The sequence below is a fragment of the Flavipsychrobacter stenotrophus genome, from assembly GCF_002954265.1.
GTDB classification, from domain to species: domain Bacteria; phylum Bacteroidota; class Bacteroidia; order Chitinophagales; family Chitinophagaceae; genus Flavipsychrobacter; species Flavipsychrobacter stenotrophus.
Window position 1 is genome coordinate 1 of record NZ_PPSL01000006.1, and the last position, 57,671, is coordinate 57,671.

Here is a 57,671-nt window from a genome sequence, read left to right on the forward strand (position 1 = left end):
TGATCCGGTAGCACCAATCGGCCCTGTAGCGCCGATTAAACCAGTTAGTCCAGTAGCACCAGTTGACCCTATTGGACCAGTAGCACCCGTAGCTCCATCTATACCATTACTTCCTGATGCACCAGTTGATCCCGTAGCACCAGTTGCACCAATCGGCCCAATAGCACCCGTTAAACCAGTTAATCCCATAGCACCCGTTGATCCTGTAGCACCAGTTAATCCCATTGGCCCTATTGGACCAGTGGCACCCGTAGCACCATCTATTCCATTACTTCCTGCAGCACCAGTTAAACCAATTGGCCCTGTAGCACCAGTTAAGCCTGTCGGGCCTATCGGACCAGTAGCGCCGGTTAAACCAGTCGCACCATCTATCCCATTAGTACCAGCTGCACCAGTTAAGCCTGTAGCACCATTTATTCCATTAGTACCTGCGGCACCAGTTAATCCTGTAGCTCCTGTTATGCCAGTCGGGCCTATTGGACCAGTCGAACCAGTGGCACCATCTATTCCATTATTTCCAGCTGCACCAGTTAAACCAATTGGCCCTGTGGCACCAGTTAAGCCTGTCGGGCCTATCGGACCAGTAGCGCCGGTTAAACCAGTCGCACCATCTATCGCATTAGTACCAGCTGCACCAGTTAAGCCAATAGCACCATCTATTCCATTAGTTCCAGCTGCACCAGTTAAACCTACTGGGCCAGTAGCTCCAACTGCTCCAGTTAAACCATTTGAACCAGCCGCACCATCTATTCCATTAGCACCCGCTGAACCATTGGTACCAGCTGAACCTGTCAAACCAATCGGTCCTATCGGACCAGTAGCACCTGTAGCACCATCTATTCCATTAGTTCCAGCTGCACCAGTCAACCCGATCGGGCCAGTTGGGCCTGTAGCACCGGTTAAACCAATACCTCCAGTTGATCCTGTCAAACCAATTGGACCAATTGGTCCTGTAGCACCGGTTAAGCCAATAGCACCATTTGTTCCAGCTGCGCCAGTCAAACCAATAGGACCAATTGGGCCTGTAGCGCCACTTAAACCAGTAGCTCCAGTTGCACCATCTGTTCCATTAGTGCCAGCTGCACCGGTTAAGCCAATAGCACCAATCGGGCCTGTAGCACCATTTATTCCATTAGTACCTGCGTCACCAGTTAATCCTGTAGCTCCTGTTATGCCAGTCGGGCCTATTGGACCAATCGAACCAGTTGCACCATCTATTCCATTGGTACCAGATGTGCCAGTCAAACCTATTGGGCCTGTTGCACCATCTATTCCATTAGTTCCAGCTGCGCCAGTTAGTCCTGTAGCCCCTGTTAAACCTGTCGAACCAGTAGCGCCATCTATTCCATTAGTTCCAGCTGCGCCAGTCAAACCAATAGGACCAATTGGGCCTGCAGCGCCAGTTAAACCAGTAGCTCCAGTTGCACCATTTGTTCCAGCTGCGCCAGTCAACCCTACAGGACCAATTGGACCAGTAGCGCCAGTTAAACCAGTAGCTCCAGTTGTACCATTTGTTCCAGCTGCACCAGTTAATCCTATTGGGCCAGTAGCTCCTATAGAACCGGTTGCACCATCTATTCCGTTAATTCCGGCTGCGCCAGTCAAACCTATTGGGCCAGTAGCTCCAACTGCTCCAGTTAAACCAGTTGAACCAGCCGCACCATCTATTCCATTAGCACCCGCCGACCCCGTTAGCCCTGTCGGGCCTATTGGGCCAGTAGCACCCACTGAACCATTGGCACCAGCTGAACCTGTCAAACCAATTGGTCCTATTGGACCAGTAGCGCCAGTGGCACCATCTATTCCATTAGTTCCGGCTGCACCAGTTAAACCTGTAGCACCGGTTAAGCCAGTTGCACCATCTATTCCATTAGTACCAGCTGCACCAGTTAGACCAATTGGTCCTGTCACACCGGTTAAGCCAATCGCACCTGTAGCACCATTTGTTCCAGCGGCACCAGTCAACCCAATTGGTCCTGTTGCACCAGTTAAACCAGTAGCTCCGGTTGCACCATTACTACCTGCTGCACCAGTTAAACCTGTAGCACCAATTGGTCCTGTCAAACCAGTAGCACCATTTATGCCATTAGTTCCGGCGGCACCAGTTAAACCAGTTGATCCTGTCAAACCAATCGGTCCTATTGGACCAGCTGCTCCTGTTAAACCAGTAACACCATCTATTCCATTAATACCTGCTGCACCTGTCAAACCAATCGGTCCTATTGGACCAGTAGCACCCGTAGCACCAGTTAATCCATTAGTACCAGCTGCACCAGTTAATCCTGTAGCTCCGGTTAAACCAGTTGCACCAGCCAAACCATTTATTCCATTAGTACCTGCTACTCCTATCGGGCCAGTAGCACCTGTAGGTCCTTTGATATTAGCCAATATTGTCCAGCTACCTCCGGCTTTCACGTAAACATCTCCTGTTGTAGTTTCTAGGTAATAATCCGAATCCGTACCGATACCAGGCGAGGGGATTCCACTACCCGAAAGCCATACATTTCCATTTGTTCCTGCTACACCTTGAGCTCCCTGTACCCCTGTATCGCCCTTTACACTAGGACTGTACAATGCATATGGAACACTCAACAATTCAGAACTACCCATCGAAACGTAACCTGAGCCGAAATCAATTTCCACCTCCATGTACTTGGCTCCGGCACCCCAATTGATAGCTGTAAAAACACCGGATGTTACCATCCCTGTTCCTATAGATAAATTGAACAAGCCAAAAGGATTTGTCGTGGCCGTCTGTATTTCCTGGTAAACGATAGTACCATTTTGAGAAAAATCATGTATACCTGCACGCACCTTAATAAAGGTACCCGCAATTGGCTCTCCTACTGCATCGCGCGCTATGGCCTGATACCTGATCGCTTGGGGTGGTTGCGCCAGTACCGACCCGGCAAACAAACACAAGAATGTGATAATCGTTAGTAATATTGTTCTCATCTTTTTCTATGTTTTCTATCTTTTAATGAATACCCAGCCTCTTTTTTCCTGATTATTATACTGTATTATGTAGTAATAGGTACCGTCAGGAAGCATATTGCCGTTCATGTTCTCACCATTAAATACTACACTTTTGTTGTCATAATTATCCCTTTTCCACACCTCATTTCCCCACCTATTGATTATGGTTACAGTGTTTTTGGGGTAATCTATAAGCATCGGAACCGACCACGAATCGTTTATGCCATCCCCATTAGGAGAGAAGCCATTAAAAAATCCACTCTCCACCTCCGGAGTTCTGCGTTTCTTATCGGGTTGATGAAATCCTTGCGTGAGAAAGTAGTCCGGGGGCGCATAAGTTTCTCCCATAACCTCGCCTACCGTCCAGGCAACCGAAACCGTGGGGGAAGAGAAATAGTCTCCTTGCGATCCTACAACCGTGCGGGCCAGAGATTGTGCTTGACACACATTGAATACCGAACCTATTATTAGGAGCAGAATGATCTTTTTTATGTTGATGATATTTTTCGCTATTTCAGACAATGATCGAAAAGATGCCCTGTCTTGCTCATAACTACACTTATCGTTGAGATACATATCTGCCAATACTTGTCCCTCATTACCGTCATGGGGATATTTATACACGTTTAAAACATAAAAAAAATAAGAGTACATAAATATTTGATTATCGATATGATAAATGTGAGCATAAAGCCTAGTAGATACAACAACTAAGCCATCACCCATGGACGCAATCAACAATGAATTAATGATATATTTAATAATGAAAATCTTCCTGATAACTCAAATACTGAAATCTGGCAATGTCATGGCGAACACAATTTTATTTATCTCAAAGTCCCCGGGCAATCTCCTGCTCTTATGCCACACCATCTTTTTCACCTTATTAAAATCGACCGGAATGATTTGTAATCAACAACATGATAATTCACTAGCCACTTCTCCTTTTAGAAAATATCGGCCAGATACGAGCATAGCTCTGTACCATGATATATTTGCTTCTTCAATTGATATATTTGGGAACATGATTATCTGCATCTACAAATGAAATAACAGATTATTACCAATGGAAAATTGGAGTCAAGAATGATAGCATATGGTTAGACATGCACATCAGCACGAGAGCATTAGATTTAAATTGAAGAAGCAAGTGCTGTACTCCCGGAATCACCCCAAGGGTAACAGCCGGCACGTGAGTCACTGTCCCTGAGACTAATTGAACGGGAGATGCATGTAATAAGGAAGGATGAAAATAACACCCCAAAAAAAATATCCACAGAAAACAACCCACCTCAAAGCCTTACCCACAAAGCCTTTCAGCCGATTTTTTCGCAAATTTTGTGGATATGTTTATTTGCAGGGCATTTGCATGTGTATTAATTTAAATTAAATGAAAACCGTGTGCTCTTTGACATTATGAACCCTAATGAAAACAATTCAACAACCAATACTCTGGTAGAGACGCATTGTCATCCTGAGTTTTTATCGAAGGGTGCGTCTCCACAGCAGCAGGGCTACAAAACACAAGGTGGAAGAAAAAGTGGAAGAAACCGGAAAAAAGTGGAAGAAAGTGGAAGTTTTCGGAAATTTGTTAAAACACCCTCAAACACTACACCACACTACACTTCAGCCCAAACACACCAAACAAAACTTCCGTAAATAATAAAAAACTTCCACTTTTCGAATATCACAAAATACGCACTCCAACTGTGTCATTGCGAGCCCTTCGCGAAGCAATCTCACGTAAGGACGTATTCGTTTTGTACCTATGATCTGTGCAGGCAACCAGATGCGAGAGTGCTCCACAAACGAGCTTGGGACAGGTTCGTGCCTGCAATGACCGTGTTGGGTAAGCGGACTGCACGAAGTTTTACTTCAACTTCTCATTATCCAGATGCCTCGTAGCATCCCTTATATTCTTTTTTTCAAAGTTTTTTTCAAGCGCATCAGTAAGATCTACGCCGGTTTGATTGGCCAGGCACATAAGCACCCATAACACATCTGCCATCTCATCGGCCATGTCTTTTTGCTTGTCGCTCTCTTTGAAAGACTGTTCCCCATACTTGCGCACCAGGATGCGGGAAAGCTCCCCTACTTCCTCCATCAGGATGCCGAGATTGGTGAGCTCGTTGAAGTAACGTACACCCACTGTCTTTATCCAGCCATCTACCTGCTGCTGCGCCTGCCTTATAGTTACATCCACGTTAAAGTATTTGTTTGTTACCGCAAAATAATAGAACTTTCCCTTTCTTTATAAAAAGACTTTAGAAACAATGCAGTCATACGCAAATGATATAGAGGCGGCTAACGCGCTCAAGGAAAGTGTTGCAGGATTACGCAAAGCAATAGGTACAGTAATAGTAGGACAGGACGATGTAGTAGAAAAGCTGATCATTTCAATTCTCTGTAATGGCCATAGCCTGCTGGTAGGTGTACCCGGACTGGCCAAAACCTTGCTGGTAAAGACCATTGCCGATGCATTGCACCTGTCTTTCAAGCGTATACAGTTCACCCCCGATCTGATGCCCAGTGATATTACCGGCGCAGAAATACTCAACGAACAACGCCAGTTTCAATTCATAAAAGGTCCTTTATTTGCCAACATAGTACTGGCCGATGAAATTAACCGTACGCCTCCTAAAACACAGGCTGCATTACTTGAAGCCATGCAGGAGCGTAACATTACTGCGGCTGGTGTGCTATATAAACTACCTGCGCCATTCTTTGTACTCGCTACACAGAACCCGATAGAGCAGGAAGGTACATACCCGTTGCCGGAAGCACAGCTGGATCGTTTCATGTTCCAGATAACACTCGACTACCCAAGCTTTGCAGAAGAAGTAAGGATAGTAAAGAGCACAACCGGTGCAGTTACAATGGAGATAGAAAAGGTACTGAGTGCCGAAGATATTCTTGCATTCCAGGATCTGGTAAGACGAGTACCTGTTCCTGATAATGTTTTGGAATACGCAGTAGGACTGGTGCAGAAGACCCGTCCTAATACTTCAGGCGCATCACCGATAGCCAACCAGTTCATAGCTTACGGAGCAGGCCCGCGTGCGTCGCAATACCTGATACTCGGTGCTAAATGCCATGCATTGCTTAGAGGTAAATATTCACCCGACATTGAAGATGTAAAGGCTATGGCATTACCTGTGCTCCGCCACAGAATTTTGCGCAACTACAAAGCAGAAGCCGAAGGCATGTTGCAGGAAAACCTGATCAAACAATTACTCTAACTTGACCAATATCCTTTTGTCATGGAAAACGCAATAGACAAAGCACACTTTCTACAAAACGAATACACAAAAAAGATAGCACAGATACCTGCGGGCACTGCTCCTAAGTGGGGCAAAATGAATGTGCAGCAGATGATAGAGCACATGAGTGATTACGTGCGCATAGCCAATGGCAGAACGGCTATGGAAATAGTTACAGAAGAAGGGATGATACCCCGTATGCAGGCATTCCTGGCCAGCGACAAGCCATTCAAAGAGAATACGCCAAATGTATTGATGGCCGACACCCCGCCACCTGTTCGCAACGAAAGCCACGAAGCGGCAATAGCAGAACTGCAAGGCGAAGTGGATCACTTCATTCATGTGCATACTACCCAGCCAGACACAACACTCGCTAATCCGTTTTTCGGTCACCTTAATTTTGAACAGCAGTTGCAATTGCTATACAAACATAGCACCCACCATTTAAGGCAGTTTGGTGTAGAGTAATATGATGGAATGACATCTTTCCAATAAAAGAATGAAGTTGCTTAAACTGAATTTCTATGTACATCTATACCGACGGCCTTGAAACAGAACGATTACACACCCGCTTTCTAAAGCCCGGGGATGCGACGGCATGGATGGAATATGTAACCGACCCCATCGCCACCACCTTTATGCCCAATGACGCAGGCCTTAGCTACGAAGACTGGACTAAGCACTGGATAGCATTCAGCATAAAGCGATATAGAGAACAACGATACGGGTTGCAGGCACTCATACACAAAGAAACAGGCGCTTTCATAGGCTTATGTGGACTCCTGCTACAAGAAGTAAACGATACAAGCGAAGTAGAAATTGGCTATCACCTGTTCCGTAAAAACTGGGGACTCGGCTATGCCAGCGAAGCAGCACAAATGTTCAGAGACTATGCCTTTGAAAACGAACAGGCAGACTCTGTTATCTCCATCATTCACCCCCTCAATTTCCCATCAAAAAATGTAGCCAAACGCAACGGCATGAAACTCAGTGAAAGGGGCATCTTCTTCAGAGACAAAGAAGTGGACGTGTTCAGGATAACGAGAGAGGAATGGCAGATGCTAACACAGCAGTAAATAGCAAATAGTAATACAAAGAGTATAATAAAGAAACCGCTAACCTACCCTATGAGATCAACTAAAATTATAAAATGGACCTTCGGTCTTACCTTCCTCGGTGTACTCTTATACTCAATTTACCTTTGGAATATAACCGATCAGAGCGCGCAATTGGGAGTACCATTTGCATTTATTGCCTTTCTGAGTTTGGGCTGGTTTATTGAAAGCGTACTACTTGCCATCATTTTCTTTAAGGATCTAAAGAAAAATTGGCCAATATTACTTTCGTTTTTCCTGCTAACATGTTTTGCCCCTATAAGCTTTATTAAAGAGACCTATGAGCGCCGCCCGGCTATCATCCCTCAGCCAGGGCCATTAACGGTTCCAATTGAAGTTTATCAGGCAGATTGCAAATTAGCGGTCGTTAATTATTTAGCTAAAAACATGGATAGTAACCATGTCACACCTTACGGAGACACGATAACCTATGAGATAGATACCTTATTCTATTCCCCGGACCACAAGTACTTCTTTGCAATTATTATTGCCTCCAATACCAGAAACGGTCGCACACGATTCCAATCCGAATACAGGGCTGCAAAACGGAGTAACGCAGGCTGGGATTTGACTGCCCCGGTAAACACATGGAACTATGCCAGCTTTTCAAAACAAGAACTGAAAGATCAAATACGACAATTTCATTATAAAGAATACTCTATAAATGGATCGTCAAACCGGCGGGAAATCTGGACCGACACAACTCTCTTTTCTTTTAAAAATTAGAATACGTATTTATGTTGCTTTTCAAAATCATGCTCATAATAAGCAATAAAAAAGGGAATCGCTTGAGCAATTCCCTTCAATATAAAACGTTCTGAAGCATAATTTTACGCCAGCAGTACCTGCCATGCGGTATCTATATGACCACCGTCTAATAGTTCTTTAGCATATTGATGTAATGCTGTTTTGCGGGCATCTGCATCGTGGGTATATGTTTTAAGAATTTCAGTAAAGCGGGTATCCTGCAGCAATTCTGCAACTACGGGAACTACTGTACTATTGCCCAGCATACCAAGGTTGTTACCTGTAAGAATACGACTGTTACGGATATGACCCGGCAATGCGTCTACACCTATCCCCAGATTTGTATTAGGCTTGGCTACTTCAAATAGAGCACTACCCGATGCCCTGCAATAAAAGTCGGCACCCATGCGGGCCACCAGGTCTATTTTGTTAGGGTCTATCTGGCCATTCTCATTCAGTACATCGTCATTGATATGCATACATACCACCTCACAAATGATCAGATTAGCCGCACCACCCTCTTTGCCCGTTTCTATTACCTGCATCACCTTACATTCCAGTTGCACAGGAGATTCTTTAACGCGGAAAGGCTTTACAATATCAGACTTGATAGGGGTAAAACCAGCCTTAGTAAATTCATCTGTGCCCTTAGGGTATTCGCAGCTACTCAGGTTCATCTGCTGAACAATGTTGTAGTTCACAATATTGATCACTACCTCATTGGTCTCATATACATTCTCCAGAGTATGCTTAATAGTATTGTCCCTTACCCTGCGGGCAGGAGAGAATATCAATATAGGCGGCTTAGAACCAAATACATTAAAGAAGCTGAACGGCGACAGGTTAGAATTACCCTCGCTATCTATTGTACTTGCGAAACAAATAGGGCGTGGCGCTACAGAACCCAGCAAATAGGCATGCAACTGTGATGTCTTTATATCTCCCGGGAAAATGGTCATAAGCTAAGTTAAAAGTCAAAAGTGAAAACCCAAAAATGGCTAATAAGGGTGCAAGTGAGTAAACATTTGATTTAAAAGCAAAAAGCGAAAACCCAATTGAATGTACATTTACAGCACACACTTTTAGGTTTTCACCCTGCCTACCGGCAGGCAGGTTTTACCTTTTGACTTAAACAGCCAGAGCTATCTCTATGTTCACATTCATCAAAGTAACGAAATCACCCAACCTGTTCTCCAGATCAGCAGGAGTCAATTCCTTCATACGGATAGGACCGAATTTTTCAACACAGAAAGATGCCATTGCTGAGCCTATAACCACAGCTGCCTTCATGTTCTCAAAGCTGATATCATCAGTACGAGACAGGTAACCGATAAAGCCACCAGCGAAAGTATCACCTGCACCTGTTGGGTCAAATACTTCTTCCAATGGCAGTGCCGGGGAAGAGAATATCTTGTCGCCATAGAACAGTAATGCGCCGTGCTCTCCTTTCTTAATAATAAGGAACTTAGGACCCATTGCCTGTATTTTCTTAGCTGCCTTTACCAGTGAGTATTCACCGCTTAGCTGGCGTGCTTCGCTATCGTTAACCATCAACAGATCAACGCGAGTCAATACCTGCTTTAGTTCGTCCATAGCAATGTCCATCCAGAAATTCATGGTATCCATGATCACCAGCTTTGGCTTATGTTTCAACTGATCTAGCACCTTCATCTGCACAGCAGGAACAAGGTTACCCAGCATTACGTAATCGCAATCCTGGTAGCTTTCAGGTATCTTCGGGTCGAACTGAGCCAATACATTCAGGTCGGTGATCAAAGAATCACGCGTATTCATGTCCATATGGTAGCGGCCGCTCCAAAAGAAGCTTTTGCCATCTTCGATCACGTCAACACCTTCGAACTCAACACCACGTGCTTCCAGTGCCGCGATCTCTTCCTTAGGAAAATCACCACCAATGATAGACACCTGCTTGATAGGCTGAGTGAAATAAGAAGCCGCCCATGCAGCATAGGTTGCAGAGCCACCAATTATACGATCTACCTTGCCAAAGGGTGTTTCCAACGCATCGAAGGCCATTGTACCAACTATCAATAAAGACATAGTCTGTTTTTAAATTTTGCGCAAAGGTAATTAAAGTTGTTTAGTGATAAACCTCTGTAAGATACATATTAATGAAATGTGAGTAAATGGTTAAATGGGATTGTTTGTCTGAATCACGATGGTCACGATAATAAGAAAAGATGGTTAAAATAAGCGGATTTCAAACTGAACTGGCCCGATGGCTAATAACCACCTCCCCCGCCGAAAAGGCGGGTACTCCTCCTTCAAAAGGAGGAGAGTTTGTTATTAGCGCATCTCAAAGAGAGCCTGCCCGATGTGCCGGTCAAAGAACCGGCAACCGCTCGAGCGTAGACAGAGTCTGCGCTCAGCATAGCTTTGAGGATTGTGTAAGATAAACAGGCCGCATTTCTTTGCGGAAATACGGCCTGTTATTATTTGCTTTCGTTATTAGATCAATTCCAGGCTGCGGGTAACGAACTCGGTGAGTTCGGCACCGGTGAGCATACCCTGAGAAAGTAGGGCAAGATCATATGCCTGCTTAGCCAACTGAGCCTGCTGGACTTCGTCGGCCTTAAGGATCTTATCTACGAGCTTGTGGTTACCGTTGATAGCTACCTTATACCTGTCTGGCAATGAACCATAGAAGCCCATACCAGCACCACCGCCCATGCGAGCCATGTCTTTCATGCGGCGCATGAATTCGTCCATGGTGATGGTTACCGGAAGTTCGGAAGGATTCATTGCATCTACTTCTACCTGGAAGTTAGCGCTAGAGATTGCTTTTTCGAATATTTCCTTCACCTTTCCTTTCTGTTCGTCGTTCAATACCAAAGATATCGTTTCGCCCTTGTCGATCAGTTTGTCAGCAACATCAGCGTCTACACGCTTCAATGAAGTCTTATCCAGCTTCTGCTCCAGCTTACTGATGAAATGGGGATCAATTGGTGAATCCATCAACATTACATCGTAGTCCTTCTTGTTAGCACTCTGGATAAAGCTATCTTGTTTTGCAGGATCTGATGCGTAGATATACACTACAGTACCATCCTTATCAGTCTGATTAGGCGTTACTTTTTCTTTGTATTCATTCAGCGTAAAATGCTCTTTCTTAGTATTGGTGATCAACGCAAAATCTACCGCTTTATCGTAGAATTTCTCTTCGCTGATCATACCATACTTAACGAACATACCTATATCGCTCCACTTTTCTTCGTAAGCCGTTCTGTCGTTCTTGAACAATTCATTCAGCTTGTCTGCAACCTTGCGGGTTACATAACTATTGATCTTCTTTACATTGCTATCGGCCTGCAGAAAGCTACGGGATACGTTCAACGGAATATCCGGAGAGTCTAAAACACCGTGCAACAGCATAAGGAATTCAGGAACTACATCCTTTACCTCATCGGTAATGAATACCTGGCGGCTGAACAATTTGATCTTATTGCGCTGCAGGTCCATATCGTTCTTCACCTTAGGGAAGTACAATACGCCGGTAAGGTTGAATGGATAATCTACATTCAAGTGGATCCAGAACAAAGGATCTTCGCTCATCGGGTACAATTCCCTGTAGAAATTGAGATAGTCTTCGTCCTTCAGTTCTGTTGGAGACTTAGTCCAGATAGGAGCGGTATTATTTACCTTATTCTCTACCTGTATTTCCTTACGCTCCGGCTTGCCGTCTGCATCTTCGCCTTCCTCAACCCAATCGGGCTTAGTACCGAAGAATACCGGTACAGGTAAGAATTTGCAGTATTTATCTAATATACCCTGTAGTTTCCACTGGTCAAGGAATTCTGTGCTTTCTGCATTTACATGCAAAATGATGTCAGTACCACGGGTGGTGCGGTCGCCTTCTGAAATTTCGAATTCAGTGCTACCGTCACAGATCCAGCGGGCAGATTCTGATCCTTCTTTGTATGATAGTGTATTGATCTCTACTTTTTCAGCAACCATGAAGGCTGAGTAGAAGCCCAGACCGAACTTACCTATCAGTTCATTAGCATCTTTAGCATCTTTGAATTTTTCCAAAAACTCAGTTGCACCTGAAAACGCGATCTGGTTAATGTATTTTTTAATTTCTTCGGCAGTCATACCAAGACCGTTATCACTGATAGTGATTGTCTTTTTGTCAGCATCGAACGCAACATCTACCCTACCTTCGCCAACCTCACCACTGTACTGACCCAATGCACCCAATCTGTTGATCTTTTGCACCGCATCTACCGCATTACTTACGAGTTCACGTAAGAAAATCTCATTGTCTGAGTATAAAAACTTCTTGATGATCGGAAATATATTTTCCGTGTGAATGGATATCGTTCCTTTTTCCTGCATAGTATTATGTTGTTTATTTTTTCTACTTATGCAACATCAATACCTGTTCCAAAGTGTGAGATGGGACAAAATGACAGTGCATTTGTCTGAACCAGGATTAAAGAATTAAAGGATTTCCATGATTGTATCGTCTGTGTATCGTCCTGAAAAAAGTTGACAGTTTTTAGTCCAATTTTAGATATAACGTATCTTTATTTCGTGAAAAAGAAAATACTGTTTGTTTGCACGGTAAATAGAATGAGAAGTGCAACAGCTCATAAGATCTATGAAAATGACGAACGGCTTGAGGTAAAGTCGGCAGGGACAGACATAACTGCTAATGTTGTAATCAACGAAGAGCTACTCAATTGGGCCGATGCGGTAATTGTGATGGAGAAACATCACAGAAATTTCATCAGAAGGGAGTTTCCGGGAATCTATGAGTCGAAGAAGATAGTGTGTCTGTACATTCCGGATGACTATGATTTTATGCAGCCGGAATTGGTTTCAATTTTAGAAGACAAGTTTGAGAGTGTGTATAGGAGGGGGTTGGTTTAAATAGTGGCGATTAGCATTTCAACCAGAATCGACCATATGGGCTAGAGAAACGAATAAGTCCTCCTGACCTTATGTCGGGAGGGCAATTAGAGAGCCTCACCGTAACAATCTTCGACCGACTACAAACAGCGTTTATCTATAGAATTTGCATTACTTTTACGTCCAAATAACCACTGTTATGAGCGATACAAATGAGCAACTGATACCATACCGCAAGCAGGAAAGCTGGGGTTTTTGCACTCCTGACAAGAAAATAGTGATTGCGTGTACTTATGAGAACACCAATCCGTTTTCTGAGGGCCTGGCAGAGGTGAGGAATAACGATAAAAGCGGTTATATAGATAAGGCCGGCACACTGGTGATACCGTACAAGTATGATTATGGTTCCCTATTCAAGGAAGGACTGGCGGCTGTTGAGAAGTTTGGCAAGTATGGTTATATAGACCAGACGGGCAAAGAAGTGATCCCTTTCCTGTTTACCGACGCTGAAGATTTTATAGATGGGCTGGCTATAGTAGAGCAGAAAGATAAGTGGGGTTTTATAGATAAGACCGGCAAGCTGGTGATCCCTTGCAAGTATGACCTGGTGACCGAATTTAAGAATGGTGTTGCGTTTGTAGAGCTGAACGGCAAGAACAAATACATAGACAAGAAGGGCAATTTTGTGCCTGAACCTGCCGATCAGGACTTGTATGAAGGTCTGGCGCTGGCTTATGACGATACGGACAAGGTAGGCTATGTGAATGCTGACAATAAGATGATCATACCGTGTGTGTATGATGATGGCATGGACTTCAATGAAGGCATGGCTGCTGTTTGCCAGAAAGGCAAATGGGGCTTTGTTAACCTGAAGGGCGAGCAGGTGATACCTTGTATCTATGAAGATTTTATAGATGATTTCCAGGATGGACTGGCACTGATGCAGATAGGTGAGGATTTCGGGTTTATTGATAAGAAGGGAACTGAGTATTGGGAAGATTAGGCTTTGCCAGTAGATAGTCGTTAGCACATAGTAGATAGTTCCGATATTTAGTTTTTTCGGGAGATTTGACAACTTTTTAGAAAGTTGTCAAATCTTATCGGACAATGTTAATAATGCGTCCTCGCTGCTATTTACCAATGGCTAATTACTATTAACTAAAGAAACCGGAACTATCTACTATGTACTAACGACTATCTACTTTTATAAAAAAACTATATTTTTACGACATGTCAAATATTAAAACAGTAACCGTAATAGGTTCAGGAACAATGGGCAATGGCATATGCCATGTGTTTGCCCAGAATGGCTTTAACGTGCACATGATGGATATTAACCAGGGTGCGCTGGACAAGGCAATGGGTACCATAGGCAAGAACATGGATCGCCAGGTAGCTAAGGGTACGCTTACACAGGAAGATAAAGATGCTTCTGTAGGCCGTATCAAGACCTTTACTGATATGGCTGAGGCCGTAAAGGATGTGCAGCTGGTAGTAGAAGCCGCTACTGAGAATGTAGACCTGAAGTTGAATATATTCCGCCAGCTGGATCAGCACTGCAATGCAGACTGTATACTGGCTAGTAATACATCGTCTATATCTATTACCAAGATTGCCAGCGTAACCAAGCGTCCGGGCAAGGTGATAGGTATGCACTTTATGAACCCTGTGCCGGTAATAAAGCTGGTAGAGATCATTAATGGCTATGCTACTGATGCATCTGTTACAGAGACCATCACCGAACTGAGCAAGGCAATAGGTAAGATACCTTGCAGTGCCAATGACTACCCTGGCTTTGTGGCCAACCGCATACTGATGCCTATGATCAATGAGGCCATCATAACCCTGCAGGAAGGTGTAGCCAGTGTAGAGGCTATCGATTCTATAATGAAACTGGGCATGGCCCACCCTATGGGTCCGCTGCAACTGGCTGACTTTATAGGACTGGATACCTGCTTGTCGATACTTAATGTATTGCACAATGGTATTGGTAATCCTAAGTATGCCCCTGCTACCCTATTGGTAAACATGGTACAGGCTGGTTACCTTGGCGCTAAGAGCGGTGAAGGTTTTTATAAGTACACACCAGGCAGTAAGGATATAGTGGTGAGTGAAAGGTTAGCGCATATAAAGTAAGATAGTTTTGAATTTGAATAGTGAAAGCCGCCCGATGGGCGGCTTTTGTAGTATTAGGTAAGCCCTTAAAGACCTCCCCTGTAGTCGAGTAAATCCGAGTAGTAGGCTATCAATAATAAGTAATGTGTCTGAATATAACCTTTGAAGCATGGCACTTAGGGTCGTTGTATTCGGTTTGTTTGATCCAGTTACCATGATCGTCGTATTGATAACAGAATGCCCGGTATGGTTTGGGGTTAGTATGATCTTCTATTAAAGTGACGTTGTTGTGCTCATCGTAACTGAAAGAGCGTTTCGTCTCGCTATGTAAGGCATTAACGCGCGGCGGTAATATTGCAAGGTGATTGCCCCTGCTATCATTCAGGTAGTTGGTCACTACATCATCCTGCACTTCCTCACCCTTGTGTAGCTGTTTTACCAGATACCCTTTACTATCGTAGGTATTGATAACGAGAGCTGATAACTTGCGTGGTTTATTGCGGTAAAATTCCTGCTGCGCTAACCGTCCCTGTTCGTCATATCTATTTACCGTAACAAACGTGTTAGCCGAACGAATATCTCCCTTGCGCACCGATTTGATCATAGAGTCTTTTCCAAACCAGGTGAAATACTCAACCAGATCGCCGGTGGTTCTGTACTTCACCTCATTACCTACTTTTTTTACCAAGTGCCCCGAAGTATCATAATACAATACTCCCCTGCTCTCTGCAATTCCCTTACCCATAGTATCTGCAAATGTGTCGGGGCGGTAGTCTATACCTTCCATCATTTTTACCTTACCATGTACTTTGAAAATATCAGGCAGCATTTCTTCTTCAAAACCGGCCTGTGCCTGCACAATTGTAACAGCAAAGAGCGCAATGAGGGTGGTGCAAAAAAATTTTAAGTTATTGTTCATATAATGTGACAGCTATCTTAATGTGTATCAATTTCTGTACCATGTTTTTGTAGTAGTTATTGATTTTTACTGTAGCCCGCGTAACGGAAAGTATATCTGAAACTAACCTGCCGGCGGCTATCTGCAGCAAAAATCTGCTATTTTTGGTAACACCATAAAACAAAAACTATTGACACCGAAAGCAGCTCCTTTTGCCAATAATGAAATAGGCAGGATAACAGCACTTGCTGACCTGAACCTGGATTACCTGAAGCTGGATGATACTTTTAAAGACCTCACGAAATTAGCAGCCAAGATAACAGGCACTCCCCTGTCTATGGTCAACATAATAGATAATTATACGGTTTGGACGGTATCGGGCTATGGGTTTGAAATACAGCAAACGCCGCGTGAAGAGAGTGTATGCCAGTATACCATACTGGAAAAGGAAGAATTTGAAGTGAATGACCTTTCTGTGAATCCTAATTTTAAGGATGCCGATTTTGTGACCGGTGATGCACACTTCCGTTTCTATCATGGAGTGCCTATATCTATAGGAGATCATAACCTGGGTGCGCTGTGCGTGATGGATATGGCTCCCCGGCAGCTATCGGCAGAAAAGGTGGAGATGCTGAAGATCATATCTGACGAGATAACCAACAGGCTGAAGACGCTGCATTACATTGAGTCGCTACGGGATAAGGTAAAGGAAGCAAAGCAAACGCAAAATAAGGTAGCGCATGACATACGCGGACCTATTGCCGGCATAATGGGCCTGGCCGACATAATGATAGAGCAAGGCAAGAATAATAACCTTGATGAGGTGCTGGACTTTATAACGCTGATCTATAAGGGAGGTAAGTCGGTACTGGAGCTGGCAGATGAGATACTTAGTGAAGCAAAGAATGCGCAGAAAAAGATAAGTAGCAAAGGTGGCACTGCCGCACTACAGGGCTGAAAGCAAACGTTTGAGCAATTATATACACCACAGGCCAGGAGCAAGAATATAGAGCTGAAAGTGGCAGTAAAAGAATACGAAGAAGATGTGCAGCTTCCGCAGAATAAGCTGATGCAGATAGCGGGTAATCTTATCTCTAATGCTATAAAGTTTACACCAAGATTTGGCGATGTAACCGTGATGCTGGAGATAGCTGCTACTGAAACCGGGCAAAAGCTGTTGATAACCGTAAAGGATACCGGCGCTGGCATAAGCAAGGACCAGATAATCGCACTGCTGTCGGACAGCGATGCATCAACTGACGGTACTGACGGCGAGAAGGGTTATGGTTTTGGCCTGACGCTGGTTAAGCACCTAGTAAAGGGGATGAATGGAACGTTTAATATTGTTTCGGAAGAAGGTAAGGGGTCGGAGTTTGTGGTGGTGTTGCCGGTGTGAGCGCGGGGTGTTGTTTGTCTGAACTGTGATTCACTTGATTGAAGGAAAAACATAATGTCATTATTTTTTTTTGGGGGGGGGGGATTCGGCAATATATACAAGAGAGACACTCCTACCAATGGCATATAAAACCAGTGCAATTCCGTGAGGATAAAACAATAGCACTGAGAATGATGATAAAATGTATCGGCTAAATAAATTTATACTTACTTTGCCCAATATTCACTTTTTTGGATAAAGTGAACAACTAAAATCTACCGGCTTTCTTAAACCAGCATTCTATTCTTGTCGCTACAACGATAAGTTATTATTATTATTGTAATGAACATGAAATATGAAAGATAATAAAGGAACTACCGGGCATAGCAGGTTATTAGAATTAGATGCGCTCAGAGGTGCTGCAGCATTATTTGTTGTACTCTTTCATTTCACTAAAGGATTTACTCCGGCTGAACTGGGTTTCAATAATTACCTATTACATTTTGGCGCAACAGGTGTTGAGTTATTCTTTATTATCAGTGGCTTTGTTATTTTTATGAGCATCACCAAACTGGCTAGCGGTAAAGAATTTATTATTAATAGAATTGCCCGCTTATACCCCACCTATTGGGCTACTGTAGTATTTACCTTCCTCGTTATTGTGTTCACACAAATGTTACTATTTCATAAAGGGGTGAACACTACTCCTCTAGCACAATTTCTGGTTAACCTCAGTATGTTTCAATATTATTTTAACGTCAAGGATCTTGACGGGCCATACTGGACATTAATAATTGAAATAATCTTCTACATATACATTTATATATTATTTATTTCTAAAACTATAAAGTACATAGAAAAAATAAGCTTTGCTCTGCTGGCGTCAACCGTACTTATATACGCAGGAAGGTCTGTTTTTGCTAACTATAATTTAGCTTCACATATCTTCGGTTTAATACCATTATTACCGTATTTCCCCCTTTTCTATTCAGGAATCATTTTCTACAAAATGTTTACAGAAAAGGAAACCCTTACTCACTACCTGGTGCTTGCTGTTTGCTTTTGCGCGCAACTGTATTTATTTACAACCAGAGGGCTTGTAAATGTAAATATCTATGAATATGCGGTTATTCTATTAACGTATTATGGGTTGTTTGTTTTGTTCATAAAAAATAAAATTGGTTTTATTGTTACCAAACAAACGGTATTCTTAGGCTATATTTCTTATGCGCTTTATGTAGTTCATAATTATGTATCAGCTAGTGTAGTGTTGCCAGCTTTGGTTCGCAGACTTCACGTCAACTTTATTTTGGCAGGCATTATTCAGCTGGCTTTTGTTATCGCTTTGGCTTACCTTATTACAAAATATATTGATGTACCCAATCGTAATAAATTCAGAAATTATCTCCGAAAGAAATTCATTAAAAGTTAAGATAAACTGAATTGTCGAACGATTGTGGAATTAATTTGATGCCTGTAGCATTGGAGAGGAAAAGGATAAAATTAGGGTGGTTTGAACGAAGCCAGACGCTTAAATACACCAGAAATGAGGCGGTAAAATTCACCAGTAAGAGCCAGCCGGAACAGAATTGGAGGGATTAATGTATTAGCATGATATCCAGTTCGAGCGCATAGAGGTATTGGTGAAGACATTCCGTTTCGCTATAAAACGACTACGTCCAGCGCTGGGGATTAAAAATCGGCTTCGTAACCGTGTCCATTCTTTCCGTAAAATATAAGCCATTTAGCGAGAGAATATACTATGTGTAATTTCCACTCTATGGTATCCTCGCCCGTATCAGGCGGCTCTCTCTGCGTTTTCAGATATTGAAGATTATTATTGTTCGCAATCTTGTCGGCTACTTCCCAAAGTCTATTACCGTAGTCAAGGGTTTCATCCGCCATTTTAGTATCCCATGCTTCATATACTAACTCCTTCCCTATCAGATCAACACAATCCTTCATAAACTACCCTCTGAAGACGTTCTCGTCCTGCCCCATGGCAATATACATAGGTACACCGTCCAGTTCTTTCGCTAACTCAATCACATAGTATCCGTCGTATTCCCGAATAAAATCCGCTTCAGATAGTTCTGTATTCGATTCCTTGTATTTTTCTACGATCCAATCATTCGCCTCGCTATCCCTACCAACTCTTGGCGCCTTAATAGTTTCATAAGCTGGTATCTGCATCGCCAACCATTCTTCCTGCAACTTCTCCTTGCTTTCGTGTGGCGGCACTTTCTTTCCTCGCAGTTTATCCAACCAACTCAATTCAGTTGTTTTGGTATTCGACAGCCTCTTAAATAGTTCATTAAACTGCTGTTCGCACCCCGGCTTGGGTTTTCCCATTGGCCTCATGTCTAGTCCCATAGTAATGAAGAAATATTAGTGCATTTACTCTAATTGAAAATATCGGTAGCTAATGTATAAAAAATAGGAACTGCTTGATGAATTGAAACTGCAGTTTAGTCAGTCGGGAGAACGGCAACCGCAAGGCCGGAGTCAGAGACTGCGCCCAGCAAGGGACCGCACGTCAAATATGGCGTAGTCGGAACGACTACGCCGAGCTAGAATTGATGAATTATTTATAATCCTTTAAAAGCATATCGATCTCTGTATCCGATATGTTGTTTTTATCCCCCTTGTTGTAGATAGAAAAAAGAAGTACGGTAGTGTTGGTAACTTTTACATAAGACATTACTCTTGCGCCACCTGACTTACCTTTCCCTTTTGAAGCAATTGAGAGCCGAATTTTATATACATCATTACCCAAAGGTTTCCCCATTTTCGGACACTCTTCAAGTTGCTGAAAAAGATTGGCTAGTTCAACTTTCAATGATGGATATTTGTTGATCAGCTTTTTTGCTTCTTTCTTGAAGTTGACTGATAATTCGACATTATAGCTCATTCAAAAAGTCTTTAGCTGAAGTAGTTTTCAATTTACCCTTTTTAAAGAGTTTTACCTCTTCCAGACCCTTCCTGATGTTTGATAATATCTCTTCTTTGGTTTCATCATTTTCTAAAGCAGCCAGATCCTTATTGTGCTTTTTGAGTTCCTGCCATTCTTTATAAGGAATAAATACCCCTGTATTTTTGCCGCTGCTATCGTGGATTACTTGTAAGCTCATACTTATAGATTTCTTGTAGTACTCAAAATTACGAAAATGTTGCAAACAATGTAAACGGCGGTCAGATACCGCAAGCCGGTTATGGCGCAATCAGGAAGACTACGCCGAGCGCGGGGCCTTCACTATTCGAGAAGTTTTACTAGCTTTATAAAAACATATATTTCGGCAGAATTCCATCACGCTTATGAAACACCTTGTACTCTTTTCAATCTTATTGATATCCAGTTTTGGACTAACGGCGCAAACAAGTAACTATAAAGATATGCGGCCGCCACTCAATTTGAAACTAGCAGTTTCTGACTCCACATTTTATGAATCAAGTATAGCTTCATCCCGATATATAAATGGGCCTAACGTTTTGCAAATTTATCCGGGAGAGACTGTTTACATTGAAGTGGAATTGGCAGATGATTCTATCAAGAGCTTTAGAAGTGTTTCAGAAATTAAACACCCGGGCAAAACGCTAGAAATACAGTTTACTCAAAATGTCGTGAACAAAAAACATGAAGGAATGATGCTAAAAATTAAAAATCCCTTTAATAGAGATCTGACGTACGAGGCAGGAATGTTCCGCATGAACGATAGTAAGTGGATTGGCACGACTGTTCTGCCGGTATCAGCAAATTTGTCTTCATACGAAACCTGGCCCGATGTTATTGTTACGTTGGCATTAATCAAATGGTCATTTTCAAAGAAACTATAAACAAGTAAATTATTAAATCCTACTAGATTCGAGATAGACTCGCCCAGTCATAATCATGACTAACTGGTTTGTCCACTTCTATTATCTTCATTGTCCCGTTAAGAAATAATTTATCCCACACTTCACCTTCCTCTCCTTCTCCATGAAGCCGGAATAGTGTCTCCGGATTATTGCTGCTTATAATTTTCATGTGGTCTTCATGTTCATACCACTTAATTTCATGATCTAAAGAACCGTAATCAGATAATACTGTAATTTCCTTTATATAGTCCTTGTCTATATTCCCACTTACTACTGAAAGAGAATATTTCGTGTAATAGCCCATAGTAAACTAAATTGCCTTATAAATTTAAGCAAAATATTATTGGCTTTCAAGAACACAAAAGCCGCTCCAAAAATGAAGCGGCTTTTGCAATATTGATTGTAACTAAATTGCTTATTCTTCGTCGTCAAACTGAAGTACATCGCGGTTGGTCATCAGGAGGTCGAATTCTTCCTTAGAACCTACTACCATGTCATCGAAGTCGCGCATACCTGTACCTGCTGGTATGAGGTTACCGGTGATAACGTTTTCCTTCAATCCTATCAGGCTATCAGACTTACCGTTGATGGCTGCCTGAGACAATACCTTGGTAGTTTCCTGGAACGACGCAGCTGATATCCAGCTCTGTGTACCCAATGACGCCTTGGTAATACCCAACAACATAGGTGATGAAGTAGCAGGGTTAGCATCGCGGTATTCTACGAGCTTCTTGTCTGCACGGCGCAGTCCGCTATTCTCTTCGCGCAGTTCGCGGAGGGTAACGATCTGGCCAGGGTGCAGCTTTTCTGAATTGCCTGCTTCTGTTACTACCTTCTTATCAAAGATCCAGTCATTCTCATCCATGAAGTCGAACTTATCAACTGTATCTTCTTCAAGGAACTTAGTATCACCCGGATCAACGATATTCACCTTACGCATCATCTGACGCACGATAACTTCCACGTGCTTGTCATTGATCTTCACACCCTGCAAACGATATACTTCCTGTATCTCGTTTACCAGGTATTCCTGCACCGCAAATGGTCCCTTGATAGACAGGATATCGCTAGGTGTAGTAGCACCATCAGACAATGATGTACCGGCCTTTACGAAGTCACCATCCTGAACCATGATGTGGCGGGTAAGTGGTACCAGGTACTTCTTAACCAGGCCTTCACGGCTTTCCACAACTATTTCACGGTTACCACGCTTGATGCTACCGAACGATACAACACCATCGATCTCCGCAACGATAGCCGGATTGCTCGGGTTACGTGCTTCAAACAATTCTGTTACTCGCGGTAGACCTCCCGTGATATCTCGGCTACGACCCATAACACGTGGCAACTTAACGATAACCTGTCCATTATGAACTTCATCGTCTTGTGCTACTATGATGTGTGATCCAACCGGTAAGTTATACAACTTAGTTTCCTTGCCTTCAACAATGATGGCAGGGATCTTCGTCTTATCCTTAGTTTCAATAACCACCTTCTCACGGTGACCTGTCTGTTCGTCAGACTCATCGCGGTATGTAACGCCATCGATAATGTTATCGAACTTGATAGAACCACTAACTTCCGATATGATAACGGCGTTAAACGGATCCCATGTGCAGATCACATCACCCTTGGCTATTTTCTTGCCATTGCTTATTTTAAGTGTAGAACCATAAGGTACGTTGTTAGTGATCAACAAACGATCGTTTGCCATATCTACTATACGCACTTCACCTGTACGGCCTATTACTATGATCTGCTCTTCGCCTTCAGCATCTTTGTACTTGGTAGTACGCAGACCATCGAACTGGATAGTACCGTCGAAACGAGCTACCAACTGAGATTCTGTCGAAGATGAGTTGGCCACACCACCCACGTGGAACGTACGTAGTGTCAACTGTGTACCCGGCTCACCAATAGACTGTGCAGCTATAATACCTACCGCATCACCCTTCTGCGTCATGTAACCTGTTGCCAGGTTCTTACCATAACACTTAGAGCATACTCCGCGGCGGCTTTCGCAAGTCAGCACAGAACGTATTTCTACAGTTTCAATACCGGCTTCTTCTATCTTCTTGCCTATTTCTTCTGTTATTTCCTCACCCGCAGATACCAACAAAGTATCAGTGATAGGGTCAATAACATTATGCAATGAGGTACGACCTAAGATACGGTCATACAATGGTTCAACGATGTCTTCATTATCCTTAAGCGCTGAAGTTGCATTACCACGTAGTGTACCGCAATCTTCATTAGTGATAACGACATCCTGCGCCACATCCACCAGACGACGGGTAAGGTAACCCGCATCCGCCGTTTTAAGGGCGGTATCCGCAAGACCCTTACGCGCACCGTGCGTAGAAATGAAGTACTCCAATACACTTAGACCAACCTTGAAGTTAGAAAGGATCGGATTTTCAATGATCTCAGATCCTGATGAACCACTACGACGTGGTTTTGCCATCAAACCTCTCAAACCGGCCAGCTGCTTAACCTGCTGCTTACTACCACGCGCCCCCGAATCAAGCATCATGTACACAGAGTTAAAGCCCTGCTTGTCTGCTGCCATTTCACGGATCAACGTTTCTGTAACGCGGGTATCCACACGAGACCAGATATCAATGATCTGGTTATAACGCTCGTTATTGGTAATAAGACCCATGTTGTAGTTTTCCCACACTTCGTCTACTTCTACCTGTGCGTTAGTGATCAGCTGTTCCTTAGTATCAGGAACCGTAAGATCGTTTATATTGAACGACAATCCACCACGGAAGGCAGTACGGAAACCAAGCGTCTTGATATCATCAAGGAAAGCTACAGTCTTAGGTATGTTAGTATTCTTAAGGATCTCACCGATGATCTCACGAAGAGACTTCTTGGTCAACAATGCGTTTACGAAACCATTTTCCTTAGGTACAAACTGGTTGAAGATAACACGACCTACAGTTGTATCAATGAACTTGTTTTCAAGAACGCCCTCTGCATTACGTATTGGTGCTTTGATCTTGATCCATGCATGCAGATCAGCCTTGCCTTCGTTATGCGCAATGATAACTTCTTCAGGGCTGTAGTATGCTTTGTTCTCGCCCTTAACCTTTTCGGTTTCGGTCGATTTCTTACCCTTAGAGATGTAATACAGACCAAGTACCATGTCCTGTGAAGGAAGGGTGATTGGTGTACCATTCTGCGGGTTAAGGATATTGTGAGAAGCCAGCATCAATATCTGAGCTTCAATAATTGCAGCATTGCTCAAAGGCACGTGTACCGCCATCTGGTCACCATCGAAATCCGCATTGAACGCCGAACAAACCAATGGGTGCAACTGTATTGCCTTTCCTTCGATCAGTTTTGGCTGGAATGCCTGTATAGACAAACGGTGAAGCGTTGGGGCTCGGTTCAGCATGATCGGGTGGCCTTTCAGGATATTTTCAAGGATATCCCAAACTACCGCTTCCTTACGCTCAACCAGTTTCTTTGCGCTCTTAACAGTCTTTACTATACCGCGCTCTATAAGCTTACGGATGATGAATGGTTTGAACAACTCAGCAGCCATGTCCTTAGGAAGTCCGCACTCGTGCAACTTCATTTCAGGACCTACCACGATAACCGAACGACCGGAATAGTCAACACGCTTACCCAGCAAGTTCTGACGGAAACGACCTTGTTTACCCTTCAGTACATCAGAGAGTGATTTCAATGCGCGACCGCCTTCAGCCTTAACGGCGTTAGACTTACGGCTGTTATCAAACAATGAGTCTACGGCTTCCTGCAGCATACGCTTTTCATTACGCAGGATCACCTCAGGTGCTTTAATTTCTATTAACCTCTTCAAACGGTTATTACGGATAATAACACGACGGTAAAGGTCATTCAGATCAGATGAAGCGAAACGACCACCATCCAATGGAACCAATGGGCGCAATTCCGGTGGAATAACCGGGATATACTGCATTACCATCCACTCCAGGCGGTTTTCGATACGGGTGTTAGCGTCACGGAAAGCTTCTACCACGCTCAAGCGCTTCAAAGCTTCCTGCTTACGCTGTTGTGAAGTCTCATTAGCTGCTGCATTACGCAGGTCGTAAGACAACTTATCAAGGTCGATACGTGCTAGCAACTGCTGAACAGCTTCTGCACCCATCTTACCAATGAATTTCATTGGATCTTCATCAGGCAACATCTGATTTTCCTTAGGCAAAGCATCCAGAATTTCCAGATACTCGTCTTCAGTCAGCAATTGCTGATGTGTCCCTTCTGAATCCTTAAGGTTCAGCTTGGTACGGATCATTTCTTCTGCATCACCTGCATTTACTACTACATAACGCTCGTAGTAAACAATGCTCTCCATTTTCTTTGAAGAAACACCCAACAGGTAACCTATTTTATTAGGTAAGCTCTTGAAATACCAGATGTGTACGATAGGTACAACCAACTTGATATGTCCAAGACGCTCACGACGTACTTTCTTTTCTGTTACTTCAACACCGCAACGGTCGCACACAATACCCTTATAACGGATACGCTTGTACTTTCCGCAGAAGCACTCATAATCTTTAACCGGACCAAATATCTTTTCGCAGAACAAACCATCACGCTCAGGTTTGTAAGTACGATAGTTAATGGTCTCAGGCTTTAATACTTCGCCATATGAACGATCAAGAATCGCATCAGGAGAAGCAAGACTAATCGTTATTTTATTGAATCCGGGCCTAGGCCTGTTATCTTTTTTAATAGCCATTGTGTATATTATAATATTTTGTAGAGAATAATGAGAAAATTTTGCAAGAGACGTGAACCATCACATCTCCTGCACTATAATTCATTTACTCGAACTTTAATTCCAAACCTAAACCTCTCAACTCATTCACCAATACATTGAATGATTCCGGTATACCTGCCTTAGGTATATTGTCACCCTTCACAATTGCTTCGTAAGTTTTCGCACGACCAACAATATCATCCGATTTCAGTGTAAGCAACTCCTGCAGGATGCTGGATGCACCATATGCCTCAAGAGCCCAAACCTCCATTTCACCGAAACGCTGTCCACCGAACTGCGCCTTACCACCCAATGGCTGCTGTGTGATCAAGCTGTACGGTCCGATAGAACGGGCGTGCATCTTGTCATCAACCATGTGATGCAGTTTAATGATATAGATGATACCTACGGTAGCCTTCTGGTGGAAACGCTCACCTGTTTCACCATCGAACAAGTATGTATGACCAAAGTCAGGTAAACCCGCCTGATTAACCAGATTTTCGATCTCACTTACGGAAGCACCATCGAATATCGGGGTAGCAAACTTGATACCCAGCTTTTCACCGGCCCATCCTAAGATCGTTTCATAGATCTGACCCAAGTTCATACGAGAAGGTACACCCAGTGGATTCAGAACAACGTCAACCGGAGTTCCGTCTTCCAGGAATGGCATATCTTCCTCACGAACGATACGAGCCACAATACCCTTGTTACCGTGACGACCCGCCATTTTATCACCCACCTTCAGCTTACGCTTGCTGGCAAGATATACCTTAGCTAGTTTCAACACACCTGCAGGCAACTCATCACCAATGCTCAGGTTGAATTTTTCACGCTTGTAACGGCCTATTTCTTCGTTGTACTTGATGTTGTAGTTGTGCAGCAACTGGTTGATCAAACCATCTACTTCAGCATCTCCAGACCAACCCAGCGGATTTACATTCGCATAGTCAAGTGAACCTAAAGTTTTGGTGTTGAACTTACCACCCTTGCTCAATACTGTTTCACCAAAGTTGTTGGTAACACCCTGAGAATTCTTGTCTTTCAACAGGATCATCAGTTTCTCCAACAGGAAGTTCTTCAGCTCTTCTTTATTCTTTTCGTGAGTTTTGTCGATCTTTTCGATAGACGCCTTTTCACGAACCTTAGAGTTCTTATCTTTCTTAGCACGCTGGAACAACTGCTTGCTCACAACGATACCTTCTGTACCACTTGGTGCTTTCAGAGACGCATCTTTAGCATCACCTGCCTTGTCACCGAAGATAGCGCGCAAAAGCTTTTCTTCAGGAGTCGGGTCAGTTTCGCCCTTAGGAGTAATCTTACCGATAAGGATATCGCCTTCCTTAACATGGGCACCTATACGGATGATACCATGCTCATCAAGATCCTTAGTAGCTTCTTCAGATACGTTTGGTATATCTGGTGTCAACTCTTCTTCACCCAACTTAGTATCACGAACTTCAAGTTCGTACTCGTCGATATGTACTGAAGTGAACCAGTCATCCCTAACCACCTTTTCATTGATCACGATCGCATCCTCAAAGTTGTAACCCTTCCAAGGCATGAATGCCACCTTCAGGTTACGACCCAGTGCCAGCTCACCATCCTGTGTTGCATAACCTTCAGTAAGGAAGTCGCCCTTCTTTACCTTCTGGCCCTTGCGTACTGCCGGACGAAGTGTGATACTTGTACTTTGGTTGGTCTTCTTATATTTTGTAAGTGTATATACCTTCAGGTCATCTTCGAAAGAAACAAGGCGCTCTTTCTCACCACGATCGTAACGAACGTATATGTTCACTGCATCTACATACTCAACAACACCATCACCTTCAGCATGTATCTGGATACGTGCATCGCGTGCAGCCTTTGCCTCAAGACCAGTACCTACGATAGGTACCTGCGGCCTGATCAACGGAACTGCCTGACGTTGCATGTTCGAACCCATCAATGCACGGTTGGCATCATCATGCTCAAGGAACGGAATCAGGGAAGCACTCAAACCAACGATCTGGTTTGGCGCCACGTCCATGTACTCCACTTCCTGTGGCTCAAGGATAGGGAAGTCACCTGTCTGACGAGATTTGATCTTGTCTTCTGTGAAGTTACCCTTATCATCCATAGGTACGTTGGCCTGGGCGATCTTAGCAAGATCTTCCTCTTCAGCACTCAGGTACTTATAGCTCTTCAGGTCTACCCTGCCTTCTTTTACTTTACGGTAAGGTGTTTCAATGAAACCCATCGGGTTGATCTGCGCATGTACACAAAGTGTAGAGATCAAACCAATGTTCGGACCTTCCGGTGTTTCGATGGTACACAAACGGCCGTAGTGGCTATAGTGTACGTCACGAACTTCAAAGCCTGCACGCTCTCTACTCAAACCGCCGGGTCCGAGCGCCGAGATACGACGCTTGTGCGTGATCTCTGACAACGGATTGGTCTGATCGAGGAACTGTGATAGCTGCGATGTACCGAAGAATGAATTGATAACTGATGATAAAGTACGTGCGTTGATCAGATCTATCGGCGTAAATACTTCATTGTCACGAACGTTCATACGCTCGCGGATAGTACGCGCCATACGTGCCAGACCTACACCAAACTGAGCGAATAACTGCTCACCTACTGTACGTACACGACGATTGCTCAAGTGGTCAATATCATCTATTTCTGCCTTACCATTGGTGAGACGTACAAGGTACTTGATGATAGATATGATATCTTCCTTGCTCAATACTTTCGTATTCAGGTTGATATCGATACCCAGTTTACGGTTGATCTTGTAACGGCCTACTTCACCCAGATCATAACGCTTATCACTGAAGAACAATTTTTCAATGATACCACGTGCTGTTTCGTCATCCGGAGCGTCAGAGCCACGGAGCTGGCGGTAGATATGCTGAACAGCTTCCAACTCAGAGTTAGAAGTATCCTTATTCAATGTATTATATATGATAGAGTAATCACCGCTTACTTCTTCCTTCTGCAGGAACACGGTCTTGATACCCATTTCAATGATCATATTGGCATTGTCCTCATCAAGTACGCTGTCGCGGTCAAGCACCACTTCATTACGCTCAATGGTAACAACTTCACCGGTGTCCTCATCTACGAAGTCTTCAGTCCAGCTGCGGAGTACGCGTGCTGCAAGACGACGGTTAAGATTCGCATCCAATGTTTTTCTGTCACCCTTCACCTCATCAGCCATGCCGAAAAGTTCCAGGATGTCCTTATCTGTTTCGTAACCGATAGCACGCAACAAAGTAGTTACAGGGAACTTCTTCTTACGATCGATGTAAGCGTACATCACATTGTTGATGTCTGTAGCAAACTCCATCCATGCACCCTTGAACGGGATAACACGTGCACTATAGATCTTGGTACCGTTAGGGTGAACGCTCTGACCGAAGAATACGCCCGGAGAACGATGCAACTGTGATACTACAACACGCTCAGCACCATTGATAACGAAAGTACCACGTGGGGTCATGTATGGGATATTTCCCAGGAACACATCCTGTACGATAGTTTCAAAATCCACGTGCTCCTCATCGTTACAGCTCAGCTTCAACTTAGCTTTCAGCGGCACTGAGTAAGTAAGACCACGCTCCATACACTCTTCGATAGTGTAACGGGGAGGATCAATGAAATAATCGAGGAATTCCAGCACGAAGATGTTTCGTGTGTCGGTGATAGGAAAATTTTCCTTGAACACCCGGAATAAACCCTCATTATCTCTCTTATCAGGCGTTGTTTCAAGCTGGAAGAAGTCTTGAAACGACTGAAGTTGGATGGCCAGCAGGTCGGGAGATGCAGCTACGTCATGTAGCTTTGCAAAATTGTGCCTTCCGGCTGCGGTCTTTTTTTGCGGTATAGCCATAGTATAAATAAAAGTCCTTTTTTACAATAAAAATCCTGTAAGGGCAAGCCAGGCTTGTCTTACAGGCAATATAAAATCAATAAAAAATTATCAAAATTGTTTTGTGCACGTACGTTTCCTAAGAAAAAAGGAAAACAAAGGTAACAAATACCGCCTAATTAATCAAAAAATATTCCACAATTTTAAATTGCCCCAAAATATTTGCAAAATACTAACAAAATCAATATCAATTTATTATTTCATCATGTGAAATGTGCAGCATATTAGGTAAATATAACATTTTTAATTCAAACAGCCAGACCATCACTTTCAAACATGGTCACGGTTATAACTTTAAACATATATATCAATCGATGTCAACGCGCACTATATCAATTGCCAAGACCTTCAGGTCGTGGAGAAAAGTGCAATTATGAGACGGCTTTAGCCGAAATTGCCCAACCACCGAAAAAAAGAGTTCTTACAGATTTCGGCTAAAGCCTTATGTTTTTTCAATTTATCCACGACCTGAAGGTCGTGGCAACTGGTATAATTTTGAGTCGCGTTCGCTCCTCTGTCGCCATTGCCAGCCTTTCACCCAACAACCATCCAACCGATATGCTGTGAATCTCTTAATCCCCCACCACAAACCAAACATTTATTATCTTGCAGGCCTTATGATACACGAGAACTCAGAAGCAATAATCAACCTATATCAATCGTGGCTGGATGCCTGGAACAGTCGCAATGCTACCGCCATGGCTAAATTATTCGCCGAAGATGGCAATCTGATAGGATTTGATGGTAGCCAGCTTATAGGCCGCGACGACCTGCATGTTACTTTAGATAATATATTCTCTCACCACCCTACTGCTGCATATGTAGCGATAGTAAGAGAAATACGCCACCTGGCAGCAGGCGTGGCGTGGCTAAAGGCAGATGTAGGCATGGTGCCATCAGGCAAGGAAGATATTAGTCCTGCACTCAATGCCGTACAGACGCTTATTGCTCTTAAAACAGCCGATAGTTGGCAGATCTCCCTCTTCCAGAACACTCCCGCCGCTTTTCATGGCCAGCCCGAACTTGGAGAGGCAATGACAGAAGAACTGAGGAAAGTACTGAAAGGCGATAGTGGGGTTAATTTGAATTAAACTTTTTCGTATTTTTATATCATCTAAAAAAGAGACAATGGTGTACGGACACGTGAGCATTGACCCTGAAATAATGAGCGCCCCCCCGTTTTAAAAGGATCGAGAGTACCTATACAAAATCTGTTTGATTACATTGAAGGAGGGAATGATCTGCCTTTTCTCGACGATTTTCCGTCAGTTTGTAAAGAAGCTGCGTTAGCAATTTTGGAAATGGGCAATAGAATAAATTGACGTCTATTCCAATGAATTTCATATAATTATGAATTTCATTGGAAGTTAAGCATTAAATAAAAAATCGTAGTTAATTTAATATATACTAAAAATGCCCTGCAACATGCAGGGCATTTTTAGTATATATTCGTGAAAGATATTATCGACCGGCGGCCACACGTGGCGTAACATAGGTCGTTTTACGATTATTTGTCTTAGATGTTGCCGGAGCATCGCTATAGCTGTAATAGCCATTCTTGTCTCTGGTTATGTGAATGCCGGGTCTTTGTATATAGCATACTACCTTGCCGGTTGCAGAATCACGAACACATTTATTCATATTCGGATCTTCTTCGTTGATCACCAATGTGGGTACACCAAACTTCATCTTCGCACTTCCCGGAACGGGACCAGTGCTGCCATAGTGTTTTACTTCGTTACCATATGGTGCCAGGGTTTCCAGATCAATGGTCTTGTAGCAGGTCACCGACCTGCGATCTGCGGAAATTTTACATACTTCCTTTGGCACCAGCCTGCACGCTTCTGCCTCAGTAGCTGAGACCGTAGCCGCAGACGCCGGAATGGAAGATGTTCTATGTTTGGCTGCAGTATGCTTTACCGTTTTCTTACAAACGCACTTTTCCTGGGCTTGTACGCTGGTAAACGCCATAGCAGTTATTACAAGCGTCATTAATATATTTTTCATGGTTGTGTATGTTTTAATGTAAATAAGATGATTAGTTGATATTATTTAACTGCCTGTGCGACAGGAGTTTCAGCAGGTGTTGTAACAGGAACTTTCTTTGTCACCTTGGTTGTCTTTTTATACTGACAGCAGGTGTAAGAGCCACCATGTTCTTTACAAACCTGATACCGGCTCGTCTGTGTGGTTGTCTTATTCATTGTTTCCTTTTTAGCGACAACAGCTGTACCCTTGTAGGCCGGATTGGCGGTTGTCTTGCAGCAGGTTACAGTCTTACCATCTGCCGATGTTGAACATTTTTCAGTTGCCTTCTTGGTCTGTGCTTCAACACTGCAATAAGTAAGTGTTGTCATTGCCAGTGCTATCAATATCTTTTTCATATCTGTTGTATTTATTGTGATCAATACACAACTTGTTGCAAAAACCACGCTACCGGGTGTGGCACACACCGCCTGTAACAGCAAACTGCTGAATTACAATACAAAAAACATGAATAAATTATTTCGCTAAAGACTTTAGGGGAAGAACGATGTTATTCCGAGGCTTTGTACTGGGTAAGGCTTTCCCCAAGGAATGAGAATGAGTGGTAAGGACTAGAATGATTCACCTATTTACAAAATAACAAACCTTTTCACAGTTATGCGAAGTCGTAACCATGCTGTGAAGTTTTCTAATTTAGTCTGCGCATCATATATATGAATATAAATGCCACACTAACTATCGTGTTATAGATGCCATTTATCGGGTCTATTTGAGAAAACAGCTTGGTATAGGTATAATATTCAATAGGTAACAAAAAGGCAAAAGCAAGTAAAATATACCTCCTGTTCTTTATTCTAAGAGTAATTAAAATAGGAAAAAAGAAAATTATCGATAACAAAAAAGCACCGAAGGAAATATATAACACGTACCATCCTGTATTTCCCATCAGACTGGCGAGCCCGTTCGAATTTGCTATTACCATCGTTTTGTATCTGTTGCATATAGCGATAAATACAAAAAAAATATAGTATTTAATCAGAATACAAATGGCAATACTCAACGGCTTATTGTTCGTCATCTTACATCAATTGAAAATCACCTGGCCTTCAATTGCTCAATCTCTTTCTGCAGCAAGGCCAGGGTGGCCTGTATAGACAATAGTAGTTCTTTCTCGTTCTTGTTGTTGCCCGTACTCGGCACTATCTCTTCTTCTTCATCTTCCTCAAACTCTTCTTGTATCTCATCTACATCTTTCTGTATCTCTTCTATATCTTCACCAAGTTCTTCGATATCCTCTCCAAGTTCCTCAATATCAGTACCTAACTCATCTACGTCTTTCTGTATCTCTTCGATATCGCCACTTATTTCTTCCAGGTCTTCTCCCAACTCTTCAATGTCGGTACCCAACTCATCTACATCTTTTTGTATCTCTTCAATGTCATCTCCCAGTTCCTCAATGTCCGTACCGAGTTCCTCAATATCTGTTCCCAACTCTTCAATGTCTCCCTGAATGATCTCTATATTCTGGTTATTCATATTCAGAGACATCTGAATAAATATAGATAAGTAGATCGCCTCTAATGATACAATAGTGGTCAAAACCAGCAACATTCGCTCAAAACTCACTATTTCCAGCAAAGGCAATGCAAATGCCACAATGAACATTATGGTATGCGCCGTAACAGATGCAGCCGACCCCACCCACTTGGTGATGTTCTCCGCACCCTTCTCCATAATGATCCTCTGCCTTTCTCTTATGCTCATTATTCCGGTTTAGGGTGCAAAGTTAATTGAATGTAGGTTTAGTATTGATTAAGTTTGGGTATTTAAGCCCACTTTCCTTTCAACACAACCTTATCCACATTACCATTTCCATAATCATATGGTATATAAGACAAAGACGGAATGGGTTTAGTAATGATGAGGTTGGCTACTTTGCCCGCCTTTATCGTTCCATAAGTGCCCTCCAGTTCCATTGCCGCAGCACCATTCAGGGTCACAGCATTTATCGTTTCTTCGGGTGTCATCTTTAACTGAGTGCAGGATATAGACAACAATAATGGGACATTTCCGGATGGACAAGACCCTGGATTATAATCTGTTGCCAAACATACCGGAAGTCCTGCATCAATAATTTTACGGGCTGGCTGATAGTGCATACCCAAAAAGAAAGCAGCACCAGGCAACAAAGTCGGCATTGTTTCACTTGCCATGAGCGAGGCAATTTCTTCGTCACCCACACATTCCAGGTGATCTACACTGATCGCTTTGTGCTTTACTCCTGCCTGTACCCCACCTGAAAAGTGGAGCTGATTAGCATGTATCTTTGGCTTCAATCCGTATTTCCAACCGGCTTCCATCAGCCGCTCGCACTCCGGTACGCCAAAGAAACCCTGCTCACAAAACATATCCATGTAGTCGGCCAGACCTTCACCGGCTACCCGAGGTAGCATCTTCTCAATGATCAGCTTTATATAACCTTCCTTGTTTTCTTTGTATTCAACCGGGTAAGCATGTGCCGCAAGGAACGATGCCTTGATGGCAACCGGGCTGTTTTCTTTCAGCTTGCGGATGACCCTCAGCATTTTCAGCTCCCCTTCTTCACACAAACCATAGCCGCTCTTTATCTCTATTGCACCGGTACCCTGCCCAATTACATTATGTAATCTTACCAGGCTTTGGTCGTGTAATTCACTTTCACTCATCTCATTGAGCTTGCGGGCCGAGTTCAGTATACCCCCACCCTGCCGGGCGATCTCTTCATAACTTACACCCTTTAACCTGTTCACAAACTCACCATCGCGGGGAGCAGCAAATACCAGATGGGTATGCGAATCGCACCAGGTGGGCAGCACCAACCTGCCGGTAGCATCAATAATCTCATCAGCCTGCATTTCAGGCATGGTCGCCATCTCTCCAAAACTATGTATCAGTTCGCCTTCCACCAGCAGCCAGGCATTGTCTATAGATGGCAAAACAGCCATATCCTTTCCACTTACCTTCTTCTTATTTTCTGACGATAGCTCTACCTGACAGAGCTGCTTGATATTAGTTATGAGCAAACACATAGCCCAAAATTAGACAAAATGGGACAGCAATAAAAAGAAAGCGTCCCACTCTTTTCAGAGCAGGACGCTTTCTTGAAATTGCTAAAAATACTTCACTACCAGATCACTACTTTATCATAATATGTTTTACCGCCTGCGACCACTTTTACAAAGTAAGCACCAGATGGCAGGCCGGGGATGGAAACGGGTATACTTACCTCATTAGCAGCTGATGTTATTTCTCCCATCTTCTTGCCTGTGATATCCATGACTGTAATTACCGCAGTAGTTGATACAGGCAAATTGACTATGAAAGAACCTGAATTAGGATTGGGGAATATTGATATAGATTTATTTCCTATATTATCGGCAATACCGGCCTGACAGTCGGCGGCAGACTTTACATATAAAATGAAATCAACTACAGCAACCCCACATGAATTAGTGACAATGTAACCAATAAGAACAGCTCCTGCGCTTATGGCCGTTACTAGTCCTGAAGACGAAACAGTTGCAATAGAAGGACTACCACTACTCCAGGTGCCTGGCCCCGTTGCTGTTACTGTAAATGTACCCGATATTCCCTCACACAAAGTGTCAACACCATAACTTGAAAAAACAATTGGCGGCTCTGAGCCTGCAATTATTTTATAAGCCGTGTCGGCACCGCATGCGTTAGTTACTATGTAAACTATTGTGTCAGCACCGGTAAATACGGGAGCAACTACCCCTGCTGCAGATACGGTAATAACCCCGGTTGTATTCGACCAGATTCCTCCGGCCAAACCAACAAATAATGTATCAGTAGCGGATGCACATAATGTATCTGGCCCTGTTATCACACCCACTACGGGCACAGCATCAACAATAATTGGGAGTATAGACGTACTTGTTCCGCAACCATTGGTAAGACTATAGGTAATCGTATCTAAACCTGGTAACACACCTGTCACCGCCCCCGAAACAAGCGATGCACTGCTATTGGTTACACCCCAAATGCCACCGATTGAATCTGTCGAGATCGTCAGTGTTGTACCCACACATAGCGTAGTGACTCCGGAAATATCGCCTGCAAAAGGCAGAGGATTTACAGCTATTACAAATGTATCATTGGCCATACCACAACTATTAGTATGCGAGTAAACTATCATAGACGTACCGGGTATAACGCCGGTTACCACCCCACCAATTACCGTTACCCCAAATGAACTATACCAAATACCGCCAGTAGCCATATTGCTTAATGTTATGGCACTTCCTACACAAACGGATGTTGGGCCTGTTATGTTACCGGCATCAGGTAGCGGATTAACAGTGACTGGAAGTATTGTATTGTCTGACCCACAGCCGTTTGTAACCGTATAGATTATTGTATCTGCACCTGCTGTCAAACCTGTGATTGTACCGGCAGAAACAGAAGCATGGGTATTTACAACGCTCCATGTTCCGCCTGCAGAATCGGCCGAAACCGTGATGGTTGAGCCAACGCAAACAGTTCCAACACCGGATATCGCGCCCGCATGAGGGAGAGGATTTACAAGTATCGCAAACGTGTCGTTTGCCATGCCGCAACTATTACTGTGCGAATTTACTACCAACGTCGTACCAGGTGAAATACCGGTTACTACACCTCCACTTGTCGTTACGCCGAAAGAACTGTACCAAATACCGCCCCCAACAGCATTGCTTAATGTGACAGTACTACCAACGCAAACCGCCGCCGGACCTGTAATATTACCTGCAACGGGAGTTGGCTGCACATTGATATGTACATGATAAAAGGAATCACGCGCATAAAGAGCATTTTCATGTATATGAAATATGTAATCCCCGCTGTCTGACAATGAAAGGCCATTAATAATGAGCACAGTGTCGGTAGACAGCAAATTCATATTACGATCGAGCCATTCAAATGAGTAAGGACTGCGACTCATACGTACATACGGGTGAAAAGCATCATCAGCGTCATCGAAAGCGACATACCCTCTGTCTCCGGAACCGGCAGTATCAGCGTTATGAAACATATTATGGAATTGCAGAGTAGTATCTGATGCTACAAGGCGCAATGTATCACCGACACAATAAGTGGTATCACCTGAAATAAGTGGCGTAGCTAGTGGGCCTGGCAAACGGGCTGATATTTGTGACAACGGCATAGAAGGACAAATCAAAGTACCCAACCTGATCGTCATACTGCCCGCAATATTATATTCTCCTCCGTATAAATAGTGTGGTGGATTAGAAAGCCAAACCCCTTCAAAATAGTCTTCTCTGGTCGTAGTTGTGCCGTTTCCCCAATCAATTGTGCCAATTTTTGTCGCAGTTAAGTCCGGTAAATTATCTACGGAAAATTCTGGCGCAATGGTCGCGCTTACTGTAGTGGTATTTATGTTTAAAGGGTCAATTATTACTATTGGTCCTCCAAACGAAAAAAAAGAACTTTCCCACACGGAAGTAAAATTACATTTGAACACAAAATGAGCATAGTTTTCTTCCCATAAAAAAGTGCTCGCACAACCGCCGGGATCTGTTGTGGTAAGCGTGAAGCTAAACATCCCACCAGACACCGCAAATGGGTATTCGACCACAGGACCTGAAAGAACCGTACCATCTGTAAATACCCAGTTATAGGTATATCCTGAAGTACTCAAACCGGTGTCTGTACCATACTTATAAAAGGTAGTATCTATTGCATATCGGGTAGATATGAAGTAAGCCGAATTTACACATTGTGCAAAAAGGTTACTCTTCGCACATAAAAGGCATAGTATTGCGAGTACTTGGAAAAATTTCAATTTCATAGCTTTTTGTTTTATAGTTAATGTAAAAATAAAACATCTCAGCTCCAAAAAAGCTCTTTTTCTCACGTACGGTCAATTTTGTTCACGAACGGCATTGAAACGCTAGCCGTTTTAACCAAAAGGAAATAAAAAAAGGCTGTCGGTTACGACAGCCTTTAGTAATCTAATATATTATCCTTACCCCTGTACGTGTACAGAATATTGAACATCTATTTTTACCCGGATAGAATCGGAAGTTGCACGGCGCAGACTGCCACCTACTGTGTAGGTAAAGTTAGTTCCGTTCAAATAGCCTTTCAATTCTACATTAGGATCAACAGGCATATCCAGCACTGTGCCATATGTATCGGGGTTACTCAAAGACAATGAGTATGGAGTAGTATTGGTGTTTGAATAAAACGAACCCGATGCTGACCTGAAATTAGCAAAGTTGTTGGCTGTTGTAGGGTTCAGCAATGTAAGTTTGCATGAAGTCAGTTTTGCGCTGGTAATATTGGCGATACCCAACACATTAGCAGTATTGGCTTTGATAAATGAATCGACATTGTAGTGAACTTCCTGCGAACCGGTAGCAGCACCTACTGTATCTGAAGATGGCGGTAATACAATTTCGGTTGATGCAGTTTGTAAGGTTAGGTCATACTGAACCAGGCTAGCAATTTTGCTGCACGACTGCAAATAAGCAGTTCCCAAACACGTCATTACCATTGCCGAAGCGAATAATATTCTGGATTTTCTCATAAATAAAGTTTAGTCAAAGATAAGTTTAAATGAATAAATAAAAAAATGTCATTGGTGGCTAGCCTTCCACCTCATAGTATCAACAAGCGTGCCAGTTTTAAAGGATTGTTAAATTAAATTTCAGAATAAACCCAGCTGGCCGGTCTTGCCAGAATGCTTCCGCTCGTGGTCGAGCAACCATTGTTTCTTAGGTAGTCCACCTCCATAACCTACCAGGCTACCGTTCTCCCCTATCACCCTGTGGCAGGGCACTATAATAGCAATGCCGTTTTCGCCGTTAGCGCCTGCCACTGCACGGATGGCTTTTTCATTGCCCAGCATAATCGACTGCTTTTTATAAGACCTAGTTTCGGCATAAGGTATCTGCATCAACAATTTCCATACACTCACCTGAAATGGACTACCCACCAAATGCAATGGCAGATCAAAGTCTTTGAGCTCACCTGTAAAGTACTCACCCGCCTGCCGTTTAAGTTTCTCGAAATGCGGATGCTCACCCGGTGTAAAACTGCAACCCATATGTTTCTCTATCCGATTCATGATCGTATCGATACTTCGTCGGTACTCAAAGTCAAACAAACAGATACCCTCATCAGATGCGCCCATGCGCATAATGCCTAAAGGTGTTTTTATGGATGATAGATACAGCATACAACTCTAAATTACTTTATATTCTCTAGTATCCCCGCCAATATCTTATTTACCTTTTCTGCATTAATAAACACCATCAGATGCTGACCACCCTTCACAGTGTGAGTCGCTTTTACATTTCTACCGGGTATCACAATATCCAATGTACCATGTATGTGACTTATGTTTTCGGGGTAGGTTGTGTTTTGCCACTCCATCACCACCTTTAGTGCCCATTGCATAAACCGGCCACTTACCGCATTAAATTCACTCATGCGTTCGGTCAACGGCACTATACCTCTCAACCCCATCAATAGCCTGTTAGGTATAGAGAAGCAAAAAGGAGGAATCAATCTTTTCTTTACTATATACCTTGCCAGCCTACCCGGCTCGGGTAGTTCGTCTTTTGTCTTGGCGCTTGATATTAATATAATGTGGCGTACATCTATCAACTTACCTATCTCCACCGCCAGCATACCACCAAAGGACAAACCAAGAATAATGGGATTGGACTCTTTAATATTAACCGCCATCTTACCTGCATAAGATTCCAGTGTATCCGTATCATCATACGACACCCAAGACAATGGCACAAACTCATAGCCATCCACGCTCAGCCGTTTAAAGGCCCGGTGATCGCAACCCATACCGCTTATGCAATACACCTTTGTCATGCGCCGCCCAACCCTACATACTCGATCGGTCCGTTGAAATCATCACTGTTTTCGGTAATGGTTCGCTCTACATATTTATGCACGAGGTAGTTCAGCTCTTCGCCCTTACCCAATAGTACCACCACCTTTATGGGCACTACCACTATTTTCACTCCCAGTTCTACTAGTTTTTCATAATGCAGGTGCAGACGCGTAGCGTCCTTTTCTGTGGTCACTATTACCTTGTTCTCTACATTCCAGTTTTTGTATGCCGCCATTATCTCCTCAATATCGGTGGTCACAAAATAGTGGTGATCGGGGTAGCTAAGCAAATGCAGATCAGCAACACCCTGCTTCAGGTAACTTATGAGTGGTTCCGGCCTTGCAATACCACACACCAATATTGTATGCGTGTTCGCCAGGTTTTCAGGTTCGCGGGTAAAGAAGTTGAATGGGGTACCATATTGAATACCGGTAAAGAACACACTCTGGTGTGGTAGCGGGTTTATATGTTTGGTTATCTCGCTGGCCTGCGCTGTAGTAATGTTCAGCGGACTCTTAGAAACTACTATTACCTCCGCCCTCTTATAAGCGCCACGACTTTCACGCAGATTGCCAAAGGGAAGGATATGGTCTTTATAAAACGGGCGGGAGTAATCAGTGATCAGAATGTTCAAGCCCGCCTTTACCGAGCGGTGCTGATAGGCATCATCCAGCAGTATCACATCTATGCCCGGCCGGCGCTGTAGTAATGCAGGTATCCCGGTAAGTCTTTCTTCGGCCACACACACTACCGCGTCGGGGTACTTCATGAAGTACTGCATAGGTTCATCACCAATGCGCAGGGCATTGGCTTTCTCATCGGCAATAATAAAACCCTTGGTATAGCGCTTGTACCCGCGACTCATGGTAGCAACAGTATATTGATACTGCAGCAGATCCAACAGGTATTCTACATGTGGTGTTTTACCGGTACCACCGGTAGATAAGTTACCTACAGTAATGACAGGTACACTGAAACTGATAGAATTGAAGAACTTAATATCATAGAGCCTGTTGCGCAGCCATACCAATGACCCATATATAAGGGTGAACGGATACAAGGCCAGTCGCAACACAGTTGTTACATAATAAAGGAAGCTGTTTTCTCGCATGTAATGATTGTAATATAGGTGTCAAAGGTCGCTAATAAATGTTTACACGCTGAAGGATAATTGCAAATACAGTTATAAAAAACAAAAAGTTCACCGGCTTATGGAAAATTCGCGGATCTGTATCTTATATTTATAAGTACATTTTTGTTATGGGTAAGGTCTACATTTCCCGAAGGCTGTCATTGATTTTGCTGTTGGCAACAGCAATGGTGTCTATTGCATCTATGGCATGTACCGGCAAAACACCCGACAAAACGGATTCCACCACCCGCACGCGTTTTCATGAAACTACACTAAAGACCGACGTTGATAGCATAGTGGTCGTAAAGAGATTCCGCCACATTTATGTATTTAATAGTGGCAAACTGCTGAAGGTATATAACATATCATTGGGCGAACAACCGGTAGGTGCCAAACACTTTAAGAACGACCGCAAAACACCTGAAGGCGTTTATTACATTACCAGGCGCAATCCATACAGCATGGCCCACAAATCGCTGGCCATCTCCTACCCCAACGAACGCGACCGCAAATATGCCCGTGCACAAGGCAAAGACACAGGCGGAGATGTGATGATACACGGCATACTGAACGGCTACGACAAACAGGCCGCCGACTTTGTGGGCGTAGACTGGACCTGGGGCTGCATAGCCGTAACCAACCAGGAAGTTGATGAACTATATGAGCATGTTATGCTAGGGTCGCCTATTAATATATTGCCGTAGGGGTTAGCATTTAGCATCAATCCACCTTCATCCTCCCCTTCTCCTCCAGCGCATTATTATGTTGGCGGGCCTGGCCATTACCGAAGTTGTAGGTGAATGACAGGTAGGCCATCTGGCTGGCAATGCGGGTGCGGGAATCGGAGCGGAAGTTATTGAGCACGTTATGGCTCGTGAATTTAGACAGGTAGAACGGATCTTCAAGTGATGCTTTTATGTTGATGTGGTCGCCTATTCGCTTAGATACACCCGCAGAAGTATAAATGTAATCGCCACTGGTACCCATAACCGAACTCACATATTTTGATGTATAGTAGACCTGCGCCTCCGCTCTCCATCCCTTACCCAAATCGAATTGCGAGAACATACTCGTATTCCAGCCTACGCCATCATTCACTATATTGTTATTGGCTACCATGCCTGAGTAGTAGAGATAATACCCATCGGCGGTCAGGTTTAGCGACCACCATTTGGTCACATCTTTATTGAAGGCAATGCTCAGGTCGGCCATGCGGTTCTCCCCTATATTTTTGTTGGTGCCGTATATGATGCGGGTGGCATTATCTGCCAGGACTACCTCACTCATCACATCTTTGGTCTGCGCCAGGCTCAGTGCGGTAATGATCATATTCTTATAGCTATGCTTCAGCTCTATACTATTGGTATACTGCGGCTGCAGGTAAGGGTTGCCTGCTGTATAGTTATATTGGAACGAATAGTAGATAAACGGATTGAGCAACTTATATCCCGGTCTGTCTATTCGCCTGCCATAGTTCAGCTCAAACTGGTTATTACTATCTGCCTTGTAGCCAATAAATGCCGTGGGGAACAATGATAGATAGTTTCTTGAAAAATGGTCGGAATGTACATGCTGCAAACCATCTGCAATGGTTTGCTCTGCTCTCAGCCCTACCCTGGCGTTCCATTTATCATTCATATCTTTAGCTGCTGCTGCATAAACAGCATTGATGTTCTCTTTATACACAAACCTGTTGCTGCGGCTGGTGTCATTTACCCAATTATTGTTCTGCAACAAACTGAACCCCGCATCATTATCAGTTTTCACCAGGCTACTCTTGGCACCTGCTTCCAGCCTTATACCATTCTTAAAAGCATAGGTATAATCTACTTTCGCACTTACCACGTTGATGATCGACTGTTGTTTACTTTTCAGCATCAATGCGGGTGACGATGCCTTCATCTGGTCATTGAGTGTTGCATTGGTGAAATCCTGCCGGTAGTCGTTTCCATAGGTCAGGTAATCCAGGTTAACATCCAGGCTGCTTGCGCCGCTGAATTTATGCGACAGGTAAGCATTTGTGGTCACATCTTTGCGAATAAAACCATCCGGATTAAGGATATCATTGTAGCTTATCGTATTGGTCAGGTTATCGTAACGTGTTGCAAACACATGACTGGTCATGTCATTGGGGTGATAGGCTCCTCTGGCACTTATGCCTATCGTTGTCTTTTCAGTGAGATCATAGTCTGCAGACAACCTTAGTGTAGTTATAGAGAATTTCTCTTTGGGAGTACTATGTATAAAACTGCTCGCCTGCACATTGCCAGTTACAGCATCGATGAAGTATTGATTATCTGTAAAGTCGGCAAAGCCGGTGGCATGTACATCTGTAGCGTTTAATGAGAGATTCAGCTTGTTCTTCTTATAGTTCAGCATCAGGCTGCCGTGCTCATTGCTATAAACACCTTGACCAAGCGTTAGCGACGCATTCCCACTCACCCCCAGCTTTTTATTCTTCTTCAGCTTTAAATTGATGACACCCACATTACCTGCGGCATCGTATTTAGCTCCGGGCTGTGTTACCAGTTCAAGCTGGGCAATCTCAGCCGCACTCATGCTCTTCAGGTATTCGGCCAGCTGATCGCCGCTCAGGTAAGTAGGCCGGTCGTTGATCAATACCAATACCCCCTGCTTGCCATGCATAGATATGTTGCCCGCCTGATCCACGCTCAGCCCCGGCAGGCGCCGCAGCAATTCCAATGCATTATTACCAATGGCCGATGAAGAGCCTTCTACATTCACCACCAGTTTACCCAATACCATTTCTATGAAAGGCCGCCTGGCGCTAACGGTAGCTTCTGCAAGGGTGCCGTTACTTTTATGTAGCAAGATATCAGTTGTATAAGTTGCTGCATCTTTAACCACTAATTCCTGCATTACAGCCCCATAACCCACCAGGGAAATACTCAGCAAATAATTACCAATAGTCACATCTGAAAACGTATACTGCCCTTTATCATCGGTGAGCTCGGTTTTTACCCACGATGAATCTGCGGCATTGAGCAGAAAAACCGAGACCGACGATAAAGCCTTATCCTGCTCCATCACCTTACCAGATATGATGGCACCGTCGGCTACAGATCTGAACACAATACAGAAAAGCAAACAAAGAAGAACAGAGAATCTGTGCATAGTTATTACAAAGTGTGCGGCCAAAAGTAAACTACACAATGCCGAACTTAAAGAAGTTTAACCATAATTAACCAGGCATCAAAAAAAGGGTCTCCGAAGAATCGGAAACCCTTTGTTCACATACTATTCTCTGAAAATCCGCCTTTCGAATAGATCCTTTATAGCTAACTATTATTATTTTTTGCTCTGGGTAAAGGTTTTCCCTTTATCCGGCATTTCAAAATTTCAGGCAAAAAATAAGGGTTACCCCTACCATGGATGAATATGCTTATCATTTATTCAATACATGCTAATATCAATTCCTCACCAACTTTGTTGTGCCAACTTTCACCCCATTATGAAAGCACGACACGACGTAGATACCGGATGCAAGCCTATTTACATTAAGAACCGTCTTCCCCTCTACAAGCACTTCAGTGGCTATGACCTTACCGGTAATATCAGTCAGCTCAACAGTGTTAGTGCCATCATTCAGGCCACTCACTTCTACTACTGCATTATCCGATGTTGGGTTAGGGAATACATTTACAGAAGCTTCATCAGCTATACCTACCGTTATTACACCGGTTGGTGCATTGTAATAGGTCTTCGACCCGCAACCACCCTTTGTAGTCATTACCCAGTACTTTTTATTTGTAAAGTCAGGAGATGGCTGATAGAAATTCTGATCTACCTGCCCTGAATAGATCGTTGAATCCAACGATGAAGCATCGTCAAATCCCCACTGGTAGCTATCCACCGTATTGTCAATACAAATAAAATGGTCGTGTACATAGTATATCTCAGGATTGATTGCCGATGCACCGCTTACTGTTACTTTAAACGTATCACTGGTATTACACACGAAACCTGTTGCATTGGCCGTCAGGATCACATTTGCAATACCTGCATTAGGGAAATTCACTATCGCATTTTTATGTCCGGCTCCCTGTGCAAATACCGTTGCACCTGTTGCGCTCCATGTATATTGTACTGTATCGGGTGCATTTGTTGCCGCACCAAAGTTTTGATACCTGGCATCCCTGCATAATGAAGACGTAGGCATAGTAGCTATCACTGGGGGTGCCGGTGCCGGATTTACTGTAACCAATAGATTCTGATTGTTTGCGCAGGCATTCGCACTAAGTATGTAGTGATAAGTAACCAGTTTCGGTGCTAATGTAATGTTGTTCAACACCTCGTTGATTATACCGGCCGAACCTGATGAGGTACCTGCTGCATTACTTAGGCCTCCTGTAGCAGCACGTGTCCAGGCAAATGTAGTACCCGTTGTAGCGCACGCTGGTGTATAGTTAAATGGTGCTCCGCTACAAACAGTTCCACTCAATGAAGATGTCAGCTTTGGTGTTGGATTAACTGTGAAACTAAAGCTCTGCGGTACACCCACACAACCATTGGCCGATGGTGTCACCATTACATTGGCTGTAATAGTGGCTACTGTTGTGTTGGTTGCGCCAAACGCGGAGATGTTTCCTATACCACTGGCAGCAAGTCCTATCGTAGTATTGGTATTGGTCCAGTTATTAGCTGTTCCCGATACAAGTCCGGTAAATATGACACCGGTTGTAACCGTATTATTACACAATACCTGACTTGTTACAGGATCAACATTTGGAGTCGGCTTTACAACTATTGTAAGGCTCTGCGTGCTACCGGTACAAGTACCGATCGCGGGAGTTACCGTAATGGTAGCCGTATCGAAAATGCTGCTTGTATTTACCGACGTAAATGAAGCAATATCGCCGGCACCGGTTGATACAAGACCAATACCTGAATTGCTGTTGCTCCAGTCGTAGACTGTAGCGGCTACCGCACCTGTAAAGTTAACGGCAGTAGTAGTATCTGTATTGCACAATACCTGGCTGCTCACTGCATTTACTGTTGGCGTTGGGGTAACAGTATAGGTGAACGTATCAGCAACACCTGTACAGCCGTTTGCGGTTGGCGTAACAACAACCGTTGAAACCAGCGTACTGATACTGGTGTTCGTAGCCGGGAACGAAGGTATAGATGGTGTGCTGCCAAATAATGCCAGGCCTATCAGCGAATTATCATTGGTAAAGTTATAAGAAGATCCCACCACATTGCTGCCAAACACAACTGTTGTAGTTGCAAAACCATTACACAACTGTTGGTCGCTGATGGCATTTGCGTGCGGAGTTGGATTAACAATGATCAGGAAATTACCTGTCGGGCCATCGCACCCATTAGCTGTAGGCAATACCGAAATGATTGCAGTATCAATATTGTTGCCAGTATTCATACCTGCAAATGTGGCAATATCACCTGTACCTGAAGATGCAAGTCCAATTGTACTATTGTTGTTCGTCCATGTATAGGTAGTACCACTTACCGTCCCTCCGAAATTGACAGCGGCCACAGACTGTGTATTACATACTGTTTGGTTGGCAACGCTATTGACAGTAGGTGTTGGATTAATTGTAACCGTCACACTCTCCGTGTTATTGCAGCTGTTGGCTGTAAGCGTGTATACATAAGTAACAACAATAGGCGCTGTTGTAGTATTGGTCAACACTTCATTAGGGTCGTTTGTTCCAGCTCCTATTGTATTGCTGATGCCAGCTACTATAGCACGGCTCCAGTTAAACGCTGTCCCGGTTGTAGCACTTGTTGGCGTGTAGTTGAACGTGGTATTGTTACAGATAGCAGTTGGGGTCAAAGTACTGCTCAGCATTGGTGTTGGCTGAACTGTTACAGTTACATTCTGTGTGTTGGTGCAGCTGTTGGCTGTCAATGTATACACATAGGTAACCACTATAGGATCTGACGTTGTGTTGGTCAATGTTTCGTTAGGATCGCCACTACCATTGCTAGCTGTGTTGCTGATGCCCGCTATTGCTGCCCTGCTCCATGCGAATGTTGTAGTAGCAGTAGTACTTGTTGGCGTGTAGCTAAACAAGGTATTGTTACATACAGGTGACGGAGTGAGTGCACTTGAAAGCACAGGTGTAGGATTGCTCGCTATTACAAATGTATCGCTGATACCTACGCAACCGCCTACTGAAGGAATAACGATTACTGTCGAGAATACTCTGTCGGTAGTACCATTGGTCAGCGTAAGCGAAGTGATACTGTCTGAAGCTGTAGCAGGAATACCTGTTGTTATATTGTCATTGGTCCATGTAAATAATGTACCTGATACAGCTCCTGTAAATATTACCGGTGTAGTTGCAGCTCCGTTACATACAGATTGATCTGTAGTTGCGTCAACTGTAGGGAAAGGCTTTACAGTGACCACTGCATTACCGGTTGATGGGTAAGTGCAGGTACCTTCTGTAATATCTACCAATGCATATGTTGCTGTTGCTATAAGTGCGCCACTATTGATAGTGTCAGCGCCATTAGCATTCATCAGTGCATTTAGTGGTGATCCACCATTAATAGTGTAAGACACAGACGTTCCGGCAGGGCCGTTGATGATCACATCTGCGCTGTCATCTTTACAGATAGCTGTTGTGCCACTGATCGACGCAACAGGTAGAACAGGCTCTGTTATGGCAACTGGCTGGTCGTGGATACAACCGTGGTTATCAGTAACAGTGCAGGTATATGAACCTACGCTAAACCCTGTACCCGTTGCCCCTGTGCCACCTATTGGCGACTATGAATACGTATAAGGCGCAGTGCCGCCTGTTGGCAATACCGTTGCGGCACCGTTGTTACCGCCATGGCAGGTAACATTGGTCTGTGTGCTGATAGTTGAGGTAAGTACAGTAGGCTGTGTGATAGTAACCGTCTGGCTATGCTCACACAGATTATCATCTGTTATGGTACATGTATAAGCACCAGCGGTAAGACCGGTAGCAGTAGCAAATGTGCCACCTGTTGGTGCCCATGAATAAGTCAATGTTCCTGTACCTCCGCTTGCAGTTACAGCCGCAGCACCCGTAGCATTACCGTTACAATCTACATTGGTCTGCGCGGTCACTGATGAAGTGATAGTAGTTGGTTCTATGATCGTAGCTGTCTTTATTACAGCGCAGAGATTAGCATCCATAACTGTTACCGTGTAAGATCCTGCCGTAAGATCAGTTGCCGTCGCTGTTGAAATTTCGACTGGCAGCCATGAATAATTGAGCACTCCTGTTCCTCCACTTGCAGTTACTGTCGCAGTTCCGTTGTTGCCGCCGTTGCAGCTTGCATTGGTAGTTGCTGTAATGCTGGCTGTTAGCGCTGTTGGTTCTGTGATCGTCGTGGTTGCTGTTTGTGTACAACTATTAGCATCTGTGATAGTAACCGTGTAACTACCCGCGGCAAGAGCGGTAGCGGCAGTGCCACCGCTCGGGGCCCATGAATAGTTGTATGACGGTGTGCCACCACCTACAGTTACTGATGCACGCCCATTGCTGCCGCCGTTGCAGCTAACATTGGTTGTCGCGCTGATGCTTGCTGTAAGCACCACCGGTTGCGTTATGGTTACGGTTTGTGTTGTGGCGCACAGGTTGGCATCAGTTACTGATACCGTATAAGTACCTGGAACAAGTCCGGTAGCTGTTGCAGCAGCGCCACCAGTTGGCGCCCATGAATAAGTATATGAAGAAGTACCACCGCTCGCCGTTACTGTGGCTGCACCATTGCTGCCGCCATTGCAGCTTACATTGGTTGTTGCCGTCATTGTTGCTATAAGGGCCGCAGGCTGGGTTATTGTAACTAATTGGTCATGCGTGCATGCATTGCCATCCGTAATAGTGCAGGTATAAGTGCCCGCGGTAAGGCCCGTTGCCGTGGCAAGGGTTCCGCCTGTTGGTGCCCATGAATAACTGAGTGTACCCGACACACCCGATGCAATTACTGTTGCAGCACCATTATTATTGCCATTACAGTCTACATTGGTCTGTGGTGAAACACTTGATGTAATGCCCGAAGGTTGTGTTAACGTTACAGTTTGTATGGCAGCGCAAAGATTTGCGTCACTCACAGTCACAGTATATGTTCCGGCGCTGAGCCCTGGTGCAGTGGCAGCGGTAGCGCTACCTGGTGCCCATGAATAAGTATATGGTGCTGACCCGCCCGATGCTGCTATGGTTGCGTCACCCGTGCTGCCGCCATTGCAAGCGATGTTGGTTTGAGAAAATACCGATGTAGTAACAGCCGTAACCGTCACATTCACCACCATATCCGCAGTTGCTGTGCCATCACTCACTCTTACCGTAAACGCGTCGCTACCGCTATATCCTGTTGTTGGCTGGTAAGTTATTGTACCACCGGGGGTAATATTTGTTGAGCCTGAAGACGCTGTGGCCGATGTAAACACAAGTGTACCATGCGCGGGTGCGCTCTGCTGTGTCCACGTTTCTGTCTGCCCTGCGTCCGCATCATTTACATGAAGCAGCGATTTTATGTCGCCAGCCGCGTTATTCTTGCAAACCGTAAGCGATTGCGGTGCGCTTAGCGTATAGGCTGGCGCCACATTGGTTACCACATTACATCCACCTACTACCCGGACACGATTGATCGAAGCATCGGCAATGTACAAACTACCACCCGCGTCAATTGATATACCGGTTGGGGCAGTCAGTTTAGCCGCAGCGGGAGCACCGCCATCGCCGCTATAACCAGCCACAGTAGTACCTGCAAAAGTGCTGATCACCCCGCTACTATTTATTTTACGAATACATGAACTACCATATTCAGCAATGTACACATTACCGCTGCCGTCAACCGCAACATCCCTCGGATCATTTAATGTAGCCGCGTTCGCGGCTCCACCATCGCCCGTATGTCCTGGAGAAGAGACACTACCCGCAATAGTGAAAAGCAGACCGGCTGCATTTATTTTGCCTACTCGATTTGCGTCGCAAAAAAACATATTCCCACTTCCATCTATTGCAATGCCATTTATATTATATAAGTAGGTTGAGGTAGCCGGTTGTCCATCGCCAGTTAGGCCGCCTGAGCCGGCAATGAGGTGGAGAGCGCCACCATTATCAATTTTAAGGATGCGACTGGATGAGAAATCTTCATGTGAGAAATATATGTTACCACTGCCATCAACACATATACCTGATATACCAAAAAAATTCGCTGAGGTTGCTGGAGTGCCGTTAGTACTAAAAGAAGAACCAGATAGATTTCCAGCTATAGTACTTATAACACCACTGCTGTTGATCTTGCGGATGTAACCACCAAATGTGAAGCCGCCACCGGTGAAGTCACAAACAAACAAATTGCCACTGCCATCCATTGCCATGTAAGTGGGATTGCGCAATGTAGCAGCGGTAGCGGGGCCACCGTCACCACTGTGTCCGGCACTGCCAGTTCCGGCAAAAGTGGTAATCACCCCGGTGGTGCTTATTTTACGGATCACATTATTGTCCTTGTCTGATACGTATATGTTGCCTGCCGCGTCTTTAACCACGTCTGTTGGTGTATTTAAAGTAGCTGCGGTAGCTAGACTACCATCGCCGGTATATGCCGCGGTACCATTGCCCGCTATAGTGCTGATAATGCCGCAATTAGCGGGTGGTGCCGCGGGTTGGGTAAGCGTCACGGTCTGAACGAGCGTGCAGCTATTAGCATCAGTAATTGTGCAGGTATATGAACCTGCAGTTTTACCGCTAATGCTTGCCGCAGTGCCACCGCTTGGTGCCCATAAATAGGTATAGCCCGGCGTACCACCAATTGCAGCAATAGTTGCACTGCCATCGCTGCCACCTGCAGTAGTCACATTGCTTTGTGCAGTAACGGAGGAGGTCAACACCGGTGGCTGAGTAATAGTAAAGGTCTTGGTCAGCGTTGCGCTGGCTCCATCAGTGATGGTACACGTATATGATCCCGCACACAAACCCGTTGCAGTGGCGCTTGTGCCACCAGATGGGCTCCAGGAGTATGCGTATGGCGCGGTACCACCTGAGACAGTAACGGAAGCAGAGCCGGCACATACTGCATTACAACTAAGATTTGTTTGACTAGTTGTTGCCGACAGAGAGGTAGCCCCATTGGTGAGAATAACAAAATAATTCTCCGTTTCGCCATACCCTCCACCAATGCCGTTTGTGCAAGCCTGTGAAGCTCTTATTTCAGATTCATAAGCACTTCTTACACGCATGCTCAACTGCACCCCGGTAATGCCACCTGGCATAACGAAGCTTCGGCTATGGGTATAATTACGAGCAGAAGAATCGATATATTCTGACGATTCATAAAAACCATTATTGTTTAAATCAATCCAGATTCCTACGCCATCCCGATATTCCGCATTACCTACAGTGGCAGACCAGGTTACAGTAGACCCTATAGCAAGTGTCCTTACAGGTGTAGAAAATGTGTAATAACCATTTGAATTGCAAGTATTGCTATTATTATTTCCAACTGATGCCACACCTCCCATAGAAAATGTATTAATGGGATCATAAGTGCAGTCACTTGTGGTAGCAAATGTGGTACTGCATTGCGAATAACCGGAAAAATTGAGGGTTACCAAACAAAAAATAAACAGTAAAACAGACTTCATATGAATATATTTTAAATTTACCTTTAATAAATAGTTTTCCCAATTGATGGTCTCATCAAAATGACTAAGGCAACATCCTGGGACATTTAGATACCACTAACCAGAAGTACTCTTCACCAACTTACAACGTGTTTGAGGCTCGGGATTACTAGTTTGGGACAATAATCGGTGCTACACCGTCCAATTTCACAGTTGTGGGACTAAACTGTCTTCTTTTTGTGGGCGAATGTGAGTAGTTTTGAATGCAAGCTAACTGAGCAATCAGTCAATCTCTATTTATGAAAACAGACGAAATAAGGATAGCAATTATTGACGATGAGCAAACATGGTCGAAAGTAATAGCAAACGTGGTTACAGAATACGGCTATACAGTGGCATGGGTAGCGCATACTTTCGAAGAAGCTATAATTAAATTGAACGGCAAAGATTACGATCTCATACTATTAGACATTAATCTTGATAACAATATAAGCGGAACAGAATTAGGCAAAATGATACATAGCTTCTACAAGAAGCCCTTCATTTTTATTACCTCAAACCTCGACCCACATACATTAAAAGCGGCCATTGAAGCAAAACCCTCTGCTTACCTCACCAAACCTTTTCAACAAGCGTCGTTGATCGGCACATTACAGAGTGCTATTAATAATTTTAACGATAATATACAACCTGGTCTAGCATCAACTGGCGACAGCGACATGTTCTTTGTAAAACAAGGACTTAAATACAAAAAAATACATTGGGCCAATATTGTTTATCTCCGATCAGAAGATAACTACACGGTCATTTTCAATTCAATTGATGGCAATGAATATTACGTTAGAAGTACACTAACAAAGACCATGAATCACATCATCCCTACAAGCTTGCAGGATGCATTTATACAAGTTAATCGAGCCGAAGCCGTAAATCTAAAATTCGTGCTTGAGGTTACAACAGACGAGATAAAAACAGCCTTTAAAGCAATTGTATTAACTAAAACCTTTGCTGGCAGCCTTCGGAAAGTGATGAATCTGATTGAGTAACTGGCAGCAATATCGTCCTCGGTTAACTTGCACAGGCATCTCTTTCGCAAATACGGAGTAAATGAACGACTACAATCATTCAAAGGCAATATCAATATGGTTCGTTCTATTTGATTTAAATTATATTGTATTCGCTCACTATTAAATTGACGGATTAGACCCAATCGTCATAAATATATTTTCCTACTTTTACGCCCCAATCAAAAACACAATGATCAAAAGAACTGCCCTCGTTTTATCTTCTCTTTTAGCGCTCAATGCATGTGAGCCTAAACCTCAACGAAATATTACCAATGTAGAAACTGCCACCAACAACATAGTGGCGAAAGACGTTCACACACAGTCTAATGCCAATGAGGTAACCCTCAGTCACCTGGATATGGACATAAAGGTGGATCTGGAGAAAAAACAGATAAGCGGTTGCGCCCTATGGACCATTGATAATAAGAGTAAGGTAAAGGAGCTGAAACTGGACACTTATGACATGATCATTGACAGCGTAGCGGTAGATGGCAAACAGGTGGCTTATAAGCGCGGTGTGGTAATACCTCACCTGGGCAGCGCACTGCATATACCTATTGAAGCCAACAGCAGGCAGGTAATGGTCTGCTACAAAACCGGACCCAAAGCACGTGCACTACAGTGGCTTGATCCGCAGCAAACACACGACAAAAAATTCCCTTTCCTCTATACGCAATCTGAATCTATCTATGCGCGCTCATGGATTCCCTGCCCCGATGGACCGGGTATAAGATTTACCTACACTGCCCGTGTTACCGTACCTAAGGGACTGATGGCATTGATGAGCGCCGAAAACCCGCAGCAGGTAAGCGATAGCGGTGTTTATCATTTTAAGATTGATGTACCCGTACCGGCATACCTTATGGCATTGGCCGTGGGCGATATTACCTTCAAAAGCATAGACAACCGCACCGGCGTTTATGCCGAACCGGGCATGATAGAAAAGGCCCGTTATGAGTTTGAAGACGTGGGTAAAATGGTAACCACCGCCGAAGGGCTTTATGGTCCGTACCGCTGGGGCAGGTATGATATGATAGTCCTTCCTCCGGGCTTCCCTATAGGTGGCATGGAAAATCCACGCCTTACATTTTGCACCCCTACAATCATAGCGGGAGATCGTTCATTGGTAACGCTGATAGCGCATGAGCTGGCACATAGTTGGAGCGGCAACCTGGTGACCAACGCCACATGGAATGATTTCTGGCTTAATGAGGGTTTCACGGTATACTTCGAGCGTCGCATTATGGAGCAAATGATGGGCCGCACCTATGCCGATATGCTTTGGGAACTCGGCTACCAGGACCTGGTAAAGGCAGTAGACGAAATAGGTCCATCAAGCAACGATACATGGTTGAAGTTATCTCTTGAAGGTCGCGACCCCGATGATGGCCTTACAGATATTGCTTATGAAAAAGGTTCATTATTGCTTGAATTGATAGAACAGAATGTGGGCAGGGCTAAGTTCGATAAGTTCCTTGCAGGCTATTTTAACGACCATGCATTTAAGACCATCACTACAGAAGAGTTTTTGAATTATCTCAATCAAAACCTTATCAATGGCGATACAGCCCTTATCAATAAACTCAACATCAGTGCATGGGTATATGGCCCCGGAATACCTGCCAACTGTCCGCGTGCCGCTCAGGAGCGCTTTACGAAGGTAGATGCGGAACGAGTTAAGTTTGAAAAAGGTGCAGTACCAGCTCAACTGGCCACTACCGGCTGGACCACGCATGAGTGGCTGCAATTCCTCCGCAAGATGCCGGCAACATTGTCCGTACCGCAAATGAAGTCGCTCGATGATGCTTATAAGTTTACCACCAGCGGCAATAGCGAGATAGCCGACCTTTGGTTTGTTATGGCCGTTCGTGCCAACTACAAGGCTGCCTACCCTGCCATGGAACAATTCCTGAGTACTGTAGGACGCCGTAAATTCCTGCAACCGCTCTACGGAGAAATGATGAAAACACCCGCCAACACCGAAATGGCCCGTCAACTCTTTATTAAATACCGTGGCAACTACCACCCGCTTGCCCAGGAAACACTGGATAAAATGGTGTTGGGCAAGAAGTAATTCAAAAAAAATAATCTCTATATAACGCAACCTGTGGCACACTTTGAAAGTGTGCCACAGCTATTTATGAGCAACCCGCACAGGGTCTGTTCGTTTTCGGTAAGTAACAACACTCGCTCATCACTCTTATTTTAAGAGGGCCCGATATTCGGCCGGCCCTTGGGCCAGTTGTCCAATGTCGAGCCTTCCCGCCGGTTCTCTTTGAGATACACTAACAACACACAGAAACAAAACACGTTCGTAGAGACGCAAGATTTTGCGTCTCCACAGCGGCAGGACAGAGCAGCAAGGTATCCATCACCAATGTTAGCCATTGTTGGTCTTCTGACCAACACACATCGGCCCGATTCTCTTTGAATACTTAACAACACACCCTACTCCTTCACCACACTATACACTCCTCGCTCACCACTACCATACTGCACCTGCAACAAATACACACCATTACTCAGACCCTCTATGCACAGCTCATTATCTCCTGCCTGTAGCCCACCATTCATCACCTGCCTGCCGGTTACCTCAAGCAAAGTATAAAAGGCATTAACCACACTACAATTCACATGCAAAACACCTTTTGCGGGATTAGGAAACAAATAGATTGAAGCCGTGTTTATATTGCTTATACCGGTATGATCTACAGTTACAATATGCCCGGCAGCCGTTACAGAATCATAGCAACCACCCGCTGGCACTATACGTGCGGTAATAGTATCTGTACTAGCACCTTTTACGTAGCTTACAAATGGTACTGACGTAGTTGCAAACACACTACCATGGTTCATCCAGCGGATAAGGTAGCTGCCACCCGCACCACTCACCGTGGCAGTAATGGTTACTGTTGCGCCAGGTGCTGCAGTACTTAGCCCATTAAGCGAAATAGTTGGTATGCCATTCGCAATGGTGGTTATATGTACAGTATTGCTGGTGTCAGTAAATGCGCCATTACAGTCTACAAGGCTTTGCACTCTGCAGTTTATGGTATCACCATTAGCAGGTGTATAGCTATAGGTAGCATTGGTGGCACCTGTTATCAGTGTACCGTTCACATACCAATTGTAACTTACTATACTATCTGCTCCGCTTACCGCTGCTGTAAGGGTTACAGCACTACCCACACATACGGTATCATTGGGGGCAGGTGTTATAGTGGCTACAGGTGCGGGTGCCATGCCCGCAAACCATACCTTACGCACACGGGCAGTATTAGCATCAGATATATAGATTTCCACAACCATCAAATGCTAAACCAATAGATTTACTAAGCTGTGCTGCGGTAGCAACGCCCCCATCACCACCAGAACCGTTTACACCATTGCCAGCAATAGTATGAATTATACCTAACTGATCTACTTTTCTTACTATGTGGTTTTGATTGTCAGCAATTATCAGGTTACCGGTATCATCTACATCTACGTCATAAGGGTCAATATTAGCAGTAGTAGCAGGAATATTGTCTCCATTATACGAAATACCTGCATTTGTGCCTGCTACTGTTGTGATAATTCCACCAGTATTGACTTTAAATATTCTTGAATTACCAATGTCTGCTAAGTAGATATTACCTGTTGTATCAGAACAAAGACCAAAAATTCCACCAATACTAGAAGTATCTGCTAGACCACCGTCACTACTATAGCCAGCTATTCCATTGCCTGCAAAAGTCGATATTATACCCGTTGGGCTTATTTTCCGCACTTTACTACTAAAGTATTCAGCAACGTATAAATTGCCATATTTATCGAAACAAATATCCTGCGGATCATTTAAAGCACTCGAAGTTGCAGGAATACCATCAATACCAGCTGCAAGAATGCCATTACCTGCTACGGTGGATATTATACCAGTTATTTTATCAATCTTACGTACCCTTGCTCCGTCATGCTCACATATATATAAGTTGTCTGCCGTGTCAAAAGCTATAGATGTCGGATGCTTTAGCATAGCTGTTGTCGCCAGTATACCATCTCCGTTATATCCAGCTGTTCCAGTCCCCGCAATAGTAGTGATATTTCCGGATATGTCTATTTTTCTTATTCTATTCCCTAGGTTTGATGCAATATAAAAATTTCCATATTTATCAAACGCTCCTTTGCTTGGATTAAGTAGTGACGCATTGGTAGCAGGACCGCCGTCACCCAAACTCGATCCAGAGCCAGCATACAACGTAATAATCTGCCCTGCACTTTTTTTCCCAAAAACAAACAACAACAAAACAGTATGATAAGTTGATAAAGATTCATATATACAAAGATACAGGGTCGGTTTATAATTTTTCTCAGTATATATACTGAGTATTTGTTTTTACTTGGTATTTTTTTGAACGTTTATAGCACTATAACAAAAAATATATGTCACTTCAAATAACCCCACCTAACCCATTGATCCACCAAAACTTACACCCGGCTATTCACAAAAATGTGGATATGTTTATTTGCACGTCACAAAATCACGCACTAATTTGCACCCAAAATGGGCACCTTGCCCACCGTTCTTTGACATCTATGAACCCCATCACACCAATCGTAGGGGCTGAAAATCTTCAGCCCTGTAGCAAAAACCTGCGTAACACATCTTCCTTATCCTGAAATCCTGACCATCCCGATTCAGACAAAATGTAAACCTATTTCGGGACGAGGCCCAACACACAAACAAACATTGGCGGAAAAAACTGCGGAAAAGTGCAGAAAAACTGCGGAAAAGTGCGGAAACTGGCGGTTTTGAAAATCAGCCAAAACTCTTTACAGATAAGGCTTCTGGCGGAAACTCACGAAAAAAAACTGCCGGAAACACAAAAAAACCGCCACTGGCGGAAATTGCCAACCTAATGCCATTCTGAGTTATTACCAACGGGTGCGGCTCCACATCTTGATCGCACCGCGAATGTCAGCAAACAAACACAGGGGTTATCTAACCAACTTGTAAACCTATTTCGGGACGAGGTAGTGCTACATCAGTTACCCAGGAAATGACTGGGTAAAGTGGGGCGCACTATATGAACAAAAAAAAACCTCCGGAGAATAT

Annotated in this window: 45 protein-coding genes; 16 read left to right on the plus strand and 29 right to left on the minus strand. The window is 43.9% G+C overall.

Annotation, left to right across the window (positions count from 1 at the left end):
• The 3 genes from CJD36_RS23880 to CJD36_RS18445 all read right to left on the minus strand — a co-directional run.
• On the minus strand, positions 1 to 2,955 hold a 2,955-nt coding region (locus tag CJD36_RS23880; protein ID WP_394337897.1), incomplete at its 3' end, for a beta strand repeat-containing protein.
• Positions 2,956 to 2,970: 15 nt separating this feature from the next.
• Positions 2,971 to 3,600 carry a gliding motility-associated C-terminal domain-containing protein gene (locus CJD36_RS18440; protein ID WP_161499375.1) on the minus strand — a complete coding sequence of 210 codons (630 nt, stop codon included), beginning with the start codon at positions 3,598 to 3,600 and terminating at the stop codon, positions 2,971 to 2,973.
• Between the two features lie 1,246 nt (positions 3,601 to 4,846).
• The gene (locus CJD36_RS18445) at positions 4,847 to 5,179 is read right to left on the minus strand and encodes a nucleotide pyrophosphohydrolase (protein ID WP_105040683.1); all 333 of its coding nucleotides are present in this window, start codon (positions 5,177 to 5,179) and stop codon (positions 4,847 to 4,849) included.
• Between the two features lie 70 nt (positions 5,180 to 5,249).
• Between CJD36_RS18445 and CJD36_RS18450 the strand changes: the two genes are divergently transcribed.
• Genes CJD36_RS18450 through CJD36_RS18465 form a run of 4 tightly spaced genes read left to right on the plus strand, consistent with a single transcriptional unit; the run spans position 5,250 to position 8,077 of the window.
• Complete coding sequence (locus CJD36_RS18450) at positions 5,250 to 6,215, plus strand: AAA family ATPase (protein WP_105040684.1); 966 nt, start codon at positions 5,250 to 5,252, stop codon at positions 6,213 to 6,215.
• A 21-nt stretch (positions 6,216 to 6,236) separates the two neighbouring features.
• Entirely contained in the window at positions 6,237 to 6,704 is a 468-nt protein-coding gene (locus CJD36_RS18455) for a DinB family protein (protein WP_105040685.1), read from the plus strand.
• A 56-nt stretch (positions 6,705 to 6,760) separates the two neighbouring features.
• A complete protein-coding gene (locus CJD36_RS18460; RefSeq protein WP_105040686.1) occupies positions 6,761 to 7,312 on the plus strand; it encodes a GNAT family N-acetyltransferase in 552 nt (183 codons plus the stop codon).
• 51 nt (positions 7,313 to 7,363) lie between these two features.
• Complete coding sequence (locus tag CJD36_RS18465) at positions 7,364 to 8,077, plus strand: hypothetical protein (RefSeq protein ID WP_105040687.1); 714 nt, start codon at positions 7,364 to 7,366, stop codon at positions 8,075 to 8,077.
• Positions 8,078 to 8,181: 104 nt separating this feature from the next.
• Here the strand turns inward: CJD36_RS18465 and CJD36_RS18470 are convergent, their stop codons facing one another.
• The 3 genes from CJD36_RS18470 to htpG all read right to left on the minus strand — a co-directional run bounded on the left by CJD36_RS18470 (position 8,182) and on the right by htpG (position 12,454).
• Positions 8,182 to 9,057: a flavin reductase family protein gene (locus CJD36_RS18470; protein WP_105040688.1), complete on the minus strand. Its 876-nt coding sequence runs from the start codon at positions 9,055 to 9,057 to the stop codon at positions 8,182 to 8,184.
• Between the two features lie 169 nt (positions 9,058 to 9,226).
• Complete coding sequence (locus tag CJD36_RS18475; RefSeq protein ID WP_105040689.1) at positions 9,227 to 10,159, minus strand: PfkB family carbohydrate kinase; 933 nt, start codon at positions 10,157 to 10,159, stop codon at positions 9,227 to 9,229.
• A 408-nt stretch (positions 10,160 to 10,567) separates the two neighbouring features.
• Complete coding sequence (gene htpG, locus CJD36_RS18480) at positions 10,568 to 12,454, minus strand: molecular chaperone HtpG (protein WP_105040690.1); 1,887 nt, start codon at positions 12,452 to 12,454, stop codon at positions 10,568 to 10,570.
• Positions 12,455 to 12,652: 198 nt separating this feature from the next.
• Here htpG and CJD36_RS18485 point away from each other — a divergent pair, with 198 nt between their 5' ends.
• The 3 genes from CJD36_RS18485 (at position 12,653) to CJD36_RS18495 (ending at position 15,106) form a co-directional block, all read left to right on the plus strand.
• Positions 12,653 to 12,991: a low molecular weight protein tyrosine phosphatase family protein gene (locus CJD36_RS18485; protein ID WP_133162705.1), complete on the plus strand. Its 339-nt coding sequence runs from the start codon at positions 12,653 to 12,655 to the stop codon at positions 12,989 to 12,991.
• 178 nt (positions 12,992 to 13,169) lie between these two features.
• Positions 13,170 to 13,973 carry a WG repeat-containing protein gene (locus tag CJD36_RS18490; RefSeq protein WP_105040692.1) on the plus strand — a complete coding sequence of 268 codons (804 nt, stop codon included), beginning with the start codon at positions 13,170 to 13,172 and terminating at the stop codon, positions 13,971 to 13,973.
• Between the two features lie 227 nt (positions 13,974 to 14,200).
• Positions 14,201 to 15,106 carry a 3-hydroxyacyl-CoA dehydrogenase family protein gene (locus CJD36_RS18495; RefSeq protein WP_205685645.1) on the plus strand — a complete coding sequence of 302 codons (906 nt, stop codon included), beginning with the start codon at positions 14,201 to 14,203 and terminating at the stop codon, positions 15,104 to 15,106.
• Positions 15,107 to 15,215: 109 nt separating this feature from the next.
• On the opposite strand, the gene CJD36_RS18500 is transcribed toward CJD36_RS18495, so the two are convergent.
• Together CJD36_RS18500 and CJD36_RS23320 are read right to left on the minus strand one after the other, a co-directional pair.
• Positions 15,216 to 16,004: a hypothetical protein gene (locus CJD36_RS18500; RefSeq protein WP_105040693.1), complete on the minus strand. Its 789-nt coding sequence runs from the start codon at positions 16,002 to 16,004 to the stop codon at positions 15,216 to 15,218.
• Positions 15,994 to 16,134 carry a hypothetical protein gene (locus CJD36_RS23320; RefSeq protein ID WP_161499376.1) on the minus strand — a complete coding sequence of 47 codons (141 nt, stop codon included), beginning with the start codon at positions 16,132 to 16,134 and terminating at the stop codon, positions 15,994 to 15,996. Before CJD36_RS23320 ends, CJD36_RS18500 begins: the two co-directional genes overlap by 11 nt.
• A 39-nt stretch (positions 16,135 to 16,173) precedes the next feature.
• On the opposite strand from CJD36_RS23320, the gene CJD36_RS23520 reads away from it, so the two are divergent.
• From CJD36_RS23520 to CJD36_RS18510, 3 genes are all read left to right on the plus strand, one after another.
• Positions 16,174 to 16,941, plus strand: coding sequence for a GAF domain-containing protein (locus CJD36_RS23520; RefSeq protein WP_205685646.1), 768 nt, complete (start codon positions 16,174 to 16,176; stop codon positions 16,939 to 16,941).
• A gap of 60 nt (positions 16,942 to 17,001) precedes the next feature.
• Complete coding sequence (locus CJD36_RS23525) at positions 17,002 to 17,379, plus strand: sensor histidine kinase (RefSeq protein ID WP_205685647.1); 378 nt, start codon at positions 17,002 to 17,004, stop codon at positions 17,377 to 17,379.
• 334 nt (positions 17,380 to 17,713) lie between these two features.
• Complete coding sequence (locus tag CJD36_RS18510; RefSeq protein WP_105040694.1) at positions 17,714 to 18,790, plus strand: acyltransferase family protein; 1,077 nt, start codon at positions 17,714 to 17,716, stop codon at positions 18,788 to 18,790.
• Between the two features lie 260 nt (positions 18,791 to 19,050).
• Here the strand turns inward: CJD36_RS18510 and CJD36_RS22925 are convergent, their stop codons facing one another.
• The 4 genes from CJD36_RS22925 to CJD36_RS18525 all read right to left on the minus strand — a co-directional run bounded on the left by CJD36_RS22925 (position 19,051) and on the right by CJD36_RS18525 (position 20,489).
• Positions 19,051 to 19,323: a hypothetical protein gene (locus tag CJD36_RS22925; RefSeq protein WP_117601806.1), complete on the minus strand. Its 273-nt coding sequence runs from the start codon at positions 19,321 to 19,323 to the stop codon at positions 19,051 to 19,053.
• 3 nt (positions 19,324 to 19,326) lie between these two features.
• Positions 19,327 to 19,731, minus strand: coding sequence for a hypothetical protein (locus CJD36_RS24085; RefSeq protein WP_240609384.1), 405 nt, complete (start codon positions 19,729 to 19,731; stop codon positions 19,327 to 19,329).
• 211 nt (positions 19,732 to 19,942) lie between these two features.
• Complete coding sequence (locus tag CJD36_RS18520) at positions 19,943 to 20,269, minus strand: type II toxin-antitoxin system RelE/ParE family toxin (protein ID WP_105040695.1); 327 nt, start codon at positions 20,267 to 20,269, stop codon at positions 19,943 to 19,945.
• On the minus strand, positions 20,259 to 20,489 hold the full coding sequence (locus tag CJD36_RS18525; RefSeq protein ID WP_105040696.1) for a hypothetical protein: 231 nt from the start codon (positions 20,487 to 20,489) through the stop codon (positions 20,259 to 20,261). Before CJD36_RS18525 ends, CJD36_RS18520 begins: the two co-directional genes overlap by 11 nt.
• Positions 20,490 to 20,673: 184 nt before the next feature.
• Between CJD36_RS18525 and CJD36_RS18530 the strand changes: the two genes are divergently transcribed.
• The gene (locus CJD36_RS18530) at positions 20,674 to 21,192 is read left to right on the plus strand and encodes a hypothetical protein (protein ID WP_105040697.1); all 519 of its coding nucleotides are present in this window, start codon (positions 20,674 to 20,676) and stop codon (positions 21,190 to 21,192) included.
• A gap of 22 nt (positions 21,193 to 21,214) precedes the next feature.
• On the opposite strand, the gene CJD36_RS18535 is transcribed toward CJD36_RS18530, so the two are convergent.
• The 3 genes from CJD36_RS18535 to rpoB all read right to left on the minus strand — a co-directional run bounded on the left by CJD36_RS18535 (position 21,215) and on the right by rpoB (position 29,849).
• Entirely contained in the window at positions 21,215 to 21,517 is a 303-nt protein-coding gene (locus CJD36_RS18535; RefSeq protein WP_105040698.1) for a hypothetical protein, read from the minus strand.
• 111 nt (positions 21,518 to 21,628) lie between these two features.
• Positions 21,629 to 25,951, minus strand: coding sequence for a DNA-directed RNA polymerase subunit beta' (gene rpoC / locus CJD36_RS18540; protein WP_105040699.1), 4,323 nt, complete (start codon positions 25,949 to 25,951; stop codon positions 21,629 to 21,631).
• An 85-nt stretch (positions 25,952 to 26,036) separates the two neighbouring features.
• Positions 26,037 to 29,849 carry a DNA-directed RNA polymerase subunit beta gene (gene rpoB, locus CJD36_RS18545; protein ID WP_105040700.1) on the minus strand — a complete coding sequence of 1,271 codons (3,813 nt, stop codon included), beginning with the start codon at positions 29,847 to 29,849 and terminating at the stop codon, positions 26,037 to 26,039.
• 656 nt (positions 29,850 to 30,505) lie between these two features.
• Between rpoB and CJD36_RS18550 the strand changes: the two genes are divergently transcribed.
• The gene (locus CJD36_RS18550) at positions 30,506 to 30,979 is read left to right on the plus strand and encodes an SgcJ/EcaC family oxidoreductase (protein WP_105040701.1); all 474 of its coding nucleotides are present in this window, start codon (positions 30,506 to 30,508) and stop codon (positions 30,977 to 30,979) included.
• A 370-nt stretch (positions 30,980 to 31,349) separates the two neighbouring features.
• Here the strand turns inward: CJD36_RS18550 and CJD36_RS18560 are convergent, their stop codons facing one another.
• From CJD36_RS18560 to lpxK, 9 genes are all read right to left on the minus strand, one after another.
• The gene (locus CJD36_RS18560) at positions 31,350 to 31,895 is read right to left on the minus strand and encodes a hypothetical protein (protein ID WP_105040702.1); all 546 of its coding nucleotides are present in this window, start codon (positions 31,893 to 31,895) and stop codon (positions 31,350 to 31,352) included.
• A 41-nt stretch (positions 31,896 to 31,936) separates the two neighbouring features.
• Entirely contained in the window at positions 31,937 to 32,272 is a 336-nt protein-coding gene (locus CJD36_RS18565) for a hypothetical protein (RefSeq protein ID WP_133162706.1), read from the minus strand.
• Positions 32,273 to 32,969: 697 nt separating this feature from the next.
• Positions 32,970 to 33,638 (minus strand): hypothetical protein, encoded by a 669-nt coding sequence (locus tag CJD36_RS18575; protein ID WP_105040705.1) that lies wholly within the window; start codon positions 33,636 to 33,638, stop codon positions 32,970 to 32,972.
• Between the two features lie 62 nt (positions 33,639 to 33,700).
• Positions 33,701 to 34,942, minus strand: a complete 1,242-nt coding sequence (hutI, locus tag CJD36_RS18580) for an imidazolonepropionase (RefSeq protein WP_105040706.1) — start codon at positions 34,940 to 34,942, stop codon at positions 33,701 to 33,703.
• Between the two features lie 95 nt (positions 34,943 to 35,037).
• Positions 35,038 to 37,722 carry a T9SS type A sorting domain-containing protein gene (locus CJD36_RS18585; RefSeq protein ID WP_105040707.1) on the minus strand — a complete coding sequence of 895 codons (2,685 nt, stop codon included), beginning with the start codon at positions 37,720 to 37,722 and terminating at the stop codon, positions 35,038 to 35,040.
• A 177-nt stretch (positions 37,723 to 37,899) separates the two neighbouring features.
• Entirely contained in the window at positions 37,900 to 38,463 is a 564-nt protein-coding gene (locus tag CJD36_RS18590) for a hypothetical protein (RefSeq protein ID WP_133162707.1), read from the minus strand.
• A gap of 120 nt (positions 38,464 to 38,583) precedes the next feature.
• The gene (locus tag CJD36_RS18595; RefSeq protein ID WP_105040709.1) at positions 38,584 to 39,114 is read right to left on the minus strand and encodes a methylated-DNA--[protein]-cysteine S-methyltransferase; all 531 of its coding nucleotides are present in this window, start codon (positions 39,112 to 39,114) and stop codon (positions 38,584 to 38,586) included.
• A gap of 11 nt (positions 39,115 to 39,125) precedes the next feature.
• Positions 39,126 to 39,767, minus strand: coding sequence for an alpha/beta hydrolase (locus CJD36_RS18600; protein WP_105040710.1), 642 nt, complete (start codon positions 39,765 to 39,767; stop codon positions 39,126 to 39,128).
• Complete coding sequence (gene lpxK, locus CJD36_RS18605) at positions 39,764 to 40,900, minus strand: tetraacyldisaccharide 4'-kinase (RefSeq protein WP_105040711.1); 1,137 nt, start codon at positions 40,898 to 40,900, stop codon at positions 39,764 to 39,766. The genes CJD36_RS18600 and lpxK overlap by 4 nt, the downstream gene beginning before the upstream one ends.
• 149 nt (positions 40,901 to 41,049) lie before the next feature.
• Between lpxK and CJD36_RS18610 the strand changes: the two genes are divergently transcribed.
• Positions 41,050 to 41,625 carry a L,D-transpeptidase family protein gene (locus CJD36_RS18610; RefSeq protein WP_105040712.1) on the plus strand — a complete coding sequence of 192 codons (576 nt, stop codon included), beginning with the start codon at positions 41,050 to 41,052 and terminating at the stop codon, positions 41,623 to 41,625.
• Positions 41,626 to 41,641: 16 nt separating this feature from the next.
• Here the strand turns inward: CJD36_RS18610 and CJD36_RS18615 are convergent, their stop codons facing one another.
• On the minus strand, positions 41,642 to 44,056 hold the full coding sequence (locus CJD36_RS18615) for an outer membrane beta-barrel family protein (RefSeq protein WP_105040713.1): 2,415 nt from the start codon (positions 44,054 to 44,056) through the stop codon (positions 41,642 to 41,644).
• Between the two features lie 295 nt (positions 44,057 to 44,351).
• Positions 44,352 to 47,501: a PKD-like domain-containing protein gene (locus tag CJD36_RS18620; protein ID WP_105040714.1), complete on the minus strand. Its 3,150-nt coding sequence runs from the start codon at positions 47,499 to 47,501 to the stop codon at positions 44,352 to 44,354.
• Positions 47,502 to 47,532: 31 nt separating this feature from the next.
• Between CJD36_RS18620 and CJD36_RS23325 the strand changes: the two genes are divergently transcribed.
• A complete protein-coding gene (locus tag CJD36_RS23325; protein WP_161499377.1) occupies positions 47,533 to 47,694 on the plus strand; it encodes a hypothetical protein in 162 nt (53 codons plus the stop codon).
• On the opposite strand, the gene CJD36_RS18630 is transcribed toward CJD36_RS23325, so the two are convergent.
• Positions 47,679 to 51,530 carry an NHL domain-containing protein gene (locus CJD36_RS18630; protein WP_105040716.1) on the minus strand — a complete coding sequence of 1,284 codons (3,852 nt, stop codon included), beginning with the start codon at positions 51,528 to 51,530 and terminating at the stop codon, positions 47,679 to 47,681. The two genes, CJD36_RS23325 and CJD36_RS18630, sit on opposite strands and share 16 nt — an antisense overlap.
• Before the next feature lie 278 nt (positions 51,531 to 51,808).
• Here CJD36_RS18630 and CJD36_RS18635 point away from each other — a divergent pair, with 278 nt between their 5' ends.
• Positions 51,809 to 52,555 carry a LytR/AlgR family response regulator transcription factor gene (locus tag CJD36_RS18635; RefSeq protein WP_105040717.1) on the plus strand — a complete coding sequence of 249 codons (747 nt, stop codon included), beginning with the start codon at positions 51,809 to 51,811 and terminating at the stop codon, positions 52,553 to 52,555.
• A 211-nt stretch (positions 52,556 to 52,766) separates the two neighbouring features.
• A complete protein-coding gene (locus CJD36_RS18640) occupies positions 52,767 to 54,650 on the plus strand; it encodes a M1 family metallopeptidase (protein ID WP_105040718.1) in 1,884 nt (627 codons plus the stop codon).
• Positions 54,651 to 55,024: 374 nt separating this feature from the next.
• Here CJD36_RS18640 and CJD36_RS18645 read toward each other — a convergent pair whose 3' ends face one another.
• On the minus strand, positions 55,025 to 55,879 hold the full coding sequence (locus CJD36_RS18645) for an Ig-like domain-containing protein (RefSeq protein WP_161499378.1): 855 nt from the start codon (positions 55,877 to 55,879) through the stop codon (positions 55,025 to 55,027).
• Positions 55,860 to 56,861, minus strand: coding sequence for an NHL repeat-containing protein (locus CJD36_RS18650; RefSeq protein WP_133162709.1), 1,002 nt, complete (start codon positions 56,859 to 56,861; stop codon positions 55,860 to 55,862). The genes CJD36_RS18645 and CJD36_RS18650 overlap by 20 nt, the downstream gene beginning before the upstream one ends.
• Positions 56,862 to 57,671: the final 810 nt, after the last annotated feature.

Bases quoted from the DNA above. Each gene is read 5' to 3' on its own strand.
- CJD36_RS18450 (WP_105040684.1), top strand. From the start codon at position 5,250: ATGCAGTCATACGCAAATGATATAGAGGCGGCTAACGCGCTCAAGGAA.
- CJD36_RS18455 (WP_105040685.1), top strand. From the start codon at position 6,237: ATGGAAAACGCAATAGACAAAGCACACTTTCTACAAAACGAATACACA.
- CJD36_RS18460 (WP_105040686.1), top strand. From the start codon at position 6,761: ATGTACATCTATACCGACGGCCTTGAAACAGAACGATTACACACCCGC.
- CJD36_RS18465 (WP_105040687.1), top strand. From the start codon at position 7,364: ATGAGATCAACTAAAATTATAAAATGGACCTTCGGTCTTACCTTCCTC.
- CJD36_RS18470 (WP_105040688.1), bottom strand. From the start codon at position 9,057: ATGACCATTTTCCCGGGAGATATAAAGACATCACAGTTGCATGCCTAT.
- CJD36_RS18475 (WP_105040689.1), bottom strand. From the start codon at position 10,159: ATGTCTTTATTGATAGTTGGTACAATGGCCTTCGATGCGTTGGAAACA.
- htpG (WP_105040690.1), bottom strand. From the start codon at position 12,454: ATGCAGGAAAAAGGAACGATATCCATTCACACGGAAAATATATTTCCG.
- CJD36_RS18490 (WP_105040692.1), top strand. From the start codon at position 13,170: ATGAGCGATACAAATGAGCAACTGATACCATACCGCAAGCAGGAAAGC.
- CJD36_RS18495 (WP_205685645.1), top strand. From the start codon at position 14,201: ATGTCAAATATTAAAACAGTAACCGTAATAGGTTCAGGAACAATGGGC.
- CJD36_RS18500 (WP_105040693.1), bottom strand. From the start codon at position 16,004: ATGAACAATAACTTAAAATTTTTTTGCACCACCCTCATTGCGCTCTTT.
- CJD36_RS18510 (WP_105040694.1), top strand. From the start codon at position 17,714: ATGAAAGATAATAAAGGAACTACCGGGCATAGCAGGTTATTAGAATTA.
- CJD36_RS22925 (WP_117601806.1), bottom strand. From the start codon at position 19,323: ATGAAGGATTGTGTTGATCTGATAGGGAAGGAGTTAGTATATGAAGCA.
- CJD36_RS24085 (WP_240609384.1), bottom strand. From the start codon at position 19,731: ATGGGACTAGACATGAGGCCAATGGGAAAACCCAAGCCGGGGTGCGAA.
- CJD36_RS18520 (WP_105040695.1), bottom strand. From the start codon at position 20,269: ATGAGCTATAATGTCGAATTATCAGTCAACTTCAAGAAAGAAGCAAAA.
- CJD36_RS18525 (WP_105040696.1), bottom strand. From the start codon at position 20,489: ATGAGCTTACAAGTAATCCACGATAGCAGCGGCAAAAATACAGGGGTA.
- CJD36_RS18530 (WP_105040697.1), top strand. From the start codon at position 20,674: ATGAAACACCTTGTACTCTTTTCAATCTTATTGATATCCAGTTTTGGA.
- CJD36_RS18535 (WP_105040698.1), bottom strand. From the start codon at position 21,517: ATGGGCTATTACACGAAATATTCTCTTTCAGTAGTAAGTGGGAATATA.
- rpoC (WP_105040699.1), bottom strand. From the start codon at position 25,951: ATGGCTATTAAAAAAGATAACAGGCCTAGGCCCGGATTCAATAAAATA.
- rpoB (WP_105040700.1), bottom strand. From the start codon at position 29,849: ATGGCTATACCGCAAAAAAAGACCGCAGCCGGAAGGCACAATTTTGCA.
- CJD36_RS18550 (WP_105040701.1), top strand. From the start codon at position 30,506: ATGATACACGAGAACTCAGAAGCAATAATCAACCTATATCAATCGTGG.
- CJD36_RS18560 (WP_105040702.1), bottom strand. From the start codon at position 31,895: ATGAAAAATATATTAATGACGCTTGTAATAACTGCTATGGCGTTTACC.
- CJD36_RS18565 (WP_133162706.1), bottom strand. From the start codon at position 32,272: ATGAAAAAGATATTGATAGCACTGGCAATGACAACACTTACTTATTGC.
- CJD36_RS18575 (WP_105040705.1), bottom strand. From the start codon at position 33,638: ATGAGCATAAGAGAAAGGCAGAGGATCATTATGGAGAAGGGTGCGGAG.
- hutI (WP_105040706.1), bottom strand. From the start codon at position 34,942: ATGTGTTTGCTCATAACTAATATCAAGCAGCTCTGTCAGGTAGAGCTA.
- CJD36_RS18585 (WP_105040707.1), bottom strand. From the start codon at position 37,722: ATGAAATTGAAATTTTTCCAAGTACTCGCAATACTATGCCTTTTATGT.
- CJD36_RS18590 (WP_133162707.1), bottom strand. From the start codon at position 38,463: ATGAGAAAATCCAGAATATTATTCGCTTCGGCAATGGTAATGACGTGT.
- CJD36_RS18595 (WP_105040709.1), bottom strand. From the start codon at position 39,114: ATGCTGTATCTATCATCCATAAAAACACCTTTAGGCATTATGCGCATG.
- CJD36_RS18600 (WP_105040710.1), bottom strand. From the start codon at position 39,767: ATGACAAAGGTGTATTGCATAAGCGGTATGGGTTGCGATCACCGGGCC.
- lpxK (WP_105040711.1), bottom strand. From the start codon at position 40,900: ATGCGAGAAAACAGCTTCCTTTATTATGTAACAACTGTGTTGCGACTG.
- CJD36_RS18610 (WP_105040712.1), top strand. From the start codon at position 41,050: ATGGGTAAGGTCTACATTTCCCGAAGGCTGTCATTGATTTTGCTGTTG.
- CJD36_RS18615 (WP_105040713.1), bottom strand. From the start codon at position 44,056: ATGCACAGATTCTCTGTTCTTCTTTGTTTGCTTTTCTGTATTGTGTTC.
- CJD36_RS18630 (WP_105040716.1), bottom strand. From the start codon at position 51,530: ATGAAGTCTGTTTTACTGTTTATTTTTTGTTTGGTAACCCTCAATTTT.
- CJD36_RS18635 (WP_105040717.1), top strand. From the start codon at position 51,809: ATGAAAACAGACGAAATAAGGATAGCAATTATTGACGATGAGCAAACA.
- CJD36_RS18640 (WP_105040718.1), top strand. From the start codon at position 52,767: ATGATCAAAAGAACTGCCCTCGTTTTATCTTCTCTTTTAGCGCTCAAT.